This window comes from Halalkalibaculum roseum (assembly GCF_011059145.1).
Taxonomy (GTDB): domain Bacteria; phylum Bacteroidota; class Rhodothermia; order Balneolales; family Balneolaceae; genus Halalkalibaculum; species Halalkalibaculum roseum.
This window is the reverse complement of sequence record NZ_JAALLT010000002.1, coordinates 115,343-173,013: the sequence shown is the minus strand read 5'-3', so window position 1 is coordinate 173,013 and position 57,671 is coordinate 115,343. Positions and strand designations below refer to the sequence as shown.

Sequence of the window (57,671 nt, the reverse complement as noted above, 5' to 3'; positions counted from 1 at the left end):
TCAGACGGATTCGGTCTGTCCAATAAAAATCCTTTTGAATTTGTGGTGGAACCGCTGGAGGATGAATATCCTTTTGTTCAGCTAAACCGTCCGGAAGGCAACCTGGAGATGAAAAATCCCGAAGACCTGGTACTGGAGTATGAAGCCTCCGATGACTTCGGATTGACTGGGGCACGTCTTCATTATGAAATACGGCGGGCCTTTAAACAGAATGCTGAAACACAAAATACAAGCATTCCCCTACCGGCCCTAAACCGGTCGGAGACCTATGAATGGACACTAAACGGGTTAAATCCCAAACCACGGGATGTAATCAACTACTGGATTGAAGTCAGTGACAACGATCAAATCAATGGAGCCAAGACTTCCCGTACAAGAAGCCTGACTATTACCTTCCCTTCCCTGACCGAATTCGTGGATGAGCTGGAAAACCGGGAGCGCAATGCGCAGGAAACCCTGCAGGATATTTCCGATTCCTACGAGCAGATGCAGCAGGAGTACGACCGCTTCAAGGAACAGCTCCAGGAAAACCCGCAGGGTGACTGGGAGCAAAAGCAGTCGGTCGATCAGATCAAGAAGCAGCAAGAGGCCATTGATGAAAAAGTTAAAGAGCTGAATGAAGAGTTTGAGAAAATCCGGCAGGAGATTGACAACAGTGACCTGTTATCTGAAGAGAGTCGTCAGGCTTACGAAGAGCTGCAGAAACTGATGAAGGAGATCGACGATCCCGAGCTTGCCAAAGCCCTGGAAGAGTTGCAGAAAGCCCTGGGCAATGTCAGCCAGGAAGAGCTGCGAAAAGCTCTGGAGAACTATGAGTTCAATGAACAACAGTACCAGGAACGACTGAAACGCACGCTGGAACTGTTCAAAACCCTGAAACTAAACAGCGATCTGGATAAGCTGGCCAAAGCCTTTGAAGAGCTGGCCCAAGAGGAGAAGACACTGAGTGAACAGGGTCAGAATAACGCGGAAGAGGCCGGGAAGCAGGAAGCCGTGCAAGAGGACTTAGAAAACCTGCAGAAAGAGCTGGAGAAGCTGTCTGATAATCCGCCGGAAAAAGCGAGGGGCAAACTGGAACAGATGCAACAAGAAACTCGTGAAGAGCTGGAACAGGCCCGCAAGGAGCTGCAGGAAAATATTGAACAGCTCAGAAATAACGAAGGCAATGAGCAGGATAACAACAGCATAAATAAGCAGCAAGAGCGCCTCGAGCAGCAGTTCAATCAGCTCTCTCAAAAGATGCAAAATGCCCAGCAGCAGCTGAATCAGCAAAGAACACAGGTCAATATTGCCGCCCTGCAGTATATTCTGCACTCGCTGATCAACCTGTCACAGAACCAGGAAAAGCTCAGCCAGGAGACTTCCCAGCTGGCCAGTCGCAGCCAGGCTTTTGTGGAAAAGGCCCGTGAAGAGAAGCAGATCCAGCAGCAGTTTACCCAGATTGCCGACTCGCTCTTTAAGGTATCCTCTGAAATTCCCAGCTTTTCCAATACCATCAACCGGAAGAAGAATGAAGTGAGTAATCAGCTTGCTACGGCGGTAGAACAGCTGGCTGAACGTGATAAGTCGCGCGCCATCTTTGCCGAACGTCAATCCTTGGGCGGCATCAATGAGCTGGCCACCATGATTGCCAGCCTGCTCGACCAGCTGCAGAACAGCCAGGGTCAGGGCAGCGGCTCGGGATCCATGACCATGCAGCAGTTTATGGAGCAGCTGAAACAGATGTCAGGCCAACAACAGCAGCTGAACCAGCAGATTCAGGACTATATCAACGATATACAAGGCGACCGCCTGAGCAAGGACCAGGTGGAACGACTGAACCAGATGGCCCGACAGCAGAACCAGATCCGCAAACAGATTGAAGAGCTGCAAAAACGAGGAGGCATGGAATCGGGCGACCAGGTACTGAGTGAGCTGGAAAGGCTCTCCGAAGAGATGGAGCGGACCATCAACGACCTGCGGGGTGGACAGACTGACCCCACGCTCGTAAAACGGCAGCAGAATATTCTTTCCCGCATGTTGAATGCCGAAAAAGCGATGCAGGAACGCGGCGAGGAGGAGCGACGGGAAGGCACATCCGCCGAAGAGGCACCGAACAGCGTATCTCCGGACGTGACTATCGAAGAGCTGCAGCAGCGCATCCGCAATCTATTGAATGACCCTAACCGTACCAAATTCAACGAAGACTACCAGCGGTTGATTGAGCAGTATTTCGAGCTGCTTCGAAATTTACAAACCGGACAAGACACCTCTGCTGTCAATTAAGAATTCTCTGTGCAGCTCTGCTTACTCAGTGTAACTCTGTGTTATAACACGGAGGGGCACAAAGAAGCACAGAGTATCACAGAGATTTGCTACACGACTTATTGTAGTCGATAATTCGCTTATACACCTCTACCACCGCTTCCGTAACTTCAAACTCAACCTCCTCCGCCACTTCCTTTACCGGTGCAATCGCATTCTTCGGTGCAAAGGGATGCCCCACCAGCTGCAAGCCCGGAATATCCCCGCTGCTGTCCCCGATATAGGCCACCTCTGAGGGCTTAATACCCAGGGAGTCGCATAGCATTTGGATCCCGTCTCGCTTGTTGTTTTCCTTGAGGATAATATTGATGGAGATATCCGTCTTGTGCGCTTCAAAGCGCTCGAAGGCATCAGAAATGTGATCTATAATGCGGGGATACGCATCATCAATGACTTCCTTATCAACGTGAATGAGACCCGCATCCATCAGCTTGAAAAACTCTAGCTCCATACCCTCATACCGGGGGATGATATCCGACCGCAGCCAGGCTTTCAGATCTTCCACCTCCTCCTTTGCCTGCTCATCAAAAACGGGACCCACCTGAATGTTGTAATTTGATAACTCATACAGTCCCGCATTTTCAAAAACCACCGGCAGCCGGATATCCAGCCACTGGGCTACCGCCTCCACATAGGGCAGCGGCCGTCCGGAGCAGATACTGATGGGCGGTACCATCTCCTCTTCCCTGCTTCGCCTGTTAATCTCCCGTATCTCCGAAATATGCTGCCAGTCCGGCGTGTGAAAGGGTTTGGTAAGGCAGCCGTCGAGGTCTGTTATGAAAAGCTTTATCATAGATTTTTTATTACCACTAAGTGCACTTAGTCACTAAGTGGTATTAAGATTTGCGGTAGTTATTCAACACCATCGATACCAATAAAAACACCAATCCCGCCCCGGCGAGCCACTGGTATTGGTTCTTGAAATCGGCATACTCCTGGCTGGCGAACTCGCCCTGCTGCAGTTCATCCAGGCGGCCGAGGAATGAATCGATGCCCTCGTTGCCGCCCCGGATCTCATAATACTCGCCTTCGCCCTGCTGGGCAATATCGCGTAGCACTTCGGGCTGCAGCCGGGTGGTGATCACCTTTCCCTCTTTATCGCGCTTGTACCCGATCAGGTTGCCGGAATCGTCATTATAGATCGGAATCGTACTTCCCGCACGGGTGCCGATTCCCAAGGTATAGACCGAGATATTATTTTCGTTTAGTTGGGTAAGCGCTTCGCTGTAAGAGTCCCCGTGGTTTTCCCCGTCCGAGATAATCAGCAATACCTTGGCGGCATCGGTTGCTGACTGCTCATCCTCGGTGGCATTATAGGCCCGCAAAGCGGTTTCCATGGCCGCGCTGAAATCGGTAGTCGAGGTCGGCATCTGGTCGGTGTCGGCGATATTCAGAAACAGGCGCAGGGCCGAGTAGTCGAGCGTCATGGGGGCCTGCAGGTAGGCGTCGCCGGTAAAGATGATGAGCCCGACCCGGTCGCCCTTCAGGCGATCTACCAGGCGGGAAATTTCATACTTGGCCTTCTCCAGGCGGCTGGGCTTGACGTCCTCCGCATTCATGCTCGAGGAGAGGTCCAGCGCCACCAGCAGGTCGACACCCTGCCGCTTCACTTCGCGCACCTCTGTACCCACCTTGGGACCGGCAACCGCCAGCACCAGCAGCGAGAGACCCACAAAGAGGCTGATCATTTTGATACGGTCGCCCAGCGGCCAGAAACCCTTTTGCAGCTTTTTAAAGAGGTCCTTACTGAAATACTTGCTGCGCTGCTCTTCGGTCTTCTTACCGTACCACCAGATACCGGCAATGGCAGCCGGAATCAGTAACAAGAGCCATAAAAATGCGGGGCTTTCCCAAATCATATGTTATTAATAGAAGTAAAATTTGATTCTAAAACGAAGTGAAGATAAGAAAAATTATTTTTTACCACTAAGATTCACTAAGTGAACTAAGTGTCTAAGTGGTTCAAAGAACGAGCACCATCGTCAAATCCATTAAATTATTCCCCGTTGGGCCGGTCTTCACTAACGTCCCCATCTCCTCATGAAAATGATAGGCATCGTTACGTTTTAAATACTCTTCAGGATCCAGTCCCTTTAACCGTGCATTGCCAATCGTCTTCCCATCAACCACCGCCCCGGCAGCGTCCGTGGGACCGTCAATGCCATCGGTACCCATACTCAGCCAGGTGATATGGTCGTACCCGGCTATCTTCAATGCCCCTCTCAGCGCCAGTTCCTGGTTGCGCCCCCCTTTGCCCTCACCGGTGACGTTCACCTTGCTCTCCCCGTAGCAAACCAGCAGGCAGGGCCTCTCAACACTTTTAACCATCTCCTTAGCCCTCCCGGCGACCTCCGAAGCCACTTTTTGAACATCCTCTGTAAAAGGTACATCAGCAACTTCAACGGTCAAATCCCTTTCAGATTTATGTTTTGGGAATTCAGAATTCAGAATTCCGAATTCAGAATGCTTTGCTACTTCTAATACCTTATTTGCCAGCATCTTCGCTGATGCAACTATCTCTATAAAGCTCTTCATTTCCACCGATTTAATCGTTTCTGGATCATTCCCTGACATCCCTCTTTTGATATGCTGTTGCACCGATTGGGGTACTTTTTCCCAAAGGGTATAATTGCTCAGTACTTTACTGGCATCCAAAAAAGTAGAGGTATCGGCCACTGTTGGACCACTCCCAATCACCGCAGGGTCATCGCCCGGTACGTCGGAGATGATCAGGTTGACCAGGGTGGCTTTCTTGTTCAGGTGCCTCAGCAGTTGCCCGCCTTTTATCTGCGAGAGATGCTTGCGGACGGCGTTCATCTCGTGGATATCGGCCCCGGAATTGAGCAGCAGCTCGTGGGTTTGGTTCAACTCTTCAAGGGAAATGCCCTCGGCGGGTTGTACCAGCAGCGAGGAGGTACCGCCCGAGATGCAACAGATCAGGAGCGCCCCTTCCGGGATATCCTTTACAAACTGTATGGCCGCTCTGCCTGCCTGCTCGCTGCCTTCTCCCGGAACGGGGTGCTCGGCTTCGATGGTACAGGCCTCCAAGGTATCCGGTATTTTGGAACCTTTCGGACAGACAACCAGCTTGTGTTCGGGATTCACCCCACCGCAATCCATAACCGCCCGCGCCATTTCAATTGAGGCTTTGCCTGCAGCAAGGAGGTACACGTCTTTGAAAGACTTCAGTGGAAGAGTTGTAGTACCAGTTTGAATGGAATTGTTCTTGAATGCTCCCGCAACAGCATCGTAGGGATTTAAGACTTGGAGGGCATCATTAAAAAGTGAAAGCAGTTTATCTCGCATAATAGGAACCTATTTAGGCTATTTCACAGAGGTACTCAGAGAATCACAAAGTCACACGGAGAACTTAAGAAAGGACTCTAAAACCTAATAACCTAATCACTTCATCACCTAATCACTTAGTACCTTTTTCACTCTGTCACTTATAATAAGTGTACTTAGTGCCCAAGTGGTATTCCTACCGTGCCCCGAAGCCTGTAAAAATCGTCTTGATGGTCATATACACAATAAGAATATCCAACGACAGGCTGATATTCTTTACATAGTATAAATCATACTCCAGCTTGCGGCGGGTGGTTTCCACATCGTCGGCATAGCCGTCCTTGGTTTGGGCCCAGCCGGTGATGCCGGGACGCACTTTATGGCGGTAGGAATAAAAAGGAATCTCTTCATTAAAAAACTCGACGAAATGCTTTTGTTCGGGGCGCGGACCGATGAGACTCATTTCTCCCCGCAACACATTCCAAAATTGCGGTATCTCATCAATACGAAACTTGCGAATGAACCTGCCTACACGGGTGATGCGGTTATCCTCCTCACCGGCAAATTGAGCACCGTTGGTTTCGCTTTTCACCGTCATGCTGCGAAATTTGTACAGGGTAAAGGTTTCACCGTCTTTACCTATGCGCTGCTGCGTGAAGAGCACCGGCCCCCGGGACTCCAGTTTGATACATAAAGCGGTAAACGCCGCAAGCGGTACTATGAAAATGGAAGACAATACAATAAACAGGGTTTCCCAACCTCGTTTCAGAGCAACATATACTTTATTTCTAACCAGATCGTATAGTCCTTCGTGGGCAAGGTAATCCAGATCGGAACGTCCGCTGTATTCTTCAAAAACCGTTGCAGCGTGTTTTACCGATACCCCGTGCAAACTGGCATCAGCGATCTGTTTCAAAAGTTGGGGATCGCTATGCTCGTGCATGTCTATGACAATGGCATCATATTCATTTAATACAGGTTTTTCCGGCAAGCGATGAACCATGGGCCAGTGATGCTCCTGAGATAATTTCTTCAGTTTATTGGTAATCCCCCCTTTTATAATCATAAAATTGCGGGCGGATTCCTTGAATAACAATACTCCGGCCGTAAACCAGGAAAATGTGAAACTATAAGAAATCAACAAGAACCATCGCGAGTAATTCAGACGAAAAGAAGCCAGGATGGTTAGAAGCGCTATAAAAGAGAGTGTTAAAATAAGTATGGATAATCCATAGGTACGGTAGGCCATGTAACTGGAAGATCGATACCGGTTGAACCAGGTGGCCAGATAAGCAAGACCGCAGCCCACGGCCATGGGAATGGACCCGATAGGAATGACGATACTGTTCCAGGTCACATAGGAACTTAGTCCCAGCATCAGCGGCAGACCAATAAAATACCACAAGGCGCTGTTCGCAGGTTCCCTGCTTTGATTATGAATACCCTTTCGAATTTTACCTGACACCGACGACTCCACTAAGAGTTCTTTAAGCATCTCTCCGTCCTCTTCTCTTGTACATATGTTATGTGTTGCCCCTAAACACTGTAAACAATGTTCCTAATAGCCGCCTAATAATACTTTAATTTTAAACAATATCGAAATTAAAATGCTGTAATTTGGTGATTATTTTTCGAAAACTGTCCTATATATTAAGATGTAAAATCGAGAAGCTACACAGTAACAGTCTAATGGAGCATTGAGAAGCTTTCCGCTCTCAGTCTTCAGCTTTCGGCTTTTTACCTTTATATCTATTCTCGGTAACAGGATTAAAGGGAGGTCATTGGTAAAACTCTCAGAGTAGGTAATTTGAAATAAAATCCGGTGTATCCGGGAAAATTATTTTTGGAGCTTTGAGCAATCTTAATCGGGGGTCCGGGGATATTGCGGGAAAGTTAAACTTTAAAAATCTTGATGTGGTATAGCTTGATTTATTGAACGCCTTTTGCCAGAACAATATCTCAATATCCCCGGTGGCTTTTCCCAAAGGGATGCCTGTGGTATTGGTTTATGTAGAGACTTCAATATGTGAATAAATAGTATTTCACCTACAAAACTTTACCTTTATGAGATCCCGGATCAGCGTCCGGGATAACATCGTGGTAAATTGAGTTCAAGATTCCGGAAGTATCGGGGAAAGTTCATGAAGAACCACTAGGTGAGGAAGAGCAATTAATCAATAATAACTATAGCTAAAACAACATCTCGATACTTCCGGTGGGTTTTCCGTAGGGATGCCTGTGGCATTGGTTCGTTTTTGCCCAGTCAAAAATGAACCAATATATATAAATACAGGTCAATAAGATGATTCTTCTCCGTCCTTAGGATTGGAAGTTCCTCGTAACCGCTAAAACAAATGAATTTGAGTATTATATACTAATAGCAGCATTCATACGGGAGTACATCTCCCTCCGAGCGAAGATGGGATTGTGAAATTTCTCTATCTTTGTCATCCTAACCCCTAACTTAAATAACCCCACTCCCCTTAAAGGGTCTTCCCTGCGCAGGCAGGGATCTCATAAAGTTGGGGTAATCTTTACCCACCAAGATGCCTAACAAAGGGTGACGATACCATTGCCCCTTGAAAAGTTGAGACCCATTTCAAATACTATCTCTTTAGGAGATCCCGGACTAAATCCGGGATGACTTTTATGGGATAATGAGTAAATGCCTATAAAACAGATTCATCCAACTTTGGGAGTAGATACACAGGAATGCCTGTTGCACAACTCCCTCTGAGCTGAGGTCCTCATTCTTTATCTAGACACCCCACCAAATCACTCATCGTCTGCGACGGACTAAACGCCTCCATCAACTTACCCAGCCGCCCCTCTACCTTCGACAAATTGGTGTAGTGCCGAAGCCTGGATGTGAAGGACAAACCGGAAACCCGGGGCTGGCCGGGATCGATTTCCCAGGGATGCAGGTAAAAGATATACGGACTTTGCTCGATAATGTGTGCTATACCCCTTTTAAAAAAGGGCCATGGAATCATCCTAAAATACCCTCCCCCACCCCATGGGATGACAGAACCAAACATTCGGAGATTTTGAATAGGTATTTCAAAGAAATTATCGTCGGGATGTTCATAAACACCCGCTCGCTTCTTCGTCCATTGGGCTAGTTCTAGTGTTCCATAACGATCGTGGCCTCCGAAATCATTATAGGACGAATCATACCGGTAGCCGGCACTCCGGATGATTTCGATGTTTTCGTCGTTTACCGAAAAAGAAGGGGCCCTATAGCCAAAAACTTCTTTCCCGCTGATATCTTCCAGTATGGCCTTCGAGCGTTTCAGGTCCGTGGTAATGGCCTCGGAATCCATCTCATAAAGCAGCACATGATTGTACCCGTGGGAAGCAAGTTCATGACCGTTATTAACTATGTTCTTTACGATATGCGGAAACCGTTCTGCTACCTGGCCCAGCACAAAAAACGTGGTCCTACACGCATGGCGGTCCAACATCTCCAGCAGTAGGTTTACATTGGCTTCCACCCTCCACTCCTGTTTGTCCCAGGTTGACAATGGGAAAGAAGGCCTCAGGTTTTCTACCTGGAACCAGTCTTCCACGTCTATGGTGATATACACATCGTGCATTTAAAAAAGCCGTTTCCCTTTGGATTTAAATTCCCGCACATCGCTTCTCCCGGGAAAGGTATAATAGGAACCCTCCTCATCGGGCATGGGTGCATACGATACTTCTTTCTCGTGAAACTGCCGCAAAACCTCAACCAGGGCACCCGCTGATTTCTTCTTCGTCAGCCTTATCAAATCCTCCAGTGAATAACCGGACTTGATCGGAGTTTTTTGTTGATACACAATCTCTCCTTTGTCCAATGCTTCGGTCATGGTATGTACCGTCAACACCGAAAACTCCTCCCCGTGATGCATCTGCCAGAAGTTGGGCAACATGCCGCGGTAATGAGGCAGCGGGGCGTTGTGAAAATTGATGCAGCCATGGGTCGGCAACTCCAGCACTTCTTCATCAAACAGTTCGGAAGCCGCAATGGATACAATCAGATCGATTTCCTGATCCCTAACCCACTGCTTGAATTCACCGTTATTGACGCTGGTAAAGGATAATACGGGGACGTTATGGTGACGGGCCATATTTTCTATGGATACCGGCTCACGGATGAGGTTCCATTCATATCCTTTCGCCCGCAGCTTTTTATAGACGTAGGTAAATCCCTGCCTCATAAAATCAAGGGGACCGTAAAAGGCAAGCATTCTTTTTATTAACCCCCACATCGACTTGTTCCCCAGCGGTTCCTGTACCATAACTCCCTTGCAGGTCCCGGCATAGTCAGCGGCAAAGAATTCCCTGAAAAATATCGGTGTATACAGTATGTCTCCCTGGGTTACAATGATAAACTTCATACCACTAAGTACAGGCTATTAATATAGTTAATTTGCAGTGTGTTAGTCTTGAGGTACATACCTAGTTGTATTTTTCCACCCTTTGTTGCCATTCTTTATATAGCTGTTCCCAATCTACCGACCGGTACCAGTCGATGGTTTCGGCCAGTCCTTCTTCGGAGCTGACAGGTTGTTCCACACCGGCTTCTCTCAGCTTTTCTGAAGTAAAATGGGTATCCGTGCAAAATTTTTCGATGCGTTCTTTTGAAATCACCCAATCCTTACCCGTCACTGCTTTTAAAAGGTCGAAGGGCAATGCAAAGCCTTTGGCCACCGGCAATGGTAAGGTAAAAGGGACTTTCTTTCCCAGTTTGTTGGCAATCAGCGAGGTCAACGTGTCAGTAGCTAAATGCGGCTCGTCGGTGGCGTTATACAGGGAAACCCCGGGACCCGCTTTCTCAAGTGCCTGCAGGGTATAACTTACGAGGTTTTTGACATAGACGATAGACTTTACCGTTTTGCCGGTGCCAATGTTAACAAAGAACCCGGAATCGATCTGCCGGATCAGGTTAAACACATTCCCGAAGTTATAAGGACCGTAAACCACCGTTGGACGAATAATGATAGCACGTCTATCCGGATCCTCCCCCGCCCACTCTTTGATCAAGGTTTCGGCCTCCAATTTTGAAGCCCCATAGGGCATGTTGGGTTCCGGTTCGTCATGAACGGAGGTCGGCTTGGAAACTGCCCCGTACACGGCAACGGAAGAGAAGAATACCATGGTTTTAATACCTGCCTCCCGGGCTGCCTGTAATAGTGAGCGCGTGCCCTTCACATTGGTTGGAAAATAATTTTCCTGAAAATCAAAGTGGGTCGCGGCGAGATGCAGCAGAATGTCATCTTCCTCAAGATGCTTTGTCAACTTTTCAGTATCCCGGATATCCCCCTGTATGAATTTGGAATCGTACTCAAAGAACGGTTCCTGAATATCATAGTTAATAACGTTCCCGGATGAAATCTCCCGGTGAAAATGAGATCCGATAAAGCCGGACCCGCCGGTGATGAAAAATCTGTCCATTAAAAATAACTATTCTGCTAAAATTGAGGCTTTTGCTAAATAAGAACTTGAATGGTAATAACTTAGATATTGAAACCAAATTTTGACTTAAGCACATCAAGTACAAATTCCGGATTAGATCTGAGATTTCTTTTTCCCAGCCGCCTAGGACTTTTTAAACTGCGATGCAACCATTCCAAACCCAAGTTTTGCATCCATTCCGGTGATCGTTGCACCGTGCCAGCAAAGAAATCAAATACCGCACCTATGGAGCAAATAACGGATGCATTTAAATCCTCTTTATGTTGATGTGCCCACTTCTCCTGTTTGGGAGCGGTCATACCTACAAATAATATATCAGGGCTAAAAGCTTTTACCTTTTCTATCATTTTATCATTATCATTTTCAGAAAATACCTGTTTAAAAGGGGGACTGAAACTGCCAACCTTCACTGCTGGGTACTCTACTGAGATTCGCTCTTCTATTTTCTGCAATGTTTCTTCGGTAGATCCTAGATAATATACTTTTAAACTGTGTTCTTGAGCCTGACTCAATAAATAAGCATGCATATCCGCGCCGGTAATACGCTCTATTTTTTCTCCTTTTAATAACCTTGCAGCCCAAACTATTCCCGCACCATCCGGTATGAGCCTATCGGAATCTTTTAGAGCCTTTTCAAAATTTTTGTCCTTCTTGGCCACACAATAGGAATGGGGATTTATTGTATTGATAATTTTTTTCCCTTCAAATGGATAATCGGGGTAAGATAAATGAATAGGATAATCAAAAAGTATCAAGCTAAATAATTATATTACTGATGTATAAGTTTTTATGAGTTCTTTATAGATTGAATTAACCGAATAAATACTTACTGACTTTTTATAACCATTCTTACCATACTTTTGACATAATGATGGATTTTCATAAAGATATTTAATTGCCTTTTTTAATTCATTTTGATTACCGGGTTCTACAAGTAAACCATTCTCTTTATGGTCAATTATTGAAGCCATCGCCCCTAAATTAGTAGTAATTACCGGTTTCCCAAATTTCATTGCTCTTGTAATAACATTTGGAAAACCTTCATACCACTTGCTGGGTACTACAACGATTCGTGCCTCTCGATACAGATTGTTTAGATCTTGTTTATTTAAAAATCCTACCCAGGTAACGTTCTTGGGAAGATTTGCCTCAATATAACTGAGACTCTCGTCAATACTTCCTGCAATTTCAAATCGGATATCTGGCAAATTGCGAGCTGCTTCTAAAAAATCTAATACTCCCTTTTCAGGGCTAACTCTGCCCACAAATATCACCTTTTCTCCCAATGCAACTTTCTGATCTGGAATATCTGGAGGCAAGCCCGGAATAATAGCCATTTTATCTTCTGGAATCCCATTTTTAATAAATTTTTCTTTTTGAAATTTAGTCTGAACGATATATTTATCTGCTTGTTCTGATATTCCCCAAATAGTACGAGCAGTGTAATTACGAACTGCATATCCAATACTTTTAGGAATATTGTTTTCACAATTTTTTTTGATGCAGTTTAATTCACGTCCAGAGGTAAGACATTGTTCACAAATATTTCCATTCCCATCCAGATGTAAACCCGTTGGACAAAATAAACGGTAGTTTGGGCACCGCATAATAATTGGTATACCTTTACTTTTTACAGCTAGTAACACTGCAGGTGATATAAGTGGATATAAATTTTGAATCTGAACAACATCAGGTTGGAACTCATCTATTTTTTGTTTTACCCCTCGAATTGCATTAGGATTCCAAATACCTGTAAAAAAAGCTTTTAATTTTCCAATAGTTGAATTCGCTATTTCTGCAGAACTACGGCGGTACCATTCAACAGTATGTCCATTATCCTCAAGCAATTTGGCCAAGCCTTCAGCAGCATGTTCTTCCCCACTGTTATTACTGGCATAATTATTATGAATAAATAATACTTTCAAAATTATTCTTTAATTATAAATTGAATTTTCCCACCTTTCTTGGGTATTCGCTCCACACACTCAAACCGCAATTTTACTTGATTGTTAATTCTTTTTTCTAATTTATCGCGAACATTTGATACTACATTATTATTTTCATGATAACTTCCACTTAAAACAACTTTAATAGTTATATTATCACTCTTATGTTGTATAACTTGAAATTGTTTGACAGTTTCAGTGTAGTTATCAAAAATTGTTGTTAAATATTCACCTGAAAGTACAGTCCCATTAGGTAGTTCTATATTATCAGAAATGCGCCCTTTCACCTTATCCATCAAAGGTAATGACAATCCACAACTACATTTTTTAGTTAGTAATCTACCCTTGTCACCATTCTCATATCTAATTAGTGGAAAACTATATTCATTCAAATTTGTGATAACTATTTTACCATATTCCCCATCAGGAACAGGTTTATTATTATCATCTAAGATTTCGACTTTAACCGAATCAACAAAAATATGCAAACCTTCTTTATGTGGACATTCTGCAGCAATAAAATATATTTCGCTGCAACCATATTGATCACAAATAGGAGCTTTAAATGCTTTACTGATTTTATTCTCTTGTATGCTAGTTATTGGAGATGCCGTAGACCATATAACCTCAGGTGGTGATAAATTTATATTATTTTGTAAAATATAATCAGCAATTGCATCTAATGCTCCAACATATCCATGTATTAGTTTTGGTTTCACATGATCATATTCATCGATGAATTTTTGAATATTATTTTTTGAAATATTAGTTGCATCCATGTACAAGATCTTTTGAGGCCATCTTATTAACTTCAAAGCAATTCTTTTTACCCCGCTCATAGGAACGCCACGATAAAGAGTTGCCATGTTGTCTATCGGAGAAAGCCCCCACCAAGACAACATCTGCCATTTGGGAATTTCGCGAACAACCTCAGGATCCATACCTATTTTCAATGGTTTACCTGTACTACCTCCAGTTGTGGATATTTTAAGTTCCTCTTTATCAATATTTTCTGAAATAAACTGTTCGAAATTATTTGCTAACTCTTCCCTTGTTAAAACTGGAATTTTATTAAACTCCTCTTTTATAGTGATTTTTTTATAGTCAAGGTTATGTCTGTCTAATACTTTTCTATACCAGGGTACATTTTTATATGCTATAGAGACCAGTTTTTTGATTTTTGTCCGTACAACACCCTGCAGCTTATCTCTAGACAAGGTCTGATTTTTTATTGCTTCTCGAAAACCTCTCAAGGCTCTGGGTTTAGCTAAAGAGTAACGTAAAAGGTATTGCCAGGTCTTGAACTCCATATTCTATTTTTCTACTACCTTTTCACATGCTTCATATATACTTTCAGCTACTTTCTCAGGCGTATAATTTTTTATAATCTCAGAAGAATTTATTCCCATCTCCTCCCACTTATCCCTGTTTTGCCAAGCCACCTCAAGCGTATGAACAAATTCATCCGTTTCTAGCGGATCAAAAACCCACCCATTTTGTGGTTTAACCAACTCAGGCCAACAGCCATTATATTTTGAACATAACACCGGCAAACTACAGCTCATTGCCTCCGGAACCACTAACGACCAATTATCTTCAAGGGTTGAAATTATAAATATATCAGCTGCTGCGTAAAATTTGGCGACTTCTGAATAATTAACTCTACCCAATATCCTTACGTTTCCTATATTATTTTCTGTAATGTAATTTTGTGCTTCCATTTTCTGCTCCCCATCCCCCAAAAGTATAAGAGTTGGACCTGGATTCTCAACTGAAAATTCTCTCCAAGCTTTAAGCATTTCCAAGATGCCCTTTCGAGGAATTAATTGCCCAACGTATAAAAATAGCTCTCCTTCAATGTCGTATTTTGTTTTAATCTTTTCTTTTTGATCGTTGTCCAACTGATCAACAGTATTCTGTAACCCAGTTGTATCAGCGGCCATATTGCCCATAAATAACTTCTCTTCAGGAAACCCAAAATCAGTCAAATATTCTTTTGTTTTTATACCGTTACAACAAATAGCATCAATGAATCTTGAAGCTATTTTCCTCATAAATATTCGAAATTTTGAAGCATTACGTTCCGTATGCGGAGTACGCTCATAACACATGACATGAGGCGTAGACCAAATTGCATTATTAATCAGCGCCGCATAAGTCCACTGATAAAATCCATCTGATAGTAGAATATCAGGTTTAGTTGCTCTAACTTTTGTTGTCAATCCAGGTCTAATTGGTATTCGAAAACCGGAATTTGCAAAGGATTGATTGTTCTTTTTCTGTCCACCCAGTCGCATCTCTCCACCAAGACCCACAGCTCGATCACCTAACACCTTTTTAATTTTCTTTTGACATCGTACCGGGACTATATCGTCATAGTAAATTACTGTAAGTTGATCCCCACACAATCGATTTATCTCTTGATAAACAGGTATACGATAATCTAAAAAACTACGGGTGACCCATGTTATTCTCATAAGATGAAGCTTTTTTAAAGTGTAGATAAATTAAACTAATCATTGAAAAAATAGTAACTGCTGGTATCCAAGTTCCATATACTCGTGTACCCAAACCAGGATTTCCCATTGTATGGATAATAATTAGAATTGTAGTACACAGAAAAGGACCACGATATTTTGATGGTATTTTATTTGATTTCGCAACTTTTATCATACCAACCAAAAATATCATAAAAAAGAAAACACCAATTATTCCTGTACCAAGAAATGCGGAAAGTAGCCCATTGTGAGCCCCAATAACACCCGGCCTTGTCCTCCTTATTATATATTCTTCACCTGCTACAAAACCAAAGCCATGTAACGGATTATTAAGACCTTCCATGACAGCTATTGTAAAAATTTGATCTCTTCCTGTAGTATATTCTAATCCAACCCCCTCCTTACCATAAAATATTGTATTTTTAAGGATTATTTCAGGTTGATAAAATAATAGTGCACCCACAGTGGCTAGTAAAATTGTACCAAAGAAGACTTTAACTTTTCTACTACCTCTTCCAAGACCAAATATTCCTGCTGCCATTCCAGCATAAGCAGTATTTGAAAGACTAAAAATAGATATTGGTAGTATAAAACTCTTTACAAAATAACCAGTCGGTAAAAGTAACGCTAAAAAGAAATATGGAGTGGAATTCATCTGTTCACTTAAAAGAGTATCAATTGATAAAACCCCAATTCCCAACAACTGAACTTGCTGTAAGATACTTGCCAAAATGGTCAATATCGCAAACTTCATAACCCAGTCGATAAGACCCTCTACCCCAATTTTTTCATATACTTTAACCAATACAGCTGATATCAATAATAAATAGGCCATATTTTCAAAGGCCCGATAACCCGTAAGGGAAAATATTACACTCCAAAGCACAGTAATTGTTGCCCAAAGCAAATAAAAAACAAACCACCTAAACGGTGTCTTTAATAATAGCTTACGGTGATTACTATTTTTCAAGAAAATATACCCTCCAACTATAAAAGCAAGTGTGGTCACAACAATTTGAATAGCTGCAGATGCATCTACAGTTGCAACTTCGCTAAAACTTCTTTGTCGAGCTATCAATGCGTATATTATCGGCCTTGCCAGTAATATATAACCCGGCACACCAGCAACTGTAAAAAATTTGAGTATGCTAATTTTATTAAAAGAGTTTTTCAACAAATTATGCTTTAAAATCTAAAATACACTTCAAATGCTTAATCGCAGGATTAGTATAAGCTTTAAGAATTTCTCGAAGTCTTAACCCTACACAAACAAAAGGCCACCCCAGTGGCCCTAGTTTTAGTCCCAGCCGTATTGCTTTACCCCACCCATTTGAATGAATATAATCCTTATTGTTTTTGGAAAATCGATAGGCATCCCTAAAGGAAAATGAGTAGGCTTTAGCAAAAGCAATAGTGGTAGCAATATTTTTTAAAAACTCATCGAATGCTCTAATTGAAAGAGAATCTGATAAGGCAGGCTCAATTCTTCGGCTCCATTTCTGTAACTTTAGTTCCTTAAAAAAAGAAAATCGTTTATTAAATTTTTCAAGTCTTTCACTCGGGGTAAGTATCTGTTGATCAGTTACAAAAAGATTCGCCGGGACAAAACCCCATCGGCTAAATGTTGCTAAATATCCCCAAAATTCTAAATCTTCTGTGAGCCTCAAGTCTTCTCGCTGACCTCCCGTTTTTTGGGCTACTTGGGTTCGCATTAAAACTGTTCCAGTTCTAACACAGTTATATTTTGCCCAAAATTCATAAAAATTTTCACATAGAGCGCCATCTTTATAATATTTTTGATCTTCTTTTGTTAACTGTGGCTGAAATTTGGTTTCTCCATTATAGTCTATACTCACATAACCACTATTTGCCGCAACTGCTTCAGGGTGAGATCTCAGAAAATTCTTCATCACTCTTGCAAAATCTTCTTTCCAGCAATCATCCGAATCAAGAAAAGCAACAAAGTCAGTATCTGTTTCAAACAGGCCAACTGTACGACCAACAGCCGGACCTCTGTTTTCTTTCAATTCTATATACTTGACTCTGTCCCCATACTCTTTTACTACCTTTGCCGTATCATCAGTTGAAGCATCATTGACCACTATAATATCACACTCCTCACCCTTTTGATTGATTACACTATCTATGGAACGCGAGATAAACCTTTCGGCATTATAAGCTGTAATTACGGCCGTTATTTTGTTTTTTTTAGAAGGGGTAGTTAGCACGTTTTGGTTAGACAAGATCCAAACTGAAAGTATTTAGAATTATTAATAATGAACAATTTAATTATTTTGCAACACTCATCGAACATCATAGTTACTAAGGTGAGATTGAGATTTTTAAGTCTTTCAATCTTTTTTGAGCAATCCAGTATAATTTTCTTATTTTTTTATATAATAGTTTGAGAAGGTATCCAAAAGTCAATTTTTCTAACCTGTTCAATTTTTCATAATCAGGAATAAACAGAGAAAAATTATTTTCAAGCATCTCTGCTCTCTCTTTTTTAACTAGATCAGGATTCGTAGTGCTAATTCCTGTGGCATCTACATTAGCAACTTCAACATCCAATACTTTATAAGACATATTATGTTTTGCTAGGGCAAGCGTAATAAATTCCCAATCGGAAGTTATCTGTTTATTTTCATTGTACCCCCCGAGCTGCTCAAATACAGTTTTTTTTGTAAAAGTCGCCTGATGATATATAGTACCGTTATAGAGCAATTCAAAGGATATATTTTGAGGTGTATTGGTTTTGAGATTTTTATTCTCCATAAACATTTCAATCTCTCCTATAATAAAATCAGCCTTTCTTTCAATTGAAAAAATTCTTTCTAAAATTTTAGAGTTATTAAAATAATCTCCACTGTTCATAAATATAATATACTCTCCCTTGGCTTTTTTAATGCCTTTGTTCATAGCGTTATAAATACCCTTATCAGGTTCACTAACCCAATATGAGATTCTATCACTAAACTGTTTTATTGTTTCTAAACTTCCATCTTCACTTGCACCATCAATAATAATATACTCAAAGTCGGAAAAGGTTTGATTAAGAACGCTTTCAATAGTTTTTTTTAAGCCATCAACATTATTTAGGTTTATTGTAATGATGGATAATTTAGCCATAATTCATTTTTTTAAAAGATAACTAGTTTTAAATCTCTCTCCTCTATGTCGGCGAATAACCAATTCCATTGCCCAGAAAATCTATAGTTTATAAACTACGATTAAATAAAATAAACTTAGAACTCGTCCAAGGTCTCTATATCGTAATTAGCTATTCAATAATTGGAAGACAATTCTAGTTTGAATTTGAAAATAATAATGATAAGCGTGATAAACATTTTGTTATTAACTAAATCATTCATCAAATAGATTTAGTTAATAAGATTTATGCCAATACAAATCTTGTTTTAAATGTATATTTTAACCACATGTTAATGTTCAATTTATAGACAAGCATTCTTGATAAAGCTTTAAATATTGACGAGCAACCACTTTAGAGTCGAAAGTTGATTGTATTTTATTTTTAGCATTACCACTTAAATTATATTTCTCTGTATTATCTAAAATCCACACTATGCCTTCTTTCAAATCTTCAATTTCGTAAGGCTTTGCTTTATATCCATTAACTTTATGATCTACTATATCTTTTGGCCCTGTACTATCGAAGCAAACTACAGGCGTACCACAAGCCATGGATTCAGCGATTGTTTTGCCAAAAGCATCCATAATACTTGGGGCTATAAAAACATCAGCACTGGAATACAGTAATCTCAAAGAAATTAAGTCATTCAAATAACCAAAGTTTTTATATTCAAAATCCAAGTTATTTACTAGAGAACTGATTAAATTTCCAAAAAAAACCAAAAAATATTTCTCATTTTGCAATAGATTAATAGCTTCCAAAAACTTATCAAAACCTTTATGAATTTTGTTTAAATCTGTGCCCCCAACAAGAATTAATTTTTTGTCAGTGGGAAGCCCTAAGACTTCTCTAGCTTTTATTTTGTCAATTGGATAAAAATCAGAACAATTGATATTGTTAAAAATTGTCCTAACATCAGAATACTTAAAAACTGAACTTTTTTTAGCTTGTTCACTTATCCAATTGCTTATGCCTACCAGTTTCATCGATTTAGGATAATATTTTTGTTTTCTTTTATTAATCTTATGTGACAAATCATTAAATTTCGAACTGCCTAACTGAAAGCAAGAACCGCATCCAGTTTTATAATTTTCACAACCAAGACTAATATGACAGCCACCTGTAAATGGCCACATATCTCTTAATGTCCATACTATCGGTTTTTTTATTTTAGCAATCCCTTTAATACTTATAAAACCTGCATTGATCCAATGCAGGTTAATAATATCAGCCCAATTATACCATTCATGTTTAGTAATATCATGACCAAAATAACCAATACTAAACATCTGTCCTTGGTAATTTTTATATAATTTAAGAGGTAATTTTTCTAATTTTAAATTTATATACTGTCTTAATTTTGCTTTCTTACTTGATATTATTGATTTAACATTTTCATCATTTGAACTATCACGTGAATTAATTAAGATTCTTGAATCTACATCTAACTCTAAAAGCCCTTGGTGCTGCCAATAAGCCCCTTTGGCTGCACCACCTTTTAAACTACCTGCTAATACGTGTAAAACTTTTAGTTTATCTTTCATACCCTAAAACATCAATCAAGTTACCAGTAACATTATAGAAATGTTTGAAGTGCTCTTCTTTAAAATACATTGTATGGTTACTGCTTTTAGTTCTATAGTGGGATTCACTTTTAACTTTCCTTTTTTTGAGGTCTTTTTTTCTCATTTTTTCTTTGGTGTAACTGTCAAGAATTTCTTTCAGTTCTCGTTTACTAAGATCAAAAGAACACCATTTTGAGATCTTAAAAAATGATTCTAATGGATTTGAAGTTAAATCTTCGAATTTAATGATTAACATATTCTCGTCGTCTTTGTTATTTATCCAGGTTCTCATAGCCATGAATTTCATTGATAATTCATCTATACCATAATGTAAACCAGTATCGATATCCATACTAGTCAATGCTTCTCTATACTTTGCTACTTTACCTATTAAGGCATGTGTTTTCAACGCCGAATAATACCAGGAAACAACAATATCTCGTGGATCCCTAATGATACAAATGGTTTTATAATTATTTGGCTTCTGAATTTCTTCGTAGAGATCGTAGGACATATACAACCCCGGAACAAATGTACCTTTAGGAAAAATCTGATGAAATTCATTCCATTCATACCTATGTTGTGGATACTTTTTTAATTTTGATTTTGCCCTAAATCTTTTGTCGCTCAAAATATGCTTTACCCATTGACTACCTGATTTTTGAATTGTTAAATGATACAAGTTTGTTGGGGTGTTTCTTTCTCTATAAAATATTCCTCTCACAAATAGCAATAACTTCTTTATGAAAATTATCATATCATTTTTCATAGCACAGGTTTAATTAACTGTTCAATTAAAATATTTTCTTCTGGCCTTTTTTGAATTAGATAATTTATCTCATTAAGATCCTTTTTTTAATTTATATTTTATTTTAACAGAATTCATTGCTAAGCTTTTTAGATATTAAATTTTTCCCCTTTCATGCCCACAACAAAGCTCTTATCACCGTATTTAAAATTAAATTCTATACCCAAAATGTCGCTCCATTTCTTAGTTATTTCTTGCTCCCCTTTTCTATCTAAATCATCAAGAAATATTGAATAATTTTTCCCAAAATTGTTTTTAAAATAAACACCAGCAGGATAACGCGAATATTTAATTGACTCTTTATATGCAGGAGGACCATCTACAATTAACTGGTCTATAATAATATTATCAAAATAATCATTTAGAGTAGAGGTTTTATACCATTTCATTTCATCAAATTCGTTTTCAAATTCCTCCAAAGGCGCATGTATTACCTGTACATACTTACTTAAATCCAACCTATCTAAATATGATTCTAAAGTTTGGATCCACTCCCTATCGTGATCAATTGAATATATTTTTCTTTTGGTTAAAGAATATTGCTTAAATAAGCTCGCAATATATAATGTGGAAATACCACTCCCACACTCAACAATATTTTCCCGATTGTGAATAAGAATATCATTAAGTATCAATTTAATTAAACTTGGTTTTAAAGCAGATCCACTCCACGGTATGTAAATATCAATAAGGGAATCTAAGCTAATTAAAGCGGTAACATTTCTTAATGCATTTATTTCAGACCTGCTCCTTCCCATAAAGGATTTAAAATATTTGTTTAAAGATTTTATCATAATAACGTATCTACTTAATAAAATTAATAATATTCTGAAGGTATAGTATGAATTTGGAAGACACTCTCTTTTCCACGATTTCTAATAGATCAACTAAAACAAAATTAAACCATTTCTGTGGTAAAAATAATACTGTAATTAAAACTGAAAATAACCCTACTAATAAAAATAAACCCAGCTTAATTAATGGAAACGCTGAATAGCCCATAAAGATTAAACTCATCCTCAAACCCTGTATTGAAAAGAAAAGGACAAATGCCAAAATAACACCTGGTTTCAGAGTATAAGCTATATCAAGTCTAGATAATCTTATAGATCTAATATTTAATTCCATCATGAAACACCACATTGCAAAAATTGCAAATCCTACTGCCCAAGCCGCACCTGTTAATCCGAATGCTGTTGAAGCAAACCACACAGCTACAACAACAATAATACCATATAATACTTGTGCCCAAAATATTTGAAACACTAATCCCTTAGCTCTTAAAAATGAGGCGGACGCATTATACATAGCCCTAAATATTCCAAATCCCCCCAAAATCTGTAGTGGAATAATTGCTCCTTGCCAATTTTCTCCATATAAACCATAAATTAATTCTGGAGCTACTAATACCAATAAAGTACATAAAGGCAATGCAAAAAAAGAAATTGAACTCATGGACCTCAGAAAAACTCTTTGAAGACGTTTTTCATCAGCTTGCAATTTCGCAGCAGTTGGGAAAAGCACATTTGTTAATACACTAACAAATTGTGTGGTTGGTGCTTGCATTAAATTGTAGGCTTTGGTGTAGAGCCCTAAAGCACTTTCTCCAAGCAATTTTCCAATTACAAAGTAGTCACCTTTCAAAGCAAAATAACTAAATATTCCACTAAGCGTTTCACCCGTTCCAAAATGTATTAAATCATGAAACTCTTTCTTAGCAAATAAAGGCTTTAAACTATGTCTCACATACCAGTAACTTCCTATTAAGCTTACAACTCTTCGAAAAATATTTCCAATTACTAAGCTCCAAACTCCAAATCCTAATAATGCCAAGGTAATTGACACAAAACCATACAGAATACTTTCGACTAAACTAATATAAAAAAGGTGTCTAAAATCTAGCTTCTTAATTAATAGTGCACTACTTGGAATTTGAAGACCGGAAATAACAAAAATAATCGATAACGCTTTTACAATTGGTATAACCTTATAATTATCAAAGATCAATGCTGTTACTGGAGCACTTGCAAAAACAATAATAGATAATAAAATGCCAGCAGTAATAGATGTAGTAAATACTACCCGAACATGTCGCTCTGTAATATCCTGTTTTTGAATAAGAGCAGGCCCCATACCCAACTTCACAAAGATTTGTCCAAAACCCACGATAATCATAGCTAGACCAATCAAACCAAAGTCTGAAGGAGGTAACAAACGAGCCAGAACAATTCCTAATAGAAAAGAAGTTATTATATTACTCCCCTTATCTAAGAATCCCCATAAACTGCTATTGATTACCTCTTGCTTAATGGTTTTTTTATTCTCTTTTTCGGCCACTTTTATTGCCTATATAGGTCTCTTATTACTAAATGAGAGTGATATAAATAATAACTTACAACATTAATTTTTCCTTGCTGTGTTGAGTAATCCTTAAACCTATGAACACAAAAAGGTATAATTGAGTAAGTGAAAAGCAACTAATAAAACTAGGTTAACTGATTTAAGATACCATTCTACAAAAACATCCAATCCTTTTTCCAAATCGCAATTCGGACTGTACCCTAAAAACTCTTTTGCCTTACTAATATCCGCCCAAGTCTGCTCTACGTTACCTGAAACCTCAGGTGCATGGTTTTTATTCGCCTCAAGACCCAAAGCCTCCTGTATGGTTTCCACCAGTTTCAGGAGCTGAACCGCCCGGTTTTTGCCTAGGTTGATGATTTCATAAATATTTTCATCATATTCATTAGTTGCCAATGCCCCATCAATGATATCATCAATATAGGTATAATCACGTCGGCTGCTGCAATAACCAAATAAGGTGATTTGTTCCCCCTTGTTTATCAGTCTAGGAAATTTGTAAATTGCCAAGTCTGGCCCCTGCCACGGTCAATACACAGTGAAGTAGAGGAGTGCCAAAATTCGCATATCATACAACTAGCTATAGACATGTCCCATCAGATCACCACTCACTTTAGTACTGGCATATAGGCTAATAGGCTTTAGTTCATGATCGTCTTCTGACCACGACACATTTTTATTGGTTCCGTAAACACTGCTGAACGAGGCAAAAATAAAATGTTTGATGTCACGCTCTCTGGCAAACCCCAACATATTATGGGCACCCACAATAATGGCCTGTATAAACTCACCCGATCCATCGATTGAGCAATCTACAAGCGATTTTGCCACCAGGTAAATGACAGCTGCCGGTTGATAGGTTTCAAAAATTTGCCTGATCACCTTTGTTTTTTAGATATCCGCAACCAGTTGCACATTTTCAAAGTACCCGGCATAAGTTATGCTTATCCAAATTAACTACACTGCTTTCTGTCTCTTATATTAAATAACTTATCAATGCCGATCCGATTAAGTCAGCCCCGCCGGTAATCAGAATTGTCTTACTCATTAAATTTAAAACTTTACTCTAGAATTTAGATCACTGTACAATGATTCTCTAATAAGCCCACTTGGTACCATTACCAACAACTTACAAGTGTATCTAAAGTTAACGTAATCGCTCAACGATTAAGAATCCAGTCGCAACACTTGAAATCACAGGAGCAATGACTCGAACATAATCAATAAAAGCCGGCTTTCGCTTCACCTGCAAGGTGACGATGTCGTTATTTCGCAACTCGTATTCAAAGAGTTCCACCGGTTCAGGTTCACTGTATTTGTATTTGAAATTAGCCACTTCTACCCTGCGCCGGTTTTTGTCAAAACGAGAAACCTTTACCTCCAGCCGCATCTTGGACCAGTCCAGGTTGGATTCACGGTCGCGAATGGTAGAAGGCCCAAAACTGTAGGAGATAAGCTCCGGCAAGCGGGTATCGACGGGTACCAAATAGCGCCCGGCGCTGTTCACATCCCCCCACACGTTAACCGAATCCACCAGCTGCCCCGGTTCGGCCACGCGTATAAAGCGGTCCCCAAGCCGGAACTGCTGGCTCATATTGAGCTGCCTCCCCTGTTCTACCTGGGCATACGTTGTCAATGGAGTTAATAGAAGTGCCGAAAAGATGATACTGATTACTTTTACTTTCATTCTTAAAAAATAGTTTAATTCATTGTTACCACTAAGTGCACTCAGTGACTAAGTGGTAATTTGATTAGCGTGTGCCTTTATAATCGTACTTGGCGTAGTCTTCATACATATCCCGGTGATAATAGAAGTTGTACCGGTAGTCGCGGGTCTGCTTATAGTTGAAGTCTGTAAGCACCGTACCTAGAACATGGGCATGGACCTGATCGAGGTTTTCCAGCAAGTGTTCCAGCTCCGGCTCGTTGGTCTGGTTGAAGCGGGCCACGGCGATCACCCCGTCGGTCTTGCGGATCAAGGCCGAGGCGTCAGTGATGATGCCGAAAGGCGGGGTGTCGATGATCACATAATCAAATGTTTCTTTGAGCTCATCAATCATGCCCATGAAAGCCGAACTCTGGGTGAGGGCAGCCGCATTGGGCGGCTCCTGCCCCGCGGGAAGTACATGCAGGTTATCCAGCAGGGTAGGCTTGAGCGCTTCCTGCACCGTGGCCCCTTCAAAAACCACGTCAAACACGCCCGGACTCCAGTTAAGTCCGAATTGCTTATGGATGCGGGGTCGACGCAAATCGGCATCCACCATCGCCACCTTGTAACCCGCTTCGGCCATCACAATGGCCAGGTTGGAGGCCACCGTGGTTTTGCCCTCGCCCTGCCGGGAACTGGTGACTAGTATTGTTTTTAGATCTTTATCCGGGTTGGCAAAGATGATGTTGCTCTGCAGGCGGCGGAAGGATTCCGCTTCGGCTGAGTCGGACATCAGCAGCGACACCAATGAGGTGGAGACCTCCTGCCCGTTCAAGGTGACGGTATCCTTCCCGTCGTGATGTTCCTCAACAAACTTATCAAAAGATGGGATTACCGACAGCAGCGGCAGCTCATACTCTTTCAGTTTTTCGATGCTGTCGATTTTGGTATTGAAGGCTTCGCGCACAAAGATATAGCCCACGCTTAGAATGCCCCCCAGGATAAAGCCCACGAGAACATAGAGCTTCTTGTTGGGCTGCACCGGGTCTTCGGGGATGAACCCGTCGTCTACCGGGCGGCCGAGTCCGAACTGGGTCTGCTCCCACAGCGACATCTCCGCAAACTGCTTGGAGACCGTCAGGTACAACTCTTCATTAATAGTCACGTCCCGCTTGAGTCGGGCCAGCTCGATCATGTTATCGGGAAGGTTGTCAAAAAAGGCACGCTGCTCGGCCAGCTGTTCGTCCAGTACTTCTACCTGTGATTGGTACTGCTGCTGCTCGATCTTCAATTCAATGAGTTTCCGGTTCAGTTCGGTGATGGTTTCGGCCACATTGCCATCGGCGCTGCCCAGAAAGCCCAGGTACTGGTCGCTCTGTTCCACCAGGTTCCCGGTCAGCTCTTCAATACGATCCCGGTAAAAGGTGATCTTATCATTCAATTCCGCCAGCTTACCGGTGGGGGTTTCCTGGTTCTGCAACCCCGGGTTGTTGGCCAGCAGCTGCATCTTTTCAATTTCCAGTTCGGCCAGCTGGTACTGCAGGCGGGTCATGTTCGGACCGATGGCGTCGGCGTACTGACCGGCCAGTCCCGGTTTGATGCTGTTCAGTCGTTCTTCGTACTGTTCAATGGCCGAGGTAACCGCTACCAGTTTCACCCGGGCCTCCTGCCGCCGCGATTCCATTTCGGCCATGCGTTCAATGAGTTTTTCCGTCTGGGCATCCACTTGCACCAGCTGTTCGCGGTTCATAAATTCCCGCAGGCGCTGCTCTACCGTATTCAGACGATCTTCAATGCGGGTACGCTCGTTTTCCAGGAATTCAACTGCTGCATTGGCCGCCAGCCGGTTCTGCCGGGTAGAAAGATCCGAATAGATATCCATGGATAAATTCACTGCAAAGGCCGCCTCCAATGGGGAGGGACTTTCAAAAGCAACTGTTACGAGGTCTGCCTCGCGGTCAGATCGGGAAAAGCTGAAGCTGTCACGCAACCGCTTTGCTATCACATCCTGCTCTACCATTGTTGAGTCATCAGGATATTCCGTAAACAGTACCGGGAACTGCCGGCCGTTACGCATCACCTGCAGCTGCATCATCGAATCGGCCATTTCCATCGAAAGGTTACGTGATTGCAGTATTTGCAATTCGTTGGCAATGGTGCTTCCCATACCGATACCGTAGGTGGAGGAAAGCATGCTGGCCAGCCCGTTGTCCCCGCCCATTGAAGAAAGCTTGTTGCCCGAATCCTTGATTAGCATGGACCCTTCGCTGCGGTAGATCGGGGTCACCGAGTAGGCAACTACCCCGGCAAGAACCGAGCATAATACCACCGATGCAATGATAATCCACTTGTTATTCCAGAGCGTATAGAAGAGCCGCTTCAGGTCAATTTCATCCGGGTCCTGTGCTTCCGACCTGCCGCGGTTCGGCTCACCCCGGTACCCGTTCAGCGGGTGTCCGTTACCGAAATATCCGTTGTTATAGTTCTTATTCGAATGTTTTTCGTCGGGTGACATGGGCTAACGATAAATAGTTGGTATAATGGAAACCTAATATAAAAGATTTTTATACGCTATGTAACATTAAAATAGAAAGGGCATGGAACACGGAGTACGCGGGTTATGCGGATTTGCGCAGATATATAATATAACCTGCGTAAATCCGCTGAATCTGTGTCATCCGTGTTCTATTCGTTGTTGGCTTGGATCTCTTTGAAATCTGAGGTCACCATGTCCTCTACCAAGTCATTAATGGCATACTCATGCTTCCAGCCCAGCTTCTCCTGTGCCCGGCTTGGGTCGCCGAGGAGCAATTCCACTTCCGTTGGACGGAAATACTGGGGGTCGACCTCAATGACGGTGTCTCCTGTTTTAGGAGTTTGAATTTCGCTATGAGTTGCCTGCCCAACGGAGCCTTGGCGTAGTTGGGTTGAATTGTTGAAATGTTGAGAAATAACATCCTCGTCAACGCTCTTAACAATTCCCCTTTCATTCACACCCTCGCCTTCCCATTCCAGTTCGATACCCGCGGCCCCAAAAGCCATTTCGCAGAAATCACGCACGCTGGTGGTTTCACCGGTGGCCAGCACCAGGTCTTCGGGATCATCCTGTTGCAGCATCAGCCACATCCCTTTTACGTAGTCCTTCGCATGACCCCAGTCACGCTTGGCGTTCATATTACCCAGGAAGGTTTTCTCCTGCAGGCCGGCCGCAATGCGTACCGCCGCCCGGGTGATCTTGCGTGTCACAAAAGTCTCACCCCTTCTCGGACTTTCATGGTTAAACAGGATGCCGTTTACCGCAAACATGTCGTAGGCTTCGCGATAGTTTTTGCAGATCCAGAAGGCATAGAGCTTGGCTACGCCATACGGTGATCGCGGGTAGAAGGGGGTATCTTCATTCTGTGGGGTCTCCACCACTTTCCCATAGAGCTCGGAGGTCGAGGCCTGGTAGAAGCGAGTCTTCTTTTCCAGTCCCAGGATACGAATAGCTTCCAGCATGCGTAGGGTACCCATGGCGTCCACATCGGCCGTGTACTCCGGCGACTCGAAAGAAACCTGCACGTGGCTCTGGGCGGCCAGGTTGTAGATTTCATCGGGCTGCGTCTCCTGGATAAGGCGGATCAGGTTGGTGGAATCGGTCATATCTCCATAGTGCAGGTAAAAGGGTAAACCCTTGAAGTGCGGATCGTGATACAGGTGGTCGACCCGATCCGTATTGAACTGGCTGGCCCGCCTCTTGATGCCGTGTACTTCATAGCCTTTGTCTAGCAACAGCTCGGATAAATAGGAACCGTCCTGACCGGTTACTCCCGTGATTAATGCGACTTTGTTTTTAGAACTCATAATATCTTAAAATTTCATAGTTAAAAGCTGTTACCACTAAGTGCACTCAGTAACTAAGTGGTATTATTACTTTTCGATTTCGACTTCCTTAATCTGGTCAAGATTTTCCAGGAACCACTCGTAGGTGTCCCTGATTCCCTCTTTCAACTCAATATTGTAGGTCCACCCCTCCTCCTTCATACGGCTGACGTCCATCAGCTTGCGGGGGGTGCCGTCGGGTTTGGAAGTATCCCATTCGATTTCCCCTTCATGTCCGACGATCTCCTGAATGAGCAACGCGAGGTTCTGAATGGTAATATCCTTCCCGGTGCCCACATTGTACAGGCCCTGCCCCATTTCGCGGTTCAGCACAAAAAGCACCGCCTCAGCCACATCATCTACATGCAGGAACTCGCGCATGGGCGAGCCGGTGCCCCAGAGGGTAACGGTGGCGTGTCCATTCACCTTTGCCTCGTGAAACTTGCGGATCATGGCCGGAAGCACGTGCGAAGTCTGCAGATCAAAATTGTCGCGAGGCCCGTAAAGATTGGTGGGCATCAAAGAGACGTAGTTATGGTCGTACTGCCTGCGCAGGGCTTCAATCATCTTAACCCCTGCGATCTTAGCCACAGCATACCACTGGTTAGTTGGCTCCAAGGGGCCGGTAAGCAGCGCCTCCTCCTTCATCGGCTGCTCAGAATGCTTGGGATAGATGCAGGAGCTGCCTAAGAACACACACTGCTCCACACCGAATTCGTGGGCCGAAGCGATCAAATTGTTTTGAATCTCCAGGTTTTCATACAAGAACTGCCAGGGATACTCACTGTTAGCAAGGATGCCTCCCACGCGCGCGGCCGCATCAATCACCACATCGGGCTGTTCCTCAGCAAAAAACTCCTTCACCGCCTGCTGGTTACGCAGGTCCAGTTCAGAACTGGTTTTCCCAATCAGGTTATCACATCCCTCTTTCTCCAGCTTCCGCCAGATGGCCGAACCCACCATGCCACGGTGGCCGGCTATGTAGATTTTTGTATTATTTGTTAGCATTCCTACACGTAATAATTTTAAATATTACCTATTTGTGAATTTTGTGCCTTAGTGGTAAGGTTAATTATCTCCTGATCTGGAAGATGGTATTGCTCACAATAGCCGCCATTGAAACGATCGCGGAAAGAATACCGATGCGTTCCTGGGTACTCAACCTCTCCCGTTGCTCCTTCTCTGGAACGAAGATGGTCGCCCCTGGCTGAACTTTCGGGTAGTTCCTGAAAAACAGGAAGCGATTGGCCCGGTCAACTGTGCCGTTGGCATAGACCACATAGGCGTCTTTTGGACGTCCGAGTTCAGAGGCTCCCCCTGCTGCTCTAATGTATTCCTTAAAAGAACGGCCCTTTTCATAGCGCACACTGATGGGATAAAGCACCTCTCCTGCGATGCGAACCGTCTGTAACTCTTTGGGGATCTCGAGCACATCGCCCTCCCGAAGAATCAGATTGTATTTAGAACCGGGATCATCCAGGATCTCTCCCAGTCGAATTCCTACTTTTGTGCGGTTTCTTTGCGTATTTTCTTCTTTTAGGCTGTCCGGAATATTGATAAACTCCTGGTCCACGTCTCCTTCAATTTGTCTGGTCAGGTTGGCCCCCTGAGCGTAGGCATATTGGGTCAGTCCGCCGGCCCGTTCAATGAGATCTGAAATTCGAGTCGTCTTTTGAGATAAGGTATATTTACCCGGAAACAGCACTTCCCCGTTTATGGTTACGTCTTCCTGCTCGTAATATGCCGGGGAACTGCGTACAAAAACCCTGTCAAAAGGCAGCATGATAAATCGTTTTCCATCATTGGAAAGTGACAGATCCTTGCTGACTCTGAATTGGAAAAGCTTGGCAATATCCGTCGGTACATATGCCGAGTCAGTATGATTAATACGTCGGGATACTTCGATACGATACGGAGCGGCACTTTCTTTAAACCCGTCGGCCTGCAAGATTACATCCTCGAGGGTCATGTTCTCCACATAAGGAAACTCACCCGGCTGCTGAACAGCACCCAATACATTAATATGGTAATCTTCACGAAGGTCAAAGATGGAAGATATCTGAACGATATCATTTTTCTGTAAGGGAATATCGTACTGCTCAGGATCATTCATTACATCCTGCACACTGAAGGGAATGCCTTCAATGGTATAATCTTCCTGCTCCCGGTAGATAAGCCCCCTATTCATAAAGGCATCACCTCGCAAACCTTCAGCCCGCTGAATTAATGAATACAGGCTAGTGGTATCATTCAGTTCATAAAATCCTTCGCGGAATACTGCACCCTGAATTTCCACGCGATTGGCAAAGCGTTCCAGTACTTTGCCTACGGATACCTTGCTACCGTTTTTAATAACAAAATCCTTTCGTTCCGGATATCTGATATCATCAATACGCTTTTCCGTTGGGGTATTGCTTACAATTTTAATACTTCGGGTATAGGCGTTATCCGCAAAGCCTCCCGCAAAAGTAAGGAGATCTTGAATGGTCTCCCCTTCCCGCAATTCAAATATGCCTGTGCGTTTGGTATACCCCTCTACTTCAACCCGGGAGTTGTAAGGATCGATTTTAATAATATCCTGGTCACGCAGGCGGATATTGTCTTCCTGGTTACCGTACACAAGGAAATCATAGATATCCAGCGTTGCCGCTACCGAATCCCCCCTTATTACATCGATTTCCCTAAAAGTACCGGTTGAATCCGGTCCGCCTGCTGAGTAAAGGGCATTGAAGACCGTAGCCAGGGATGGCAAGGTATAGGTGCCCGGGAAACGGGCTTCACCCAACACGGTTACTTTAATGCTTCGAATATTGCCCAATGAGATACGAGCCTGCGTGTCGGTAGGTTCATTCGGGTCGGATTGTAGTCCAGAATAGATTTTGGATAACTCGTTTTTGATCCGGTCCCGAGCTCGTTCTATACTAAGTCCATTTACGTAAATAGGACCCAGATTAGCTATAGTAATGGTACCCTCCGGAGAAACCGTCAGGCGATAGGTTTGCTCGGCTGCCCCCCAAATATCGATTACAAGTTCATCCCCGGGACCCAACTGGTAATTCTCAGGTGTTGGTATATTCAGGGATGGGGTAAAGGTAACTTTATCACTCCGGAAAAGCCTGGAACCGAAGATCCTGGTTTTTGTGCTATCACGAAGCGTATCTTGTGGTACCATATCAAGCAGCAGGGAATCGGTGGTCACGCGTCGCAATTGTGGAACTTCTCGTTGTTGCTGATCGGATGAACGCTGCATGCGAATTTCCCGCAACCGGTTTACCAACCTGCTCACTTCCGAGGGAGCCATGCCACGAGCCAGTGCAACCTGTTCAATCTGGCTTACCGTATATCCCTGAGACTGCGCCCGTTCCCACAGCCGCTCTATCTGTTGATCGGACAAATCTGATGAACGTAAATTTTCAAAATCAATATCCCCGACATTTTGTCCCGCAGCAACGGTTACGATGATGAATAACAGAGAAAATACAAATGTTAATCGAGTAAATAGCTGTTTTTTAAAACCCATCAATAATGTTATAAGATGTATAGATTGAAAGATCAAGGCTTGAAGAAAATCAGGATAAAGGTACTAATAATGATCAAAAAATACATAACCACTTAGTGCATTTAGATTCTAAGTGCCAAAACAAAAAAGGCACATCCTACCGGACATGCCTCTACATAGAAACCTCAGTAAATCAGTCACTCAATCCCTCAAAACTACCTCAGTGTGCATTCGTCTCGAGGTGCAGCATCTGTTTGATCGTAAGAAATACTATTTTTAAATCAAACCACATGTTTTGCTTCTGCACATATACCAGGTCTTTATCCAATCTGTTTCGCATATGTTCCTCATCCAATGTACCCCCCCTGTAGCCCAATACCTGTGCATATCCCGAAATTCCGGGCTTCACGGCGTAGCGATAAAAGAAATCGTCAAAAGTGGTATTCCAGTGAGCGCACTCTTCAACCGGATAAGGCCTTGGCCCAACAACGCTCATGTTCCCTTCCAGTACATTGATGATCTGGGGAAGTTCATCCAAATTCAGTTTCCTCAGTAAGCTTCCAAACCAGAAAATGCGCTTATCCCCTTTTTGGGTAACTACCGGTTTTCCGTCAATGCGACGTAGGGAAAGCTGGTGCATGGTTCGAAACTTGTAACAGGTAAATTCCTTTCCGTTTTGTCCGGTTCGTTTTTGCCTGTATATAACAGGGCCTCTGGAAGAAATTTTTATGCCCAGAGCAATGATAGGATATAATACCGCAAAAACCAGAAACCCAAATGTAGCGATGATTATATCAATGGTTCTTTTGCCGCTGTAGGTTTTTGCCGCAAGTGATTCAAATTTAGTTTGGAAAGCAGGCCTAAACTGAGTATTAGCCTCTTTTTGGTCCGTGAATTCATTTGTGATACTTTCTCGTACGGAAACGAATGTCTCTCCCGAAACAGTTTCATCCATCAACGCAGCTTCTCTGCTTGTACTCATAATATTTAAAAACTAAAAGGGCTGTAACGATCTTTATCTAATACGTAATCCCGTCACTAATTAGTCTGATGATACTTCTATATTAAAAAATAAGATAATAAACATCTATTTCATTGCAAATACTTAAGTCTATTTTAATTTAGAAAAGTATTCCCTAAAATTTCTCAAGTAAATAAATCACTTAGAAGCTCAAAACTTAGCACTCAATAAATCAGTAAATCAATCCCTCAATCATTTCTAAGCTTTCCAGACCTGCTTTTCTTTGGTAGCATAACCATTCATAGCATTGCGCGTGTCTATTATACATTCATTCCATTCGGCGAGTTCTGCATAATTGATATCATCATGGTTGGTCGCAATCACAACGGCATCAAAAGCTCTAATTGTACCTTCATCCCAAGTGACCGATTCTTTGCCGGCGTAATGGGCGTACTCCCTTGACGGTTTGATCTTGGGAACATAAGAATCGTAATAGCTCACTTCCGCCCCCTGTCTTTCAAGAAGCTCCATAAGTTTATACGTAGGCGACTCACGATCATCATCAACATTCGGTTTATAGGCAAGCCCAATGAGTAAAATATTGCTGCCGTTCATTGCTTTCTTGTGATGGTTCAGTGCTTCCATCGTCTGTCGAACCACATACCTAGGCATATCGGTATTGATCTCACCGGCTAGTTCAATAAAGCGGGTAGGTTGTTCCACTTCCCGGGCTTTCCATGTCAGGTAGAATGGATCAATAGGAATACAGTGCCCGCCAAGACCCGGTCCGGGGGTGAATTTCATAAAGCCAAATGGCTTGGTTCCCGCTGCATCCAATACTTCATGCACATCAATGCCCATAGCCTGGTAGATGACCTTCAATTCATTCACCATGGCAATATTAACCGAGCGAAATATATTCTCCGTCAGCTTTACCGCTTCAGCGGTTTTTGTATCCGAAACAGGTACCGTCTGTACAATAGCTGTATCATATAACGCACATGCTAATTTTAAGGCATCTTCCCCGTGCCCGCCGACTACTTTAGGTATCTTGGCCGTATTGAAATCGGCATTACCCGGGTCTTCCCTTTCAGGGCTATAAGCTACATAAAAATCTTTACCTGCTGTCAACCCTGACTCTCCCTCCAGGATTGGAATGATAAGCTCCTCCGTAGTTCCGGGATAGGTGGTAGATTCCAGGATGACCAATTGTCCCTTGCGAAGGTTTTGCCCAACCGTCAAACAGGTTTTCTCTACATACTGCATATCCGGTTCCCGGTGCTCGTTGAGGGGCGTTGGCACACAAAGCAATAGCGCATCTGCTTCGGATAGGCGGGAAAAATCAGTAGTGGCATCTACACGGTCACTTTTAGCCAATGCCTGCATCATGTTATCACCCAGATGTTTAATATAGGGGCGCCCTTCCAGGATACAATTTACTTTATTGTCATCAATATCATATCCCAGTACCGGCATATTTTTTTGAAAGAATGTCCACATGAGAGGAAGGCCTACATATCCTAAACCAACAATACCGACAATATATTCTTTGTTATTGATTTTTTTTAGCAGCTCTTGAAGCATACTTTCCTCAAAACTCTTTTAAGTTATTAGTTCGCGGACAGAAGTTAAGAAATAGATTAGAAATAGCAGTCTCTATTAAAACATTCAAATAAAATTGTTTAAATAATAATTGGACAGCCTATAATTGTTTTATCCTTTTAGTTATCTGAAGATTTAAAACCAAACTTTTTGAAATATTTTAAAATACTCAGTAAGTGATAAAACTTCATTTTGGAAAATAATTTTCCAGCACTCTTTCTTTGGTAACAATGAGTTAGTTGGAAACCCGGATGGTAACATACTTCCCACCCACTATTCTTCAGTCTTCGGCAAAAATCGATATCCTCGTAACCAAAAAAGTATGATGTATCGAGGAGTCCCACCTCATCAAACACCTTTTCCCGAATAATTTGACAAGCACCTAACACCCAATCAACTGTAACCGGAGTTTCAACATTAAGATATTTATTTAAGTAATCTTCTCGAAAACTTGATGGGGTAAACTGTGGTAATCCCCTACCTAGAATTCCCTTCAAAGTTGGAAAAGGGCGGGCACTAGGTTGAACATCTCCATTTTCAAAGAGAAGTCTAGGTCCCAACAACCCGATATTTGGATGATCTTCAAGGTAATTAAAAGCATCTTGAAAAATGTCATTATGAATAATTGTATCATCATCTAGAAAAATAATATAATTACCATCTGATCTTTTTACACCTTGATTTCTGGCCCTGGCCACTCCTTGATTGGTTTTATTTTTTATCAGTTTTAAATTTATACCATTATAATTTTGCACCCATTTCAGGGTATCATCTGTTGAATTATTATCTATAATTATCAGTTCTCCATTTGTAAAATCAACTTTTTCTTCTAATGATATTAAGCATTTTTTCAACTTCTCAATTTGGTTCCAGGTAATGATAACCAATGAAAATTTCATGTTAATTTGAATAATTTTTTTAATCTATTTTTTTGTTGTTTTCGAAGATATTTAACTACTTCAGAATTTGAATATCGCTCTCTATTGATTACTAAATTGTATAAATATCCGCTAAGATAAACGACACCACCGACGATATATGGTTTTTCAGTCATTACCTTGATTGATTTAAGCATAGCAAATGGAAATAGGTAGAACAAATAAGAGCTGTAATAACCTTTTAAAAAATTTTCATTTGTTTTACCTGCTGCACTTTCCATAGGTTTGAGGTGTTTAACTTTTTCTGATGCGATTATTTTGGTTTCATATCCGGCTATATTCGCTTTTATATTATCGATTAAATCCCAAGTTTTTATCTTCTCCAATGGTTTAATTTGATCAAAACATGATTTTCTATAAAACTTTGTAGCACCATAAGGATGATCCGAAATGTTCTTTTTTACCGGTTTGCCATTTTTCTCAAATATCATACCGGAAGCAATCCCTAATTTTTCATTTGCCTCAAATTCTGAAATGATATTTTGAAAATAATCTGGTTTAAATTTAAGGTCGGCATCTAGCTTTAAGAGAAAATCGTATTCTTGCATTAAATGGTTAAGACCATATTCGAACGCCCGTATAACTCCGGTACCAGGTGTTCGGTTGGTGTCTTTCGGAAAAGACACCAACTTTATAAATTCAAATTTTTGGGAATAACTCTTTATAATATTAGTTGTACTATCAACAGAGTTATCATCCACGAATACCCATTCATTAGGTAAAAGATCCTGTTGCACCACAGAAAGAATCAACTCTTCTACCACATCTTCTTCGTCCCGTACAGGTGTTACTATTGCAAGTTTATTCATTTTTAAAACCTATCCATTCGATTAAATATCCAAATACTCTTCTTGAAAAACCTGAAATCAAAAAAGGAACCAAATACTTATAAGGACAATTATTAATTGCATAATGCCAAAATACCTTCAGGTTCCCACCTCCTTTTATTGAAAATAAATGCTCATAGTATTTTTTCAGGCTTTTACTATTTCTAAGTTTTAATGAACCGCTTTCAGACGGGTAAGTATACAATACGGCATCGTAATTGCAATAAACATTAAAACCAGCCTGCTTAACCCTGTGAGTAAAATCTGAATCAGCAGCATACTGGGGAAAGTTGTTTTCATCAAATAATCCAACCTCTTCAAAAACAGAAGTTGGAATTAGTAATCCTCTTCCAGGTAAATGTGATACTGCTTTGATACCTGTAAGGTTATAAGGCTTTTTTCCAACATTAAATAATTCGGAATTTGCTGTTAACCAATTAATCTTTTCTCCGGCATAACTGACCCTTTCAGTTTTACTATTGACTTCTAAAGCCCCTAAAACTGCTCGAGGATTTCTAGTTGAACATTTTAACATTTGTTCAATAAAATCTTCGGCTGGTTTGGTGTCATTATTTAAAGTCATGACATAATCTGAACCTCGAACAAACGCTTCCTTTATACCTAAATTTACAGAGGCTGTCCACCAAAGATTACCATCACCTTTTAATAAAATTACATCAGGAAAAAATTCACGAATCATTTGTTCTGTCCCATCAGTGGAGCCATCGTCAACTACAATTACTCTAAAATCTTTATAAGACTGATTTTCTAAAGCTTCAAGACACTTTCTTGTATATTGAATCCTATTATAGACTGGCAATATTACTGTTAGCCTATTTTTTTTTCTTATCGTGATTTCCATGTAAAATTTATTGCACTTTTACTAAAACTAGGAAGCTATTTAAAATGACAAGAATTTTTTGAGCTGATCATCACTTTTACGTCTGAGATAATACGTGCTGAAAAAGCCCAAGAGTAGCCAAAAAAAGAAAAAATTCAAGCCAAATCTTGTGAATTCTTCTATAAACGACATCAGCCATTTTGATGAGAATAAAATTCCAAACATAACGCAGAGTCGGTTATTAGATTGCTCGATGAATAATTTTGAAGAAGAAAACAGTAACATAAAATGTATGAAAACACCAACCAAGCCTCCATGCAATAAAAGATTTAAAATATTAACCTCAGAAGCATATCGTACTCCATCAGTTCCCCCTCCCCTATCATAAAATACATCTGAGTGATAAGATCCAGAAGCACCTTCTCCAAATAGCCAATTCCCTGAATTATTCACACTTGCTATTACTTCAGCATATATAAAAGTACGACTGTCGGAAAGAATATTTTCACTCTCTCCATGTTTATTAGTGACTCTTAAGGAATCGTTTTGGGATAACTCATTGAAGACATTATAATTAAACAGTAATGCTGATGAGGCAATAATTAGTGGTAAAAAAAATAAAAAAACCCTCGAAACTTTTATTAATCGCAAGTTAAATATCTTTGGGAAATAGTAGATTGATAATATTAGAAAAGACAGGAAAATTCGTATCAAGTTTGCCCTATAATCAACAACCAGGAAAACAGAAACCAATGCAACGCTAATTATTAAGTACTTCCATTTATTTTTTAGATATGGTATAAATAATATCAAATACGTAACTGGCTCAACAATGCGTGAAAATAATTCCTTATTTGTATAAAATGCCAGGGGTATAAATACAAAACTAAGGGGCAAGAAAACTTTTAGTGTCTTAATTAATATCCTCCTCAAATAATGGGGATTATTCCCTATATAAAAAACGAGAGATAAGAAGACGAAGGGAAATGAAGTAAGAACTAAAAATCTCCAATCTAAATAAGTATTTGAAAGATAAGCTCCCCGAATAAGATTTAAAACATTATAAACTAACCAAGTGAAGTAAATAATGAATATGTATTTTGGTACACTTGTACTGATATTTTTTTTTATAACTATATAAAAGATAAGAATAAGCGCCACATGTTGAACTAGTATGGCTAAATAGTATATAATATCTAAGTTGAGTTCTCCTACAAGTTTTATCAAATAAATGATTTCAAAAAAAATTGCAGCATAAAAGGAGAATTCAATACCTTGTGAAAACCTTAGAAAAATCGAAGAATTAAACTTTTGCATACAGTTCGATAATCTTTATAGCATTGTTCTTCATTGAAAAATGTTTATTCACAAATTCATGGGCGGAATTTCCTTTTAATGTTTTCAAGTCTGGATTATTGAAATACTTAAGGATTTTTTCTGCAAGTGTTCTGAAATTTTCTTCTATCAAGAATCCATTATCATTTTCTTTAATCAGATCTCTTAACCCTGGCACATTATATAATATTGTTGGTAGTCCACAGGCCATAGCTTCTAAAGCAGCATTTCCCAAACCTTCAACTCTAGAAGTCATTATAAAAAGATCAGAAGCTACTAAATAATCCCTAACATTTTTTCTGTTGCCTAAAAAATATACTTGTTCGTCGATTTTTAGGTCTTTTGATAATTTTTTTTCTTCTTTTTCAGTATCTCCATTACCTAAATGCAGATACTTCACATCAATTTCTTTGGGAAGAATAGACATGGCCTTTAGAATGTCATGATGATTTTTATTTTTAGTACAACTTCCAACAGAAATAAGTATAAAATCATCTTTATCGATACCCAAGTCATCTCTTATAGCAAATCCTTCTTTACCATCATATGGCGGATAAAATTTTTCATTGTCAATCCAATTATTAACTTTAACTGAAGGATTTTTATAGTAATCCAATTCATTCTTATAGACACTATCTCCGATTGTTTGAAAGGTTATATTAAATAATTTTCTACCTGCGAAACGTTTAATTACGGCAAGTGGATAGGTAATTTTTCTATTTTTAAAATAACCATGTACTGTTTTGATAGTAGGTATGCCTGCAATATTTGCAATGAAAGCCAATGAATAAACATCATTTCTGTGGATATGTAGAACATCAAAATTTTTATCCTTTATGAAGAAGAAAAAATCTTTATAATATCTCAGCCAGTCGAAAATATTTAATTTACTTTGTGGAAAAGGCCGGTGATAACAGTTTATTCCTTTATTAGAAAACTCAGCAGTAAAATTACCAATATTTGTCCCGGTGCTGACAGCATAAGTTTCAATTCCATGTTCTTTAAAAATAGGTGCCGCTTTTGAATACATTAATTCAGCACCTGAGTAGTTTATTTCATTAAATACGTGCAGAACTTTCATTTAATAATTACTTAATAATCTAATTTCCAGGTAATATTGTTTCTAATTACGCGTGCAGGAGATCCAACATTTAATGTACCGGCATCGATATCTTTAGTAACCAAACTTCTCATTCCAATCACACTATTAGTACCAATAGTGACCCCTTTTAAAATAGTCACATGGCTTCCCACCCATACCTTATCTTTGATTTTTATTGGTTTCTCCGGATTGATCATTTCATCATGTTCATTATATATGCTGTGCGTATCACTAGCCCAAATCTCTATATGATCTGCGAATAAACAATCTTCACCTATTTCTATTTCATTGTCGTTACCAACATTAACAATTCTTAGCCCACCTGTAGATGTATTTTTTCCGATTTTTATAATACAATTATTCCCTCTAATATGAATCTCAGCATTTCGTAACTTCACATCTTCTTCTAATATTAGCTTGTTATTTTCCCCTGAAATTTTAATTTGTGTATTTTTAATCAAAGAATTAGAAATATCAACCATATTAAAATAACCGGTAATTTTAACAAGGGAATTATAAATATCTGAATGATTAATATTTACTTTATTTTCTTCCTGTATTTTTGTTCTTACTAAATATAATAGAGATCTACGTATATTTATATTTCTGTCTGTAGTTATATATACATGTGCACGATTAATTAATGATATTATAAATATAATCGTGTATTTCATTAAATAGCTATATTTCAATTTAATATTGAGAGGACGTTCTTTAAAAAATTGGACCAAATTACCTGGGGAGTATATTGTCTGAGGGCAAAATCTCTTGCTTTTTCAGAACGACAAATTAACTCTTCTTTGCCTAAAGATAAGATATACTTGATAATATCAATTGCTTCATCATTATTTTTGAAGAAAAAAATGAAATCAGTATCAGGAAACATCTTTTCATATCCTTCGTGATAGTGACTGACGTAGAGTGAACCGTTCATTAATGCCATCGGTAAACGATTCGAAAAATAATATGGAATACTTGGATAGTGTTCGTAGGCTACTGTTATCCAAGTATTCTCATAGATCTCATGTTGTTTGTAAAAATCTACAGGTCCCTGATTGGTACCCAACGAATCCCAACCGTTTCCGTAAATTTTAAATTGATCAGGAAATTCAGCATCCATCATTTCTGCAAAGTTTTCTCTTTCTTTTGCACCCGGTAATCTTCGAATGAAATTAAACATCCTGGATTTTACCTTATTTCCGATCAAAACTATATCATGGTCGCGTTCCTTAAATACATTTTCTTTGTCATCAAATCGATGGATGTCATTATGATGAGGCGTATAAATGACTTTCTCATTATACTTTTTTACCTGTTTGTGGAATTTACCTAGACCCCGGATAGAAACTACTTCCGAATGCCTCATTATTAATTCCATCTGAGGCTTAATAGGTTTGGCCAATCCTCCATACATATCCCCTTCATCATATACTATGATAGGTTTTGAGTCTATATTTTTTAACTTAATTAAAAATTTCTTTTCAATTTGAAAATCACCTAAATGAAAAAACACAACCAGATCGGGCTGGAAAGTTTCAGCCCGCTTGAGCATTTCATTTAAGGCTTTTCCATTCGTATGCTTATTGGCGTAATCCGTATAATAAAACCACTCTAGTTCCGATATCTTATCAATTCCCAATAAATATTTAAAGCCATCTTCGATTCCAGTTTGACAACCTTCTGACCCGTTTAAGAAAAGCAGGGTTTTCATTTTATATGTACTTGTATTTTTTCATTTTTTCTTTATTAAAATCAAAGCTCGATATCAATTTTAAATTAGAATCTTTGAATCTGTTCTTTAAATAATTAGCTTCATTTTCTTTTATCTGCCTTACAGCTTTATTAGCGCCTATTTTTCTATCTCGTATTGATTCAGGTATTATGGCATGGTAAATTCTTTTAATACTGTCATATTTACTAGAGTTAACATTCTTCCTAAGAATTCTTCTAAAAGGCGAAGTGATTTTCTGGCCCAAAGTAGAACGGGGTATTTCAATTTTACCATCATCACGCAAGTTCGATTTGTTTCTTATATTTCTCTCTAAACTGGTTTGAACTTTACTCTTTTCAGTATCAAATATGAAGGCTAATTTATTATAATACATGTTTTTGTCATGTAATAAATCTTCGTAAAGTAAGATGTGGACATTTTTCCTTCCGAAAACCTTGCAATATTCTTGTATGAAAATGTTATAATTAAAAAGTATAGACTGTTCAGATTTTGATTTGCTAAAGTTTTCTTCTAGCCATTTCGTAAAATCCTCAAATATTGGATTCTCACCTACAATTTCGTTGTACCATTGCTTATAAACAGCATGCACAATTTCTCGCTGTGCCCTAATTCCAATCACTATTTCAATGACATCAAAATATCCTGAAAATGTTTCTTTAAATTTTTGAGCATTTTTGTAAGCAAAAGAATCTAAATTGGCAAAGTTATGGTCGGGATAAATGGTTGATAATGTTTCGGCAGAAATCACTGTAATGGATTTCTTTATATGTTCAAGGGATTTTAATTCATTTTTCAATTCAAAATCAGAATAATTTCGGCCGGAAATAATACTTTGGATATTTTTATAACACCTAATATTACCTAAATAAGGTTTTGGTTCTTTCAAATGATTTATGTATTCAATTTTATGTTCTCGCCATAGATCTCCTAAAAGATTTAACTGCAATGAAGTTGTTGCTGTCTTTGGATAGCCAATATGAATTATGAGCTTTTTCACTAAATTTTTAAAATCTTATTAATTGGAAAGGTGAGTATTCCAATATTTTTCTTAACTAAAACAACGCCTGATATATTCATAAATATCATAGTTGTTGCTGTTGCAATTGAAGCCCCTTGAATCCCCCAAAGCTTTATAAAGCTTATATTTAAAATTGTGTTTAGAATAGCAGAAATTAAAGTGATATAACCCCATTTTTTTTCTTGGTCACACAGAGTAAGAATTAACCCTACACATCCTGCTGCTATATTAAAAAATTGGCCTATACTTAAAATAAGTAAGGGTTTATATCCTTCTAAAAACTCATTACCCCATATTGGGAGAATATATTTCCCACCTAGCAAAATTATCAAGAATCCTAATATCGCAATAAATGTTAGTCCCATCGTAACTTTCTGAACAATTTGTTCCATTTCTTTGATGTCATTATCTGCAAACAAAGAAGCTACTCTGGGTGCTAATACCGAATTGGTAACCTGCAAAAAAAATGAAGAGGCAAAAGCGATATTGAAAGCTACTCCATAAATACCAACCTCCTTGGTACTTAAGAATGACCCTATCATAATACTATCAATAGTAGTTGCAATAACATTCGTCGATTGAATAAATAGAAGCGGTAACCCAACAGTCAGTAATTTCTTTGGAATAAAATTATTAATTACATCCAATGAGGTCTTGTGAACATGTTTCCAATAGGTGGATAATATTATAGAAACTATGAAGTTTGCTACCGTATAAGAAATTGCAACACTGATAACACTGATTTGCCAGTCTAATGTATGCTGTATTAATATGCTAAGAGCTACCAGTACTATACTAAGTGTATTTTCTGCTAAACTAGCTTGCCATATTTTACCATACCCATTTAAACTCGGTCCGAATATTTTGGATATTACTTGGAATAACAGGCCGATAGTTATAATTAATAATGGAACTCTTAACGATTCTTCGAAAAATGTAGAGACTACTATCGGTAAGACATAATAACTAAGTATTACAACTAATAAAGCAAATGGTATATTGATAAGCAGACTGGTAAATATGACATCATTAATGTATGCCCATTTTTTTTTACTAACAGCTATAGATGTTTCTTTAATAATTACAGTAGGGAGTCCTAATAAAACCAACATTGTTAATATTCTAACAATCTGATTTGAAAGACTTATTATTCCTAGGCCATCCGCACCTAATAATCGCCCAATTGCTATACTGACTAGCACACCAGCCACCATACCGCCAGCTTTAACAATTGTGGTTTTCGAAGTTGATTTTAAAAACTGACTTAATTTTAATTTATCAACTATTCCTTTGAGCTTGATATACTGCATTATCCAATAATGAATTTACAGTATTCGTGTATCAATGAATCTGATAAAAGCATTTTACTCATTTAAAAGATCTAACTTAAATCTCGTCTTTTTGCGTTAATTTATGTCTTAAACCAATACTTGAAGAGATAAGTCATAATATAGTTGAAATGCAACCTACAAATACTAACTTGAAATTTTCTCTCACAATGTTTTAGAATAATTACGCTACTAATAGGCTTCGCTATTTATGTTTAGATTTATTCAAAAAGAGTAAAGTTTACCGAGCCTATTTTGGATTTATTTAATTAGTTTTCAATTTTTATCACTGAAAACCACTGACATTAATTAATTATAAATAGTGTTTATTCCTCTAGAGATGAATTATTTAACAAAAAGTATTGAATAAAAATCCATCCAATACCGATTAGTGTACTAATCAATGAAATCAAAATAAGAATTCTTAGTCCACTGGTATCATCATTTACCGGAACTTGGACTGGTTGTAATATTCTTACAACTGGTGTCTGTTCTTGAAGTTTAAGTTTTGCTTGTTCTACCTGTTGAGCCAAGGTGTTATATACATTAAACGCTAGGTCATATTCTGATTGAAGCCGTTGTTCCTGTGATTGAGCTTTTGCAGTAGCTAGATTAATATTATTATCACGAAATTCAGACAGTTTATTTTGCGCTTGTTCAAATTCTTCACGAGCGTTTGACTTTTGTATTTGAGCAAATTCTAAATCTTCTTGAGCTTTTCTTGTCCGGTATCTAGTTACATATTCTCGAATTAAATCTATACTTAAATTAGCTAGTGAGGCTGCTGCATTTGGATCAGGCATCCTCACATTTAAATTTATGACCCCAATCTCATCGTTAAATGAAATGCTGATTCTGCTTCGGAGATTTTCAATTATTTCCATTTGATGTTCTGTTACTGAAATTATTGAATCAGCTTTAAACTCATTAGGTAAAGGTTGTTGCGTCCCCCCTTCACTTTTAAATAATCCAACTATTTTACCTGGAAGCCCTATTGTATATCCCCTAACATAACTTAAAATGGATGGTTTATAAATCTCATCAAAATAGTTAAAAACTGTTGTGGTAGTATCAAATCGGGGGAAAGATATATTGGTATTTAGGAGTTCAAGTTGAAAAGGCAAACTTTGAACTATTTGTGGATAAAGAATCGGGGAAATCATTGTTTCAGTACTAGTAGCACTTCCAGCATTTATTCCAAGTATTCCACCATATTGTTGCAGGAGCCTACTAGCTCCAGATTCAGAAGATTGCACTTCAGGTAATAAAGTTGCCTGACTTTGATACTCTTTTGGACTCATTATGGCAACAAAAAGTCCAATTACAATACCTATACTTAGATATTTGTACAAAGTTTTTCGGTTGTCCCATAAAAGTTTAATCAGTGTACCTAAACTAATTATATCTTCACTCGTTTCTCTACTCTCCCATTCTTCAACAGGCACAAGTCTATATTCAGGAAGTGGAAGCTCCTTCGGAGAAACCTTTCCGCTATCGGGCTTATTATCAGGGTTGTTATGTTTGTCTTTATTACTCAGGGTTAGGTGATTTTTCCCGTCTGTTGAATAGGTGAATATTACTATAGAACTGAATGCCTCTATAGCTCACAATAATACGGATTTTTAGTAAGGGAGAAAAACAAAACCCTTTTTTTGCCACAGATCTTCACAGATTATTTTTAAACACTTAATCCGTGAAAATCTGCGGCAAATTTAAATGGTTACTTTATAAGGGTGAGCATTCGTGTTAATACTTTACCCTCTGCTTTGAGGCGGTAGATGTATATTCCGCTTGAGAGGTTACTGCCATCAAAGCGAAGATCATAATTGCCAGCTTTTTGCGGACCGTTGAACAGAGTGACTACCTCCCTGCCCAGCATATCATAAATGATCATCGAAGCTTCACCGTCTTTCGGGAGTGAGTAGTTGATCACCGTTTCCGGGTTGAACGGGTTCGGGTAGTTTTGCTGCAGTCTGACTCGAGTTGGCAGGGCAGGTTCTGTGTTGTCATCCTTTTCTCCATCTTCGGATACCAGCAAAGCACTGTTCATATTTTGACGATCCTTGTTATTCGTCAGCACCATTCTTTCCAGAACTATTTTAGGATTCTGATTCCAGTTTCTTGTAGCTTCAATGACGAGTTCCGCTAAAACACTCGTGGACTTCGGATAAGCCTTTCCTTTATGCACGGCCGTAACATATGCCCGGGAATAACCTTGCTCTACACGTTCGAAGGAGAGCATTTTCTCTTCCTCAAACCATTCTCCACCCCATCCCCCGGTATTTATTTCAACCAGTCGCCAGGCGGCAGGATCCAGATTCCCCAAATTGATACGGTAGCTCATACCGGTCAGCCATACCGTTTCTTCCGACTGAATGCTTATGGTAATTCGATCACCTGCTTTCAGTCTTTTAATAATCAACTCTGCTATTGGCGGAGTTTGTAATTCGAGAGGATTCAATTCCTTGGGTAATGCATTCGTTTCACCAAAGTTCAATCCAACCGGAAGAAGATCGCGATAATTAACTCGACCATCACCATTTGCATCGGCATAGGTGCCCTCCTCAGGTATCCAGGCCTCAACATTGCGGGCAGACCATGAAATACCGGAATAGATAGGCAGCGGACCCGCACTCAGCCAGTACTGGCCCAGAGACAGCACATCCAACTCGTCCACCAGCCCGTTGTCGTCTGTATCACCCGGCCAGACCGAGACCTCATAAGGAGCAATATTTTCTCCGTATATATACACATCATCAATCCGGTTATTACCGGTTGTAATACCCACAGTACCGTCAACCCTTAGATCTCCGCGTCGAATCCAGCGAATATATATTTCAGGCTGATCATCATAACCGGTCGGTAGAGCCAGATTATCAACCACGGCACTGTTCCAGCTGGAAGCAACCCGGATGGTGTCAGGGGATATCAGTTCCCATGAGAGACCATCCAGACTAGCTTCCATTTCGAAGTCTCGCGGACTCGAGCTGGTGCCGTATTGTTTAGAGGAAACTGTTATGTTTTGAAATCCTTGCGTGGACAGTACCGCCAGCCAATATTTTTCATCGCCTTCGGTGTATTGCCATCCATCGGCATTGGCAGCCCGACCGGCAGCGCCATTACTGAATCCATCCTCATTCGCACCCAATAGTTGAAAGGCTATACCTTCATTCGACGGTACTGCTAGTGATGCTAGAAGTGTTTCATCATCAAAATCCCATCCGGCCAGTACGTATCGAAAGGGCGGGTTCTCATTAATTATAAGTTGTGCATTTCGGTTTATAACTCCATCCCAAATTCCGCCACCGGAAGAGCTCTGCCCACCATAGACAAAAGGTTGAGAATCCAACTGCCCGCGAAGCGCTATGTAGTAGGTTCCCGGACTCATCCCAAAACCGACATTTTCCAGGTAGACATGATAGCTGTCCAGTTGGCTATCAAAATTCATGGGTGTCCATGACAGCTCACTCCAGCCTGAGGGATCGGTATCGGTGAGATTCAATCCAACCCACATCGATATCCTTGATGATTCCAGACTCTCGTTAACGGTTATATCATTGACATAAATCTCCCCTGAAACTGATAGCTCTCCTCCTTCTGTAAGCTGATTAATTGCAGGAATGGTCAGCTTCAAATCACTGACTCCCTCCTCCACTTGTATGCTCAACAGTGCAGGTGTAAGACCCTCAATCAGAAAACCGTTCGAGTTATTCAGTTCAGCTGACAGAAAAGTAAAATCGGTTGCTCCGACCGTTGCAGTCTGACGAACACGAAAGTTCAAAGCCAACAGGTTACCCGAAGCGGGACCCGAAAGTGGTGCAGTCAATGAAACCGAAGCACCGACCCTATTACTTGCCAGTAGGTCGGCGATGGTAATACCGCCGGTCATTATGCCCGTATCAAACTCGCCAATGAATTCAAATATATTGGGATCGAACTGAACTTCTGTACCGAAATAGTAAGCATCAACAGGGCTATCTACTCCGAATGTAAGGGTAATAATCTCATTTGGTTGTACCGTTAATGTAGATGGTGATGCTGTAATAGTCGGCGTTTGCGCATTAATTATTGATGGATTAAGCAACCCAATAACTGTACTAATAGAAATAAAAAATATGTGTGCAAAGGATATGGTTCTCTCGCGTTGTCTCATGACTCCCTCTCTTCAAAACTGGTTATTTTTTTCAGTGAATAAATTTGCAGATGGGATATATCGGTAAGATCTGTGAGAAGGTAATTCCTTACATCTAGTAATGATTTTATCAGATAATGGCTACAGAAATAAATAAATGGATAGAAAGCTAAACAGGCGGAGAGCTTAAAAAGCTATTACACAAAGTTTCACAATGAAAGGCTAAAGATTCACAAAGTTTAATACGGTCGCATATCAGTGATCTTGTAATCACTTTGTGTACCTTTGAGGAATCTTTGTGTAACTCTGTTGTACAGTTTAAAGATGGAGGGGCTTATTTGGTACTGACTAATCGTTCGAGGTATTCACCATAAGAATTAGAAAATTCCGAAGCCAGTTTCAGAATCTCTTTCTTGCTGATCCATTCTTTCCGGTAGGCAATCTCTTCCGGGCAGGCGATCTTCAAATCCTGTCTCCTTTCAATGATCTCAACAAACTGGGATGCCTCCATCAACGATTCGGGTGTTCCGGTATCCAGCCAGGCAAAACCTCTACCAAGTAACTCAACTTGTAGATTTCCAGTATCCAGGTAGGTACGATTCACATCCGTAATTTCCAGCTCTCCCCGGTTGGATGGTGTTAGTGATTTTGCTATTTCTACCACCTGATTATCATAAAAATAGAGACCGGTTACGGCATATTCCGACTTGGGCTTGTCCGGCTTTTCTTCTATGGAAATCACCTTGTTATTTTCATCAAACTCCACTACTCCAAAACGTTGCGGATCTTTCACTTTATGTCCGAATATAGTAGCTCCCCCCTGCTTTTCCGAAGCATCCTGCAGGATCTTTGTAAAACCTTGTCCATAAAAAATGTTATCACCAAGGATAAGAGCAACGGAATCTCCTCCAATAAACTTCTCTCCAATGGTAAAGGCCTGGGCGATTCCTTTCGGTTCGGGCTGAACGGCATATGAGAGTTCCAAGCCCCACTTTGAGCCATCACCCAAAAGATTTTTGAAAAGTTCTTTGTCTCTTGGAGTAGATATGATCAGAATCTCACGAATATCTGCCAGCATCAGCACTGATAACGGGTAGTAGATCATCGGCTTGTCATAGACGGGAAGTAACTGCTTGGAGACGCTAGCAGTTATGGGATGTAAGCGGCTTCCGCTACCGCCTGCGAGGATGATTCCTTTCACGTTTAAAAATTATTGAGTTAGTAATCAAATCCATAACAAATTTCAGTTATGGAACATTGCTTAAAGAATTAAATGTATTATTCTATTATATAAAATAATCTCTTATCCAATTAATCCAGAAAGGATCAATTCACAACTCACTAAACCACCATCTCAACAATTATAAAATCATCCCCGCTCCCACTGTCTCATTAGTGTATTCATCAATAAGAATCAGGCTGCCGGTGGTGCGGTTGCGTTTGTAGCTGTCGTAGAACAGCGGCTGGGTCGTGCGGATTTGAATACGTCCGATATCATTGAGACCGATTTCTTTGTCTCCTTCTGCTCTGTGAAGGGTATTTATATTTACCTTGTACTTCACTTCTTTAATAATACACCGGGCTTCCTGAGTGGTGTGCTTGATGGCATACTTTCCGCCAGGCTGTAGCGGCTTTTTATTAAGCCAGCAGATCATCAGGTCGATATCCTGTCCGACATTTGGTTGATTATCGGGTTTCGCGATCATGTCCCCACGACTGATATCTATATCGTTTTCCAGTGTCATCGTAATGGACATAGGGGAAAACACTTCATCCTCCTCATTTTCAAAAGTCTCAACACTGTCAATCTTGCTGGTAAACCCTGAAGGTAATGCAATGATTTCATCTCCGGGTTTAAAAACACCGCCGGCTACTCTCCCGGCATAGCCGCGATAATCGGGATACTCGGTAGATTGGGGACGGGTTACCCACTGCACCGGAAAGCGGCTGTCTACATGATTATAGTCGCTGTCTACCTGTACGTTTTCCAAGGTATAGAGCAACGTACCCCCGTCATACCAGTCCATTTTATCGGACTTATCGACTACGTTATCTCCATACAAAGCACTTATTGGAATATAGTGAATATCCGGCACATCTAGCTTCGAAGAGAATTCTCTAAACTGTGCTTTAATTTTTTCAAACTGCTCTTCCCTGTAGTCAACAAGATCCATCTTATTTACGCACAGTACAATGTGCTTGATCTGCAATAAGGACGCAATGAACGAATGGCGACAGGTTTGTTCAATGACACCGTTTCGGGCATCCACCAGGATAATTGCCAGATTGGCCGTGGAGGCGCCGGTAACCATATTACGGGTATACTGCACATGTCCCGGTGTATCGGCAATAATGAATTTTCTGTTAGGCGTCGAAAAATAACGGTAGGCCACATCGATGGTAATGCCCTGTTCCCTTTCAGCTGAGAGACCGTCTGTCAACAGGGCCAGATTGGTATACTCATCACCTTTTTTTCGACTGGATTCCTCGATAGCCTCCATCTGGTCATCAAAAATCTGTTTGGAGTCGTACAGTAGGCGACCAATTAATGTGCTCTTTCCATCATCAACACTCCCCGCCGTTGTAAAGCGGAGGAGATCCATATCTAAATATTTTCTAGCTTCTTTGCTATCGCTCATTCAGTAATTATAAATTTTGAATTTTGGATTATGAATTCCTTTTGGTTGTCATCACAATTGAAGTCAATATTCGAACAATTTCGTCAACACCACTCAAACAGTCTGATAAATCCATATTAGTCAAACTACTTTTTTGAAGAAGCCTCAACCAGTATTTTGTTTCTCTAGCCTCTTTAGATGCAATTGACATCTTCGAGATAAAATCTTTTCTCGATTGTGCAGCAATAGGTTCTTCGACATTTACACCGATACTAGTACCACTTTTCAGTAATTGTTTTGAAATTACATATTCCTTTTCTTCGATTAATTTCTTGTATTTCTCTAATATTGAAAGAGAAAAGTCAAAACTCTTTTTCTGAATAATATTCTCTTTTTTCATCACGCAAGGAATTAGTTTTAGGTTAATTGTATGACCCAAAACACAGTCTTATCTTACACGATTAATGAAAATTCAGAATTAAAAGTACCCTTCCTTCTTACGCTCTTCCATAGCGGCTTCCGAGCGTTTATCATCCGCCCTATTTCCGCGTTCAGTAATACGGGCTGAAGCTACCTCCTGGATGATTTCCGCGAGGTTAGAAGCGTCAGATAGGACCGCGCCGGTACAGGTCATATCCCCGATCGTTCTAAAACGAACAGTTTTCTGATCATATTCCTCGTCATCTATCAGTGTGATATAATCACTTTTAGCCAAGTACACTCCATCACGCTCAACTACATCCCGTACATGGGACAAGTAAATTTCAGGAATATCCAGATCTTCGGCAGCAATATACTGCCAGACATCCATCTCGGTCCAGTTGCTGAGTGGAAATACTCGGAAGTGTTCGCCCATGTTTTTCCTGCCATTAAACAAATTCCATAGCTCGGGACGCTGATTCTTGGGATCCCACTGCCCGAATTCATCCCTGTGGGAGAAGAAACGTTCTTTGGCCCTGGCTTTTTCTTCGTCACGCCGGGCCCCACCAAAAGCCGCATCAAATCCGTGCTTTTCCAGGGCGTTTAAAAGGGTGGGAATTTGCAGCTTATTTCGGCTAGGGTTCTTACCCTTCTCTTCCTGGACACGACCTTCATCAATGAGATCCTGAACTTTAGCAACTATCAACTCTACTCCGAGATCATCCATCAGCTTGTCCCGAAACTCGATAGTTTCCGGGAAATTGTGCCCGGTATCTACATGCAGGAAGGGAAAAGGAATTTTACCGGGCCAAAAGGCTTTTTGTGCCAGCCGTGCCATCGTGATACTGTCCTTTCCGCCTGAGAACATCAGGACCGGATTTTCAAATTGGGCGGCAACTTCGCGGAATATGTAGATTGATTCCGACTCCAGCTGACGAATGTGACTTAATTTATAGGAATACATGTATTGTTTTTCTTATTACTTAATTGGAACAAAAATCTTGAATTCTAATTGGTTAATATAAAATTCGAAATACTAAAGACTTTCTAATTAAAATCTGACAAGTTTCGAATTTTAAACATTCGGATTTCTAATTTTATACCTCATCTCTCTTCTAGATACTGAATAACCCTTTCTACGGCCTCATCCACGGTTATATCTGTAGTATCAATTTCAAGTTCCGGATTTTCGGGTGCCTCATAAGGATCGTCAATGCCTGTAAACTGAGTGATTTCCCCATCCCTTGCTTTTTCATACAATCCCTTGACATCCCTTCGTTCGCATTCTTCCAGTGGTGTGGATATATAGATTTCCACAAAATCCTCACACAGGTTGCGAACAAAATCCCTGGATTCTTTATAGGGAGATATGAACGAACCGATCACAAAGACGCCGTGCGCCTGAAGGCGGCTGGCCAGATATCCTACCCGCTTGATGTGAGCATTACGATCTTCTTTTGAAAATCCTGTTTTTGGAAAGATATCCCTGATGGCATCTCCATCCAGGTGTTCCACGCGATAGCCGCGCTCTTTCAGTACCGGGGATACCCTCTCGGAAACCGTGCTTTTACCTGAACCTGAGAGCCCGGTAAACCAAAGTACCGCCGGTTTAAGTTTTTTTTCTTCAGACATGATTTTGGTTAAATCTAATTCTTAGAATAAAGTATTTATTGACCGATGACAGAAGACCGTCAGAAACAGTGCAATTCAAAATTAACCAATCAAAATTCAACATTCTCATTGAGCCCAATCAGGAAACCGCTGTTCTTTAAATCCGGCTTATTATAGGTCAAAGGTGAATAGTGTTCTCCGTTTTGGGCTGAGTTTCTATAAACACAGTCACCGGCAGCCACATCCCACTCCATGGTCGGACCCATCCTAGGATAGATATCTGCTTTGCCTTCTGCCACCAGGCAGAATTTTAATGAGCTACCGGCTTTTACAGAATCTTTCATCTTAATTCCTTTTTCAGCAAGATCATCTTTTAGAGTATCTGATCCATGAGACCGACTCTGGATAACAGTAACAGGTTTTGAAATATCAGCAGCTTTCGAATAAATCCTAACCGCCTCTTTTTGCTGTTCCGATTTATACGAGCCCAAATTCTTCTCACCAAAATACATTACATCTTTGGCGGGGAGGTAAACAACACCAAGCACCGGCTTACCATCTTCGATCAGAGCAATGTTCACCGTGAATTCGCCATTCTTTTTAATGAATTCTTTGGTGCCGTCTAGTGGATCTACTATCCAGAATTTTTTCCAGTGCTTTCTTTCATCGTATTCTGGGACTCCCGACTCCTCAGAAATAACAGGAGTATCCGGATCAATTTCTGCAAGTGCATCCAATATAATATGATGTGCTGCCAGATCGGCCTTTGTGAGCGGAGAATCATCTTCTTTATCATACACTTCAATGTCCTCAGAATAGAATTCTAAAATCGCTTCACCGGCTTGCCGGGCTGTCTTGATGATTTTTTCGATCATTAGATTCAAATCTTAATAAGTAACTTTCAAAGGCATCAAAGATAGGACTATAAAGTAGATGATCAAATTATGAAAACGTATACATTATGGTCCGTTACATAGGCCAAATGATAGGCGCCAGTATTATGACAATAGCCCATAACGTGATTTGAAGGGGAAAGCCTACTTTGAAAAAGTCGGTAAACTTGTAGTTACCCGGTCCATAAACCATCAGATTAGTTTGATACCCAATTGGAGTAATCAACGACATGGAAGCAGCTATAGTCATTGCAATAAACAAACCTCTGGCCTCAAATCCCTGGGATTCAGCTACGGAGAGTACAATGGGAAACATTAGTGCTACTGCTCCATTGTTTGTAATAATTTCAGTGAGTATTACGGTCGTAATGACCACACCGGCGAGTACTGTTCTGGCACCATAAGCACTGGTAAATTCAACCAGCCAGCTTGCAATAATTTCTGCGGCTCCACTCTCTTCCATGGCACTGCCAAGCCCCAACGCCGCTCCAATTACAATTAATACCGTCCAATCTACGGATTCACGGGCCTCCCCGGCCTCAATCACCCCAAATGTTAGTAAAACGACAACGCCTAGTATACCTGCCAGGGCAATGTGCATGCCTCCAAAGGCGGCCATGGCAATGACACCAAAAAGCACCGCAACAGAAACATACAAATCTTTTCCACCGGGACGCTGCTCTTTGATGTTTTTCTTTTCTCCCGGACCCTCTCCCCCTGCTTCACTCGTTAGAAAAAAGTCTGGGGTCTCTTCATAAGCTCCCCGGAAACCGCGACCTGTATCCAGAAGCAATACATCACCGGCATGTAGAATAAAATCACCCAGTGGTTGATCTATGCGCTTCCCTTTACGACGTACCCCGGTTACCGCAGCACCGAATCGATCCAGTAACTTTCCTTCCTCAATAGTGGCACCGACAAGACGGGACCCTTCCTTGACGACAACCTGGTGAAGTTCCCTGTTCATCTTCCGGTCGCTCTTTATTTCCCTAGGTGGCAACAGTGCCAGTTGCAAACCGGGATAACCGGAAAGATCCGGTACTTTTGCTGCCACCCCACCTTGAGCTGCATATAATAGGTGATCCCCGGCCCTCAGTTCCTCTTCATCTGGTACGGGAGCAATTTCACGATCGTCACGATTAATTCTGGAAAGGTAGAATCCGGGAAAGGTCTTAAGTCCGCTCTCCTCTACGCTTTGACCCACTACGTTTGCGCCTTGGGTAATTTCGAGTTCTACCAGTAATTCACGCTTCTTTTCTTCCTGGTAACGGATATCCCGTCGTGCCGGTGTCAGCTTGGGAGATATAACTATTAAATAAAAGAGTCCGGCGATCGCACACGGAACTCCCAACAGAGAGAGCTCAAAGAACGAAAAACCGGGCATCCCATGAGACTGCAAGAGCCCGTGAGTGATCAGGTTGGTACTGGTACCTATCAATGTGCAAATCCCACCAAGGATAGCTGCAAAAGAGAGCGGCATCAACAATTTTGAGACCGGTACCCGGTTCTTTTTTGACCAGCTTCGAATAGCGGGAATACCCATGGCCACAATGGGGGTATTATTAAGAAAAGCCGAATAGAGCGTAACACTCGGACAGAGTCTAATAAGAATTCGCCTGATGCTCCGGGTTTCTTTTCCCAAAATAAATTCACTGGCTCGGTCTAATGCCCCGCTTTCCCTCAGGGCTGCAGCTATAATATATAGACTCCCCAAAGCAAGCAATGTGGAATTTCCGAAGCCTCGAAGGGCCTGTTCCAAATTAAGTACTCCGCCAACCGTCACCAGTACCAATGCCGTAAGCAAAACGGCATCGGGACTCCAGAGGTCTATTGCCAAGGCAAAAAATGCCAGGAACAATACGACTAGAATTAAGATCAGCTCATACCCCATTAACAGTTTCATACATTTTATAGAAAGAGAACCCATTATAAAATAAAAGGATTCATGTTACAAGCGACGGGGATAGAATTCAGGAGTCAGGAGTCAGGAGTCAGGCTAGTCAGGCTAGTCATACATATTAGAAATACAAAACTTGATTCATCTACTATGGAATTAAGAAGTAATTCACTGCGGAGCGGTGTGATGAATGCACCACCGAAGAGCGATGGCTAAGAACAGGGGGATGAAGGGAGTAAGTTAGATTTTTTCGTCAATCGATTCCATTCTGACTCCTGTATTCTGAATTCTGTATTCTATTTCTAAAACTTCAATCTCACCTGTGCCCCAACTTCACTGCGTCTGTTACCCATAATTTCTTCCAATCCACTGCCGACTGTTAACTGATCTTCATAGATTGTAATCCCAAACTTGGCCCACATTTCCAGAAATCGGATAGGTTCATAGTTGAGTAAAACATAAAAGCGCTGCCCTTCTCCGTATAACATCTCACTGGACATCACATACAGCAGGTCATTTTCGAACTGGTAAACCCGGGCATTAAAATTATCGGTCTCGAATACGGTAACCCTGCCATCAATTTTTAGTTTGGGTGTTACCAATACTCGGATATCTTGATAGATCAGGTAGCCGGAAGCCAGATCCTCTCCACCCTTTTTTCCCTGAACGTATTCACCGCGACTTCGCAGACGTATCTTTTTATTGACCCAGTGCTCAAGCTGAATCCGATATGTTCTTCGCATGGCGATTCCCAGCTTTCTGACAGACCTGCCAAGTATATCTGTGACCGTATATTCATCTTCCTTGCGTTCACCGCGTACCTGAAGATAAATATTGAGGTTTGAATATATATTCATCTCTAACAATCCAAGCCAGTCGTAACCACTATTAGGTTGTATCGTTCCGAATCGAGGTGCCGGAAAATAGTACCGGTCGAAATAACCGCTGACTGTGAATCTGTTGCCGATAGCATGTCTGAGACCCAGGTATAACCCCTCTTCATTCCTGGGTATGCCTGAGGCTTCGCCAAAACCATCCGCCATGAGGGATTGGAAATCCTTAGTATAGTTTCTGTATGCCAACGTTATTTCAGTATCCTCTCCAAAAGGACTTTCCATCCCTGTGATTAAGCCATATCCCCGGTTTTCACTGGCTGCCACTTCCCCGAATAAAGTGGAAGAAAAAATCATGAATCGGTAATTGATTCCTGCTACCGTATTGCTTAATCCCGAAAATTCGTATTGGTCAGAAACGGCATTGCTACCCTCGATATATTTGCTAAAAACCGTTTTATAAGCCGTGGCGCCTACGTACCCGTAAGGGAACTCCATTCTCAAGTTTCCACCGTAGAGTTCCTGTTGGAGGTTATGCTGCCTTCCCCTTTCATTTAAGGTCCTATAAAGTCCCGACTTTTGCGGAAAGCTTAGTGTATCGCCCGATACCACGGCTGCACTCTGTTTCCTCATGGAGTAGAATCCGGTCAGTTGGAGCCTTCCACCCAGGGTCACGGCCCCGCCTCGATAAAAATTGGTCTCCTGGGCTGAAGTATAAGGGGCTATGCCCCGCTCTTTTCTATTGGCATTTCCAACCGTTTCCCGCCCTTTTCCGAAAGCCCCGCCACTCCAGAGCACCAAACCTTGTCCAAAAGACAGGGAATAGTCGCCGACCACTAGGTCTTTGAGCAGCCCGTTATCTTTTAGTGCCACATGCCAGGAGAGGTAATCCAGCCCGGCTGTTCCTCCCATTGGTTCTCCCGGATCTTTTTCCTGTGTTATATTTACTGACAAGTGACGGCTACGATAGTGAGTTCGCTGATAATATTTTGCTTCATTTCCCACATATCCGCCATCAACGGGTAATCTTTTATACCCTTCGGCCTTTTGCAGTTTTTGCTGAACCCGTGAATACATCTGCAATCTTCCACCGGCTGACCAGTACCTTATATTACCATACCCAGCTTTTTTCCCGGCTCCTGAAGTGCCAGTTGTTACATAGGGTTTTATCTTTGTCAACGTTACCGGACCGATACCCCT

At 40.8% G+C, this 57,671-nt stretch carries 45 protein-coding genes and 1 pseudogene (2 of these 46 running past the window's edge); 1 reads left to right on the top strand and 45 read right to left on the bottom strand.

Features of this window, described 5'->3' with window-relative positions; translation table 11 throughout:
* Positions 1 to 2,265, top strand: partial view of a DUF4175 family protein gene (locus G3570_RS04880; protein ID WP_165139890.1) — the 3' portion only. Its footprint begins 1,131 nt before the window's first position; 2,265 of the gene's 3,396 nt are visible here — the last part of the coding sequence; its start codon lies beyond the left edge, outside the window; its stop codon occupies positions 2,263 to 2,265.
* A 76-nt stretch (positions 2,266 to 2,341) separates the two neighbouring features.
* Here G3570_RS04880 and G3570_RS04875 read toward each other — a convergent pair whose 3' ends face one another.
* The 45 genes and pseudogenes from G3570_RS04875 to G3570_RS04650 form a co-directional block, all read right to left on the bottom strand.
* Complete coding sequence (locus G3570_RS04875; RefSeq protein ID WP_165139888.1) at positions 2,342 to 3,097, bottom strand: HAD family hydrolase; 756 nt, start codon at positions 3,095 to 3,097, stop codon at positions 2,342 to 2,344.
* A gap of 43 nt (positions 3,098 to 3,140) precedes the next feature.
* Positions 3,141 to 4,163, bottom strand: a complete 1,023-nt coding sequence (locus G3570_RS04870) for a vWA domain-containing protein (RefSeq protein WP_165139886.1) — start codon at positions 4,161 to 4,163, stop codon at positions 3,141 to 3,143.
* Positions 4,164 to 4,266: 103 nt separating this feature from the next.
* Entirely contained in the window at positions 4,267 to 5,610 is a 1,344-nt protein-coding gene (locus tag G3570_RS04865; RefSeq protein ID WP_165139884.1) for a glycerate kinase type-2 family protein, read from the bottom strand.
* A gap of 175 nt (positions 5,611 to 5,785) precedes the next feature.
* Positions 5,786 to 7,084 (bottom strand): exopolysaccharide biosynthesis polyprenyl glycosylphosphotransferase, encoded by a 1,299-nt coding sequence (locus tag G3570_RS04860; RefSeq protein ID WP_165139882.1) that lies wholly within the window; start codon positions 7,082 to 7,084, stop codon positions 5,786 to 5,788.
* A gap of 1,252 nt (positions 7,085 to 8,336) precedes the next feature.
* On the bottom strand, positions 8,337 to 9,185 hold the full coding sequence (locus G3570_RS04855) for an XrtA system polysaccharide deacetylase (protein WP_165139873.1): 849 nt from the start codon (positions 9,183 to 9,185) through the stop codon (positions 8,337 to 8,339).
* Positions 9,186 to 9,968 (bottom strand): formyltransferase family protein, encoded by a 783-nt coding sequence (locus G3570_RS04850; RefSeq protein ID WP_165139871.1) that lies wholly within the window; start codon positions 9,966 to 9,968, stop codon positions 9,186 to 9,188.
* Between the two features lie 61 nt (positions 9,969 to 10,029).
* Complete coding sequence (locus tag G3570_RS04845; RefSeq protein WP_165139869.1) at positions 10,030 to 11,025, bottom strand: NAD-dependent epimerase/dehydratase family protein; 996 nt, start codon at positions 11,023 to 11,025, stop codon at positions 10,030 to 10,032.
* Positions 11,026 to 11,087: 62 nt separating this feature from the next.
* Positions 11,088 to 11,801, bottom strand: a complete 714-nt coding sequence (locus G3570_RS04840) for a WecB/TagA/CpsF family glycosyltransferase (RefSeq protein ID WP_165139867.1) — start codon at positions 11,799 to 11,801, stop codon at positions 11,088 to 11,090.
* 9 nt (positions 11,802 to 11,810) lie between these two features.
* Positions 11,811 to 12,971 (bottom strand): glycosyltransferase family 4 protein, encoded by a 1,161-nt coding sequence (locus tag G3570_RS04835; protein WP_165139865.1) that lies wholly within the window; start codon positions 12,969 to 12,971, stop codon positions 11,811 to 11,813.
* Between the two features lie 2 nt (positions 12,972 to 12,973).
* Positions 12,974 to 14,302 (bottom strand): phenylacetate--CoA ligase family protein, encoded by a 1,329-nt coding sequence (locus G3570_RS04830; RefSeq protein ID WP_165139863.1) that lies wholly within the window; start codon positions 14,300 to 14,302, stop codon positions 12,974 to 12,976.
* Positions 14,303 to 14,305: 3 nt separating this feature from the next.
* Complete coding sequence (locus G3570_RS04825; protein ID WP_165139861.1) at positions 14,306 to 15,469, bottom strand: glycosyltransferase family 4 protein; 1,164 nt, start codon at positions 15,467 to 15,469, stop codon at positions 14,306 to 14,308.
* Positions 15,444 to 16,664, bottom strand: coding sequence for an O-antigen ligase family protein (locus tag G3570_RS04820; protein WP_165139859.1), 1,221 nt, complete (start codon positions 16,662 to 16,664; stop codon positions 15,444 to 15,446). The genes G3570_RS04825 and G3570_RS04820 overlap by 26 nt, the downstream gene beginning before the upstream one ends.
* A 4-nt stretch (positions 16,665 to 16,668) precedes the next feature.
* Positions 16,669 to 17,733, bottom strand: coding sequence for a glycosyltransferase family 2 protein (locus G3570_RS04815; RefSeq protein WP_165139857.1), 1,065 nt, complete (start codon positions 17,731 to 17,733; stop codon positions 16,669 to 16,671).
* 79 nt (positions 17,734 to 17,812) lie between these two features.
* The gene (locus tag G3570_RS04810; protein ID WP_165139855.1) at positions 17,813 to 18,619 is read right to left on the bottom strand and encodes a glycosyltransferase family 2 protein; all 807 of its coding nucleotides are present in this window, start codon (positions 18,617 to 18,619) and stop codon (positions 17,813 to 17,815) included.
* 318 nt (positions 18,620 to 18,937) lie between these two features.
* Positions 18,938 to 20,185 (bottom strand): glycosyltransferase family 4 protein, encoded by a 1,248-nt coding sequence (locus G3570_RS04805; RefSeq protein WP_165139853.1) that lies wholly within the window; start codon positions 20,183 to 20,185, stop codon positions 18,938 to 18,940.
* Positions 20,175 to 20,975 (bottom strand): sulfotransferase domain-containing protein, encoded by an 801-nt coding sequence (locus G3570_RS04800; RefSeq protein ID WP_165139851.1) that lies wholly within the window; start codon positions 20,973 to 20,975, stop codon positions 20,175 to 20,177. Before G3570_RS04800 ends, G3570_RS04805 begins: the two co-directional genes overlap by 11 nt.
* 128 nt (positions 20,976 to 21,103) lie before the next feature.
* Positions 21,104 to 21,808 carry a class I SAM-dependent methyltransferase gene (locus G3570_RS04795; protein ID WP_165139849.1) on the bottom strand — a complete coding sequence of 235 codons (705 nt, stop codon included), beginning with the start codon at positions 21,806 to 21,808 and terminating at the stop codon, positions 21,104 to 21,106.
* A 10-nt stretch (positions 21,809 to 21,818) separates the two neighbouring features.
* A complete protein-coding gene (locus G3570_RS04790) occupies positions 21,819 to 23,351 on the bottom strand; it encodes an oligosaccharide flippase family protein (RefSeq protein ID WP_165139847.1) in 1,533 nt (510 codons plus the stop codon).
* A gap of 99 nt (positions 23,352 to 23,450) precedes the next feature.
* Positions 23,451 to 24,257 (bottom strand): annotated as a pseudogene (locus G3570_RS16360) (GDP-mannose 4,6-dehydratase).
* Between the two features lie 265 nt (positions 24,258 to 24,522).
* Complete coding sequence (locus G3570_RS04775) at positions 24,523 to 25,062, bottom strand: hypothetical protein (RefSeq protein ID WP_165139841.1); 540 nt, start codon at positions 25,060 to 25,062, stop codon at positions 24,523 to 24,525.
* Positions 25,063 to 25,126: 64 nt separating this feature from the next.
* A complete protein-coding gene (locus G3570_RS04770; protein ID WP_165139839.1) occupies positions 25,127 to 27,538 on the bottom strand; it encodes a GumC family protein in 2,412 nt (803 codons plus the stop codon).
* A gap of 170 nt (positions 27,539 to 27,708) precedes the next feature.
* Entirely contained in the window at positions 27,709 to 28,866 is a 1,158-nt protein-coding gene (gene gmd / locus G3570_RS04765; RefSeq protein WP_165139837.1) for a GDP-mannose 4,6-dehydratase, read from the bottom strand.
* 66 nt (positions 28,867 to 28,932) lie between these two features.
* On the bottom strand, positions 28,933 to 29,892 hold the full coding sequence (locus G3570_RS04760) for a GDP-L-fucose synthase family protein (protein ID WP_165139835.1): 960 nt from the start codon (positions 29,890 to 29,892) through the stop codon (positions 28,933 to 28,935).
* A 64-nt stretch (positions 29,893 to 29,956) separates the two neighbouring features.
* Positions 29,957 to 32,404 (bottom strand): polysaccharide biosynthesis/export family protein, encoded by a 2,448-nt coding sequence (locus G3570_RS04755; protein WP_165139833.1) that lies wholly within the window; start codon positions 32,402 to 32,404, stop codon positions 29,957 to 29,959.
* 199 nt (positions 32,405 to 32,603) lie between these two features.
* Positions 32,604 to 33,365: a sugar transferase gene (locus G3570_RS04750; protein WP_165139831.1), complete on the bottom strand. Its 762-nt coding sequence runs from the start codon at positions 33,363 to 33,365 to the stop codon at positions 32,604 to 32,606.
* Between the two features lie 237 nt (positions 33,366 to 33,602).
* The gene (locus G3570_RS04745) at positions 33,603 to 34,928 is read right to left on the bottom strand and encodes a nucleotide sugar dehydrogenase (RefSeq protein WP_165139829.1); all 1,326 of its coding nucleotides are present in this window, start codon (positions 34,926 to 34,928) and stop codon (positions 33,603 to 33,605) included.
* A gap of 137 nt (positions 34,929 to 35,065) precedes the next feature.
* Positions 35,066 to 35,845: a glycosyltransferase family 2 protein gene (locus G3570_RS04740; RefSeq protein ID WP_165139827.1), complete on the bottom strand. Its 780-nt coding sequence runs from the start codon at positions 35,843 to 35,845 to the stop codon at positions 35,066 to 35,068.
* Complete coding sequence (locus G3570_RS04735) at positions 35,842 to 36,693, bottom strand: glycosyltransferase family 2 protein (protein WP_165139825.1); 852 nt, start codon at positions 36,691 to 36,693, stop codon at positions 35,842 to 35,844. The genes G3570_RS04740 and G3570_RS04735 overlap by 4 nt, the downstream gene beginning before the upstream one ends.
* A complete protein-coding gene (locus tag G3570_RS04730; protein ID WP_165139823.1) occupies positions 36,686 to 37,573 on the bottom strand; it encodes a glycosyltransferase family 2 protein in 888 nt (295 codons plus the stop codon). The genes G3570_RS04735 and G3570_RS04730 overlap by 8 nt, the downstream gene beginning before the upstream one ends.
* 39 nt (positions 37,574 to 37,612) lie before the next feature.
* Entirely contained in the window at positions 37,613 to 38,869 is a 1,257-nt protein-coding gene (locus G3570_RS04725) for a hypothetical protein (RefSeq protein ID WP_165139821.1), read from the bottom strand.
* On the bottom strand, positions 38,856 to 39,968 hold the full coding sequence (locus G3570_RS04720; RefSeq protein ID WP_165139819.1) for a glycosyltransferase family 4 protein: 1,113 nt from the start codon (positions 39,966 to 39,968) through the stop codon (positions 38,856 to 38,858). Before G3570_RS04720 ends, G3570_RS04725 begins: the two co-directional genes overlap by 14 nt.
* 11 nt (positions 39,969 to 39,979) lie before the next feature.
* Complete coding sequence (locus G3570_RS04715; RefSeq protein WP_165139817.1) at positions 39,980 to 40,663, bottom strand: acyltransferase; 684 nt, start codon at positions 40,661 to 40,663, stop codon at positions 39,980 to 39,982.
* A 14-nt stretch (positions 40,664 to 40,677) separates the two neighbouring features.
* A complete protein-coding gene (locus G3570_RS04710; RefSeq protein ID WP_165139815.1) occupies positions 40,678 to 41,700 on the bottom strand; it encodes a glycosyltransferase family protein in 1,023 nt (340 codons plus the stop codon).
* 1 nt (position 41,701) lies between these two features.
* Complete coding sequence (locus tag G3570_RS04705; RefSeq protein WP_165139813.1) at positions 41,702 to 42,718, bottom strand: hypothetical protein; 1,017 nt, start codon at positions 42,716 to 42,718, stop codon at positions 41,702 to 41,704.
* Positions 42,718 to 44,049 (bottom strand): flippase, encoded by a 1,332-nt coding sequence (locus tag G3570_RS04700; RefSeq protein ID WP_165139811.1) that lies wholly within the window; start codon positions 44,047 to 44,049, stop codon positions 42,718 to 42,720. The genes G3570_RS04705 and G3570_RS04700 overlap by 1 nt, the downstream gene beginning before the upstream one ends.
* A 344-nt stretch (positions 44,050 to 44,393) precedes the next feature.
* Positions 44,394 to 45,512 (bottom strand): Wzz/FepE/Etk N-terminal domain-containing protein, encoded by a 1,119-nt coding sequence (locus G3570_RS04695; protein WP_165139809.1) that lies wholly within the window; start codon positions 45,510 to 45,512, stop codon positions 44,394 to 44,396.
* Between the two features lie 275 nt (positions 45,513 to 45,787).
* Positions 45,788 to 48,220 (bottom strand): T9SS type A sorting domain-containing protein, encoded by a 2,433-nt coding sequence (locus G3570_RS04690; protein ID WP_165139807.1) that lies wholly within the window; start codon positions 48,218 to 48,220, stop codon positions 45,788 to 45,790.
* Between the two features lie 313 nt (positions 48,221 to 48,533).
* A complete protein-coding gene (gene rfbA / locus G3570_RS04685; RefSeq protein ID WP_165139805.1) occupies positions 48,534 to 49,400 on the bottom strand; it encodes a glucose-1-phosphate thymidylyltransferase RfbA in 867 nt (288 codons plus the stop codon).
* 160 nt (positions 49,401 to 49,560) lie between these two features.
* Positions 49,561 to 50,838, bottom strand: coding sequence for a sulfate adenylyltransferase subunit CysN (gene cysN, locus G3570_RS04680; protein WP_165139803.1), 1,278 nt, complete (start codon positions 50,836 to 50,838; stop codon positions 49,561 to 49,563).
* 28 nt (positions 50,839 to 50,866) lie between these two features.
* Positions 50,867 to 51,217 carry a four helix bundle protein gene (locus G3570_RS04675; protein WP_165139801.1) on the bottom strand — a complete coding sequence of 117 codons (351 nt, stop codon included), beginning with the start codon at positions 51,215 to 51,217 and terminating at the stop codon, positions 50,867 to 50,869.
* Between the two features lie 78 nt (positions 51,218 to 51,295).
* Entirely contained in the window at positions 51,296 to 52,201 is a 906-nt protein-coding gene (cysD, locus tag G3570_RS04670) for a sulfate adenylyltransferase subunit CysD (RefSeq protein ID WP_165139799.1), read from the bottom strand.
* A 140-nt stretch (positions 52,202 to 52,341) separates the two neighbouring features.
* Positions 52,342 to 52,869 carry an adenylyl-sulfate kinase gene (cysC, locus tag G3570_RS04665; protein ID WP_165139797.1) on the bottom strand — a complete coding sequence of 176 codons (528 nt, stop codon included), beginning with the start codon at positions 52,867 to 52,869 and terminating at the stop codon, positions 52,342 to 52,344.
* A gap of 89 nt (positions 52,870 to 52,958) precedes the next feature.
* Positions 52,959 to 53,723 carry a 3'(2'),5'-bisphosphate nucleotidase CysQ gene (cysQ, locus tag G3570_RS04660; RefSeq protein WP_165139795.1) on the bottom strand — a complete coding sequence of 255 codons (765 nt, stop codon included), beginning with the start codon at positions 53,721 to 53,723 and terminating at the stop codon, positions 52,959 to 52,961.
* A gap of 94 nt (positions 53,724 to 53,817) precedes the next feature.
* The gene (locus G3570_RS04655) at positions 53,818 to 55,644 is read right to left on the bottom strand and encodes an SLC13 family permease (protein ID WP_165139793.1); all 1,827 of its coding nucleotides are present in this window, start codon (positions 55,642 to 55,644) and stop codon (positions 53,818 to 53,820) included.
* A 296-nt stretch (positions 55,645 to 55,940) separates the two neighbouring features.
* Positions 55,941 to 57,671: the 3' portion of a helix-hairpin-helix domain-containing protein gene (locus tag G3570_RS04650; RefSeq protein ID WP_165139791.1), read on the bottom strand. 324 nt of this gene lie beyond the right edge of the window; the window shows 1,731 of its 2,055 coding nt (coding positions 325–2,055); its start codon lies off the right edge, out of view; it ends in the stop codon at positions 55,941 to 55,943.

Coding starts and splice junctions, on each gene's coding strand:
- G3570_RS04875 (WP_165139888.1), bottom strand. CDS start 3,097: ATGATAAAGCTTTTCATAACAGACCTCGACGGCTGCCTTACCAAACCC.
- G3570_RS04870 (WP_165139886.1), bottom strand. CDS start 4,163: ATGATTTGGGAAAGCCCCGCATTTTTATGGCTCTTGTTACTGATTCCG.
- G3570_RS04865 (WP_165139884.1), bottom strand. CDS start 5,610: ATGCGAGATAAACTGCTTTCACTTTTTAATGATGCCCTCCAAGTCTTA.
- G3570_RS04860 (WP_165139882.1), bottom strand. CDS start 7,084: ATGCTTAAAGAACTCTTAGTGGAGTCGTCGGTGTCAGGTAAAATTCGA.
- G3570_RS04855 (WP_165139873.1), bottom strand. CDS start 9,185: ATGCACGATGTGTATATCACCATAGACGTGGAAGACTGGTTCCAGGTA.
- G3570_RS04850 (WP_165139871.1), bottom strand. CDS start 9,968: ATGAAGTTTATCATTGTAACCCAGGGAGACATACTGTATACACCGATA.
- G3570_RS04845 (WP_165139869.1), bottom strand. CDS start 11,025: ATGGACAGATTTTTCATCACCGGCGGGTCCGGCTTTATCGGATCTCAT.
- G3570_RS04830 (WP_165139863.1), bottom strand. CDS start 14,302: ATGGAGTTCAAGACCTGGCAATACCTTTTACGTTACTCTTTAGCTAAA.
- G3570_RS04825 (WP_165139861.1), bottom strand. CDS start 15,469: ATGAGAATAACATGGGTCACCCGTAGTTTTTTAGATTATCGTATACCT.
- G3570_RS04810 (WP_165139855.1), bottom strand. CDS start 18,619: ATGGCTAAATTATCCATCATTACAATAAACCTAAATAATGTTGATGGC.
- G3570_RS04805 (WP_165139853.1), bottom strand. CDS start 20,185: ATGAAAGATAAACTAAAAGTTTTACACGTATTAGCAGGTAGTTTAAAA.
- G3570_RS04800 (WP_165139851.1), bottom strand. CDS start 20,975: ATGAAAAATGATATGATAATTTTCATAAAGAAGTTATTGCTATTTGTG.
- G3570_RS04795 (WP_165139849.1), bottom strand. CDS start 21,808: ATGATAAAATCTTTAAACAAATATTTTAAATCCTTTATGGGAAGGAGC.
- G3570_RS04775 (WP_165139841.1), bottom strand. CDS start 25,062: ATGAAAGTAAAAGTAATCAGTATCATCTTTTCGGCACTTCTATTAACT.
- G3570_RS04770 (WP_165139839.1), bottom strand. CDS start 27,538: ATGTCACCCGACGAAAAACATTCGAATAAGAACTATAACAACGGATAT.
- gmd (WP_165139837.1), bottom strand. CDS start 28,866: ATGAGTTCTAAAAACAAAGTCGCATTAATCACGGGAGTAACCGGTCAG.
- G3570_RS04760 (WP_165139835.1), bottom strand. CDS start 29,892: ATGCTAACAAATAATACAAAAATCTACATAGCCGGCCACCGTGGCATG.
- G3570_RS04755 (WP_165139833.1), bottom strand. CDS start 32,404: ATGGGTTTTAAAAAACAGCTATTTACTCGATTAACATTTGTATTTTCT.
- G3570_RS04750 (WP_165139831.1), bottom strand. CDS start 33,365: ATGAGTACAAGCAGAGAAGCTGCGTTGATGGATGAAACTGTTTCGGGA.
- G3570_RS04745 (WP_165139829.1), bottom strand. CDS start 34,928: ATGCTTCAAGAGCTGCTAAAAAAAATCAATAACAAAGAATATATTGTC.
- G3570_RS04740 (WP_165139827.1), bottom strand. CDS start 35,845: ATGAAATTTTCATTGGTTATCATTACCTGGAACCAAATTGAGAAGTTG.
- G3570_RS04735 (WP_165139825.1), bottom strand. CDS start 36,693: ATGAATAAACTTGCAATAGTAACACCTGTACGGGACGAAGAAGATGTG.
- G3570_RS04730 (WP_165139823.1), bottom strand. CDS start 37,573: ATGGAAATCACGATAAGAAAAAAAAATAGGCTAACAGTAATATTGCCA.
- G3570_RS04725 (WP_165139821.1), bottom strand. CDS start 38,869: ATGCAAAAGTTTAATTCTTCGATTTTTCTAAGGTTTTCACAAGGTATT.
- G3570_RS04720 (WP_165139819.1), bottom strand. CDS start 39,968: ATGAAAGTTCTGCACGTATTTAATGAAATAAACTACTCAGGTGCTGAA.
- G3570_RS04715 (WP_165139817.1), bottom strand. CDS start 40,663: ATGAAATACACGATTATATTTATAATATCATTAATTAATCGTGCACAT.
- G3570_RS04710 (WP_165139815.1), bottom strand. CDS start 41,700: ATGAAAACCCTGCTTTTCTTAAACGGGTCAGAAGGTTGTCAAACTGGA.
- G3570_RS04700 (WP_165139811.1), bottom strand. CDS start 44,049: ATGCAGTATATCAAGCTCAAAGGAATAGTTGATAAATTAAAATTAAGT.
- G3570_RS04690 (WP_165139807.1), bottom strand. CDS start 48,220: ATGAGACAACGCGAGAGAACCATATCCTTTGCACACATATTTTTTATT.
- cysN (WP_165139803.1), bottom strand. CDS start 50,838: ATGAGCGATAGCAAAGAAGCTAGAAAATATTTAGATATGGATCTCCTC.
- G3570_RS04675 (WP_165139801.1), bottom strand. CDS start 51,217: ATGAAAAAAGAGAATATTATTCAGAAAAAGAGTTTTGACTTTTCTCTT.
- cysD (WP_165139799.1), bottom strand. CDS start 52,201: ATGTATTCCTATAAATTAAGTCACATTCGTCAGCTGGAGTCGGAATCA.
- cysC (WP_165139797.1), bottom strand. CDS start 52,869: ATGTCTGAAGAAAAAAAACTTAAACCGGCGGTACTTTGGTTTACCGGG.
- cysQ (WP_165139795.1), bottom strand. CDS start 53,723: ATGATCGAAAAAATCATCAAGACAGCCCGGCAAGCCGGTGAAGCGATT.
- G3570_RS04655 (WP_165139793.1), bottom strand. CDS start 55,644: ATGAAACTGTTAATGGGGTATGAGCTGATCTTAATTCTAGTCGTATTG.